Origin of the sequence: Cupriavidus sp. UYPR2.512 (genome assembly GCF_000379565.1) — a bacterium.
Taxonomy (GTDB): domain Bacteria; phylum Pseudomonadota; class Gammaproteobacteria; order Burkholderiales; family Burkholderiaceae; genus Cupriavidus.
The window spans coordinates 1-56,031 of the sequence record NZ_KB902898.1 but is presented as its reverse complement, the minus strand read 5'-3'; the positions used below and the strand labels follow the sequence as shown (position 1 = coordinate 56,031).

At 66.7% G+C, this 56,031-nt stretch carries 52 protein-coding genes and 2 tRNA genes (1 of these 54 only partly in view); 16 read left to right on the top strand and 38 right to left on the bottom strand.

The features are described from left to right. Positions 1-166, bottom strand: partial view of an acetyl-CoA hydrolase/transferase family protein gene (locus A3A5_RS0109350; RefSeq protein WP_018310333.1) — the start only. 1,352 nt of this gene lie to the left of the window's left edge; 166 of the gene's 1,518 nt are visible here — the first part of the coding sequence; the start codon lies at positions 164-166; its stop codon lies off the left edge, out of view. A gap of 395 nt (positions 167-561) precedes the next feature. Here A3A5_RS0109350 and A3A5_RS0109345 point away from each other — a divergent pair, with 395 nt between their 5' ends. After that, on the top strand, positions 562-1,104 hold the full coding sequence (locus A3A5_RS0109345; RefSeq protein WP_026200612.1) for a hypothetical protein: 543 nt from the start codon (positions 562-564) through the stop codon (positions 1,102-1,104). 169 nt (positions 1,105-1,273) lie between these two features. Further along, positions 1,274-6,130 carry an NAD-glutamate dehydrogenase gene (locus A3A5_RS0109340; RefSeq protein ID WP_018310331.1) on the top strand — a complete coding sequence of 1,619 codons (4,857 nt, stop codon included), beginning with the start codon at positions 1,274-1,276 and terminating at the stop codon, positions 6,128-6,130. Positions 6,131-6,153: 23 nt separating this feature from the next. On the opposite strand, the gene A3A5_RS0109335 is transcribed toward A3A5_RS0109340, so the two are convergent. The 3 genes from A3A5_RS0109335 to A3A5_RS0109320 all read right to left on the bottom strand — a co-directional run bounded on the left by A3A5_RS0109335 (position 6,154) and on the right by A3A5_RS0109320 (position 7,555). Then, the gene (locus A3A5_RS0109335; protein ID WP_026200611.1) at positions 6,154-6,513 is read right to left on the bottom strand and encodes a hypothetical protein; all 360 of its coding nucleotides are present in this window, start codon (positions 6,511-6,513) and stop codon (positions 6,154-6,156) included. 381 nt (positions 6,514-6,894) lie between these two features. Next, positions 6,895-7,134 carry a hypothetical protein gene (locus A3A5_RS0109325; protein WP_026200610.1) on the bottom strand — a complete coding sequence of 80 codons (240 nt, stop codon included), beginning with the start codon at positions 7,132-7,134 and terminating at the stop codon, positions 6,895-6,897. 34 nt (positions 7,135-7,168) lie between these two features. Beyond that, a complete protein-coding gene (locus A3A5_RS0109320) occupies positions 7,169-7,555 on the bottom strand; it encodes a hypothetical protein (protein WP_026200609.1) in 387 nt (128 codons plus the stop codon). Positions 7,556-7,782: 227 nt separating this feature from the next. Here A3A5_RS0109320 and A3A5_RS0109315 point away from each other — a divergent pair, with 227 nt between their 5' ends. Together A3A5_RS0109315 and A3A5_RS0109310 are read left to right on the top strand one after the other, a co-directional pair. Further along, positions 7,783-8,043 carry a hypothetical protein gene (locus A3A5_RS0109315; RefSeq protein WP_018310326.1) on the top strand — a complete coding sequence of 87 codons (261 nt, stop codon included), beginning with the start codon at positions 7,783-7,785 and terminating at the stop codon, positions 8,041-8,043. Positions 8,044-8,086: 43 nt separating this feature from the next. Then, a complete protein-coding gene (locus A3A5_RS0109310) occupies positions 8,087-8,593 on the top strand; it encodes a cupin domain-containing protein (protein ID WP_018310325.1) in 507 nt (168 codons plus the stop codon). A 416-nt stretch (positions 8,594-9,009) separates the two neighbouring features. Here the strand turns inward: A3A5_RS0109310 and A3A5_RS0109305 are convergent. From A3A5_RS0109305 to A3A5_RS0109245, 13 genes are all read right to left on the bottom strand, one after another. Then, positions 9,010-9,086: transfer RNA gene (locus tag A3A5_RS0109305), tRNA-Pro, on the bottom strand. Between the two features lie 55 nt (positions 9,087-9,141). Next, the gene (locus tag A3A5_RS0109300; protein WP_018310324.1) at positions 9,142-9,567 is read right to left on the bottom strand and encodes a MerR family transcriptional regulator; all 426 of its coding nucleotides are present in this window, start codon (positions 9,565-9,567) and stop codon (positions 9,142-9,144) included. 116 nt (positions 9,568-9,683) lie between these two features. Beyond that, positions 9,684-10,094 carry an integration host factor subunit alpha gene (locus A3A5_RS0109295; protein WP_026200608.1) on the bottom strand — a complete coding sequence of 137 codons (411 nt, stop codon included), beginning with the start codon at positions 10,092-10,094 and terminating at the stop codon, positions 9,684-9,686. Positions 10,095-10,185: 91 nt separating this feature from the next. Next, complete coding sequence (pheT, locus tag A3A5_RS0109290; protein WP_018310322.1) at positions 10,186-12,633, bottom strand: phenylalanine--tRNA ligase subunit beta; 2,448 nt, start codon at positions 12,631-12,633, stop codon at positions 10,186-10,188. 57 nt (positions 12,634-12,690) lie between these two features. Further along, positions 12,691-13,734: a phenylalanine--tRNA ligase subunit alpha gene (gene pheS, locus A3A5_RS0109285; protein WP_018310321.1), complete on the bottom strand. Its 1,044-nt coding sequence runs from the start codon at positions 13,732-13,734 to the stop codon at positions 12,691-12,693. Positions 13,735-13,972: 238 nt separating this feature from the next. After that, complete coding sequence (gene rplT / locus A3A5_RS0109280) at positions 13,973-14,329, bottom strand: 50S ribosomal protein L20 (protein ID WP_008650487.1); 357 nt, start codon at positions 14,327-14,329, stop codon at positions 13,973-13,975. 28 nt (positions 14,330-14,357) lie between these two features. Continuing rightward, positions 14,358-14,555, bottom strand: a complete 198-nt coding sequence (gene rpmI, locus A3A5_RS0109275; RefSeq protein ID WP_006575466.1) for a 50S ribosomal protein L35 — start codon at positions 14,553-14,555, stop codon at positions 14,358-14,360. A gap of 167 nt (positions 14,556-14,722) precedes the next feature. Then, positions 14,723-15,244, bottom strand: coding sequence for a translation initiation factor IF-3 (infC, locus tag A3A5_RS0109270; RefSeq protein ID WP_078195944.1), 522 nt, complete (start codon positions 15,242-15,244; stop codon positions 14,723-14,725). A gap of 48 nt (positions 15,245-15,292) precedes the next feature. Further along, positions 15,293-17,200 (bottom strand): threonine--tRNA ligase, encoded by a 1,908-nt coding sequence (gene thrS, locus A3A5_RS0109265; RefSeq protein ID WP_018310319.1) that lies wholly within the window; start codon positions 17,198-17,200, stop codon positions 15,293-15,295. Between the two features lie 361 nt (positions 17,201-17,561). Then, positions 17,562-17,638 (bottom strand) — tRNA-Val (locus A3A5_RS0109260). A 21-nt stretch (positions 17,639-17,659) separates the two neighbouring features. Then, the gene (locus tag A3A5_RS0109255) at positions 17,660-19,879 is read right to left on the bottom strand and encodes a bifunctional (p)ppGpp synthetase/guanosine-3',5'-bis(diphosphate) 3'-pyrophosphohydrolase (protein WP_018310318.1); all 2,220 of its coding nucleotides are present in this window, start codon (positions 19,877-19,879) and stop codon (positions 17,660-17,662) included. A gap of 15 nt (positions 19,880-19,894) precedes the next feature. Next, a complete protein-coding gene (locus tag A3A5_RS0109250) occupies positions 19,895-20,257 on the bottom strand; it encodes a RidA family protein (RefSeq protein ID WP_018310317.1) in 363 nt (120 codons plus the stop codon). A 44-nt stretch (positions 20,258-20,301) separates the two neighbouring features. After that, entirely contained in the window at positions 20,302-21,183 is an 882-nt protein-coding gene (locus A3A5_RS0109245; RefSeq protein ID WP_026200607.1) for an alpha/beta fold hydrolase, read from the bottom strand. A 189-nt stretch (positions 21,184-21,372) separates the two neighbouring features. Here A3A5_RS0109245 and A3A5_RS0109240 point away from each other — a divergent pair, with 189 nt between their 5' ends. Next, complete coding sequence (locus A3A5_RS0109240) at positions 21,373-22,149, top strand: 3-hydroxybutyrate dehydrogenase (RefSeq protein ID WP_018310315.1); 777 nt, start codon at positions 21,373-21,375, stop codon at positions 22,147-22,149. Positions 22,150-22,159: 10 nt separating this feature from the next. Beyond that, a complete protein-coding gene (locus tag A3A5_RS0109235; protein ID WP_018310314.1) occupies positions 22,160-22,642 on the top strand; it encodes a DUF411 domain-containing protein in 483 nt (160 codons plus the stop codon). A 78-nt stretch (positions 22,643-22,720) separates the two neighbouring features. On the opposite strand, the gene A3A5_RS0109230 is transcribed toward A3A5_RS0109235, so the two are convergent. Continuing rightward, the gene (locus A3A5_RS0109230; RefSeq protein ID WP_013956320.1) at positions 22,721-23,359 is read right to left on the bottom strand and encodes a CoA transferase subunit B; all 639 of its coding nucleotides are present in this window, start codon (positions 23,357-23,359) and stop codon (positions 22,721-22,723) included. Positions 23,360-23,370: 11 nt separating this feature from the next. Continuing rightward, positions 23,371-24,072: a CoA transferase subunit A gene (locus A3A5_RS0109225; protein WP_018310312.1), complete on the bottom strand. Its 702-nt coding sequence runs from the start codon at positions 24,070-24,072 to the stop codon at positions 23,371-23,373. A 182-nt stretch (positions 24,073-24,254) separates the two neighbouring features. Here A3A5_RS0109225 and A3A5_RS0109220 point away from each other — a divergent pair, with 182 nt between their 5' ends. Beyond that, positions 24,255-24,800, top strand: coding sequence for a LuxR C-terminal-related transcriptional regulator (locus tag A3A5_RS0109220; RefSeq protein ID WP_018310311.1), 546 nt, complete (start codon positions 24,255-24,257; stop codon positions 24,798-24,800). Between the two features lie 15 nt (positions 24,801-24,815). On the opposite strand, the gene A3A5_RS0109215 is transcribed toward A3A5_RS0109220, so the two are convergent. From A3A5_RS0109215 to A3A5_RS0109195, 5 genes are all read right to left on the bottom strand, one after another. After that, a complete protein-coding gene (locus A3A5_RS0109215) occupies positions 24,816-25,217 on the bottom strand; it encodes a thioesterase family protein (protein ID WP_018310310.1) in 402 nt (133 codons plus the stop codon). A 52-nt stretch (positions 25,218-25,269) separates the two neighbouring features. Beyond that, on the bottom strand, positions 25,270-26,298 hold the full coding sequence (locus tag A3A5_RS0109210) for a DctP family TRAP transporter solute-binding subunit (RefSeq protein ID WP_018310309.1): 1,029 nt from the start codon (positions 26,296-26,298) through the stop codon (positions 25,270-25,272). Positions 26,299-26,347: 49 nt separating this feature from the next. After that, positions 26,348-27,652, bottom strand: a complete 1,305-nt coding sequence (locus tag A3A5_RS0109205) for a TRAP transporter large permease (RefSeq protein ID WP_018310308.1) — start codon at positions 27,650-27,652, stop codon at positions 26,348-26,350. After that, a complete protein-coding gene (locus A3A5_RS0109200) occupies positions 27,649-28,251 on the bottom strand; it encodes a TRAP transporter small permease (protein ID WP_018310307.1) in 603 nt (200 codons plus the stop codon). Before A3A5_RS0109200 ends, A3A5_RS0109205 begins: the two co-directional genes overlap by 4 nt. A gap of 267 nt (positions 28,252-28,518) precedes the next feature. Continuing rightward, on the bottom strand, positions 28,519-29,304 hold the full coding sequence (locus A3A5_RS0109195; protein ID WP_018310306.1) for an SDR family oxidoreductase: 786 nt from the start codon (positions 29,302-29,304) through the stop codon (positions 28,519-28,521). A gap of 311 nt (positions 29,305-29,615) precedes the next feature. On the opposite strand from A3A5_RS0109195, the gene A3A5_RS0109190 reads away from it, so the two are divergent. Further along, on the top strand, positions 29,616-31,304 hold the full coding sequence (locus A3A5_RS0109190) for an electron transfer flavoprotein-ubiquinone oxidoreductase (RefSeq protein WP_018310305.1): 1,689 nt from the start codon (positions 29,616-29,618) through the stop codon (positions 31,302-31,304). A 231-nt stretch (positions 31,305-31,535) separates the two neighbouring features. Here A3A5_RS0109190 and A3A5_RS0109180 read toward each other — a convergent pair whose 3' ends face one another. Continuing rightward, the gene (locus tag A3A5_RS0109180) at positions 31,536-32,423 is read right to left on the bottom strand and encodes a flagellar brake protein (protein ID WP_026200606.1); all 888 of its coding nucleotides are present in this window, start codon (positions 32,421-32,423) and stop codon (positions 31,536-31,538) included. 241 nt (positions 32,424-32,664) lie between these two features. Here A3A5_RS0109180 and A3A5_RS0109175 point away from each other — a divergent pair, with 241 nt between their 5' ends. Beyond that, entirely contained in the window at positions 32,665-33,378 is a 714-nt protein-coding gene (locus A3A5_RS0109175; protein ID WP_018310302.1) for a FadR/GntR family transcriptional regulator, read from the top strand. Between the two features lie 37 nt (positions 33,379-33,415). Continuing rightward, entirely contained in the window at positions 33,416-34,522 is a 1,107-nt protein-coding gene (locus A3A5_RS0109170; protein WP_018310301.1) for an NAD(P)/FAD-dependent oxidoreductase, read from the top strand. On the opposite strand, the gene A3A5_RS0109165 is transcribed toward A3A5_RS0109170, so the two are convergent. The 5 genes from A3A5_RS0109165 to A3A5_RS0109145 form a co-directional block, all read right to left on the bottom strand. Next, complete coding sequence (locus A3A5_RS0109165; protein ID WP_018310300.1) at positions 34,444-35,718, bottom strand: MFS transporter; 1,275 nt, start codon at positions 35,716-35,718, stop codon at positions 34,444-34,446. The two genes, A3A5_RS0109170 and A3A5_RS0109165, sit on opposite strands and share 79 nt — an antisense overlap. A 12-nt stretch (positions 35,719-35,730) precedes the next feature. Beyond that, on the bottom strand, positions 35,731-36,840 hold the full coding sequence (gene aroC / locus A3A5_RS0109160; protein WP_018310299.1) for a chorismate synthase: 1,110 nt from the start codon (positions 36,838-36,840) through the stop codon (positions 35,731-35,733). A gap of 85 nt (positions 36,841-36,925) precedes the next feature. Next, the gene (locus A3A5_RS0109155; RefSeq protein ID WP_018310298.1) at positions 36,926-37,648 is read right to left on the bottom strand and encodes a glutathione S-transferase C-terminal domain-containing protein; all 723 of its coding nucleotides are present in this window, start codon (positions 37,646-37,648) and stop codon (positions 36,926-36,928) included. 27 nt (positions 37,649-37,675) lie between these two features. Continuing rightward, positions 37,676-39,574 (bottom strand): MFS transporter, encoded by a 1,899-nt coding sequence (locus A3A5_RS0109150; RefSeq protein WP_018310297.1) that lies wholly within the window; start codon positions 39,572-39,574, stop codon positions 37,676-37,678. A gap of 150 nt (positions 39,575-39,724) precedes the next feature. Next, on the bottom strand, positions 39,725-40,171 hold the full coding sequence (locus tag A3A5_RS0109145) for a CBS domain-containing protein (RefSeq protein ID WP_018310296.1): 447 nt from the start codon (positions 40,169-40,171) through the stop codon (positions 39,725-39,727). A 238-nt stretch (positions 40,172-40,409) separates the two neighbouring features. Between A3A5_RS0109145 and A3A5_RS0109140 the strand changes: the two genes are divergently transcribed. From A3A5_RS0109140 to A3A5_RS0109130, 3 genes are all read left to right on the top strand, one after another. Further along, on the top strand, positions 40,410-41,732 hold the full coding sequence (locus A3A5_RS0109140; protein WP_018310295.1) for an O-acetylhomoserine aminocarboxypropyltransferase: 1,323 nt from the start codon (positions 40,410-40,412) through the stop codon (positions 41,730-41,732). Further along, positions 41,732-42,556, top strand: a complete 825-nt coding sequence (locus tag A3A5_RS0109135) for an alpha/beta fold hydrolase (protein WP_018310294.1) — start codon at positions 41,732-41,734, stop codon at positions 42,554-42,556. Before A3A5_RS0109140 ends, A3A5_RS0109135 begins: the two co-directional genes overlap by 1 nt. Before the next feature lie 102 nt (positions 42,557-42,658). Further along, positions 42,659-42,976: an Mpo1-like protein gene (locus A3A5_RS0109130; protein ID WP_018310293.1), complete on the top strand. Its 318-nt coding sequence runs from the start codon at positions 42,659-42,661 to the stop codon at positions 42,974-42,976. 770 nt (positions 42,977-43,746) lie between these two features. Here A3A5_RS0109130 and A3A5_RS0109125 read toward each other — a convergent pair. Then, positions 43,747-45,093, bottom strand: coding sequence for a YihY family inner membrane protein (locus A3A5_RS0109125; RefSeq protein ID WP_018310292.1), 1,347 nt, complete (start codon positions 45,091-45,093; stop codon positions 43,747-43,749). Positions 45,094-45,259: 166 nt separating this feature from the next. Between A3A5_RS0109125 and wrbA the strand changes: the two genes are divergently transcribed. From wrbA to A3A5_RS0109110, 3 genes are read left to right on the top strand one after another with little or no spacing between them, the layout of a single operon-like run. Further along, on the top strand, positions 45,260-45,862 hold the full coding sequence (wrbA, locus tag A3A5_RS0109120) for an NAD(P)H:quinone oxidoreductase (protein ID WP_018310291.1): 603 nt from the start codon (positions 45,260-45,262) through the stop codon (positions 45,860-45,862). Beyond that, the gene (locus A3A5_RS0109115; protein WP_018310290.1) at positions 45,859-46,278 is read left to right on the top strand and encodes a DUF2069 domain-containing protein; all 420 of its coding nucleotides are present in this window, start codon (positions 45,859-45,861) and stop codon (positions 46,276-46,278) included. Before wrbA ends, A3A5_RS0109115 begins: the two co-directional genes overlap by 4 nt. Before the next feature lie 19 nt (positions 46,279-46,297). Next, positions 46,298-47,716, top strand: coding sequence for an FAD-binding oxidoreductase (locus A3A5_RS0109110; protein ID WP_018310289.1), 1,419 nt, complete (start codon positions 46,298-46,300; stop codon positions 47,714-47,716). Between the two features lie 13 nt (positions 47,717-47,729). Here A3A5_RS0109110 and A3A5_RS0109105 read toward each other — a convergent pair whose 3' ends face one another. From A3A5_RS0109105 to A3A5_RS0109075, 7 genes are all read right to left on the bottom strand, one after another. Further along, positions 47,730-48,578 carry an N-formylglutamate amidohydrolase gene (locus A3A5_RS0109105; protein WP_018310288.1) on the bottom strand — a complete coding sequence of 283 codons (849 nt, stop codon included), beginning with the start codon at positions 48,576-48,578 and terminating at the stop codon, positions 47,730-47,732. A 2-nt stretch (positions 48,579-48,580) separates the two neighbouring features. Further along, positions 48,581-49,618: a porin gene (locus A3A5_RS0109100; protein WP_018310287.1), complete on the bottom strand. Its 1,038-nt coding sequence runs from the start codon at positions 49,616-49,618 to the stop codon at positions 48,581-48,583. A 224-nt stretch (positions 49,619-49,842) separates the two neighbouring features. Next, entirely contained in the window at positions 49,843-50,802 is a 960-nt protein-coding gene (locus A3A5_RS0109095) for an ABC transporter ATP-binding protein (RefSeq protein ID WP_018310286.1), read from the bottom strand. Then, positions 50,799-51,761, bottom strand: coding sequence for an ABC transporter ATP-binding protein (locus A3A5_RS0109090; RefSeq protein ID WP_018310285.1), 963 nt, complete (start codon positions 51,759-51,761; stop codon positions 50,799-50,801). The genes A3A5_RS0109095 and A3A5_RS0109090 overlap by 4 nt, the downstream gene beginning before the upstream one ends. 10 nt (positions 51,762-51,771) lie before the next feature. Beyond that, positions 51,772-52,728 carry an ABC transporter permease gene (locus A3A5_RS0109085; RefSeq protein ID WP_018310284.1) on the bottom strand — a complete coding sequence of 319 codons (957 nt, stop codon included), beginning with the start codon at positions 52,726-52,728 and terminating at the stop codon, positions 51,772-51,774. A 52-nt stretch (positions 52,729-52,780) separates the two neighbouring features. Next, positions 52,781-53,752: an ABC transporter permease gene (locus tag A3A5_RS0109080; protein ID WP_018310283.1), complete on the bottom strand. Its 972-nt coding sequence runs from the start codon at positions 53,750-53,752 to the stop codon at positions 52,781-52,783. 30 nt (positions 53,753-53,782) lie between these two features. Next, a complete protein-coding gene (locus tag A3A5_RS0109075; protein ID WP_018310282.1) occupies positions 53,783-55,420 on the bottom strand; it encodes an ABC transporter substrate-binding protein in 1,638 nt (545 codons plus the stop codon). Positions 55,421-56,031: the final 611 nt, after the last annotated feature.

The following is a 56,031-nucleotide window of genomic DNA, read 5'->3' as shown; positions in this document are numbered from 1 at the left end:
CGGTTGCCGCCCGCCGCGCCAGCGCAAACGGGACTTCCTTGCAGTCGCCCGCGCGCGTGAAACCGCTCATGCCTACCGTCATGCCGTCGCGGATCAGCGCGGCGGCTTCGTCGGCCGAGACTACCTTGTCGTGCAGCCTGGCCAGGCGAATGCGTTCCTTGTACATCCTTATCTCCGGTCTGACGGCCGGGCCCGTGCCCGCGCCGCGCGCCCCGTGCTGGCCCGAAGGCTGGTTGGCGGGGTCTCCGGCAGGCAGTGTAGCCAGCCGCATACATTCTGGCTGTGATTTAAAGTCATCGCTTGCAGTCGCTTTATTCATAGTGAAAGCCATGCCAGGGGACGTGCGGACCACTATGTCCCTTTAATGGCACAGGGCATTCCCGCCCTGTCACAATGCCGGCAAAGGATTCTGGTAGTGTCTGCCCCATCGGTCGACCGTGCCCCGCCAGAGAGGCTGCGGCGTCCGTGCCGCCCGGGCCGGCCATGCTCCGGCCCCTGGTACCCGTGCGACGGATGCCAGCGCATCGCAGTGGCGGCAAACCAAAACAGGAGACGCCATTCATGCAGCCAAGACCCCTCGAACCCAGCGAGCCGGTTGTCCTTGCCCTGGTTGATGCCGTAACCGCCTGGCAAAGTGCGTTGGAACAGACGCTGTGCGCCTCTGGCCTGAACTACGCCCAGTGGCTGCTGCTGCGGGCCATCCGCCAGGATGCCTTCGTGCGCGGCTCGCCCTTGACGGGTCCGATGCCGATCGAAGTCGCGCGTTCCGAGACGATGCTGGTTGAACTGCAGCGCGACGGCTGGATCGAGTACGCGGGCACCCAGGCGCCCCGCATTGCAGAAAGCGCAGCCAACCGGCTGCAGCGCACCGCGCAGGCCCTCAGCGCGCTGCACAGCGTGTCAGTGGCGGCATTCAATTCCCAAGAGCGTGCCGCGCTGGGAACCCTGCTGGAGCGGATGAAGACCACGCTGAGCGACCACACCACGCGCCAGGTTCGCGCGGGCACCGAAGCCGCCCGGCAGGAAAAAGCCGCCGCGCCCTCGCATTGCCCCGGCCTGCCGCCGGTCGCGCACCGCCCCACCCTCGCCGCCAGGCGCCTCTGAGCGCCGCGCAAGCCGGTCCCGCGGGCAACAGCGGGAGCCGTGCGCATTCCTTCACGCACCATGCTCATACCCGCCACTTTTATTGCGCCGGGCATGCGGTTTTTTCCTAAAGTATGAGCATGCCCCGGCACATGCCGCGGGCCGCCCATCGACACCGCGAGGAGGGATCATGCCGCAGGAGAACGAAGACAAGGTCGCGCACCTGCTGGACGAACTGGCCAGCTTCGCGCGCGAGCGGCTGCCGGCGGCGATGTTCGCCGTGGTCGAGCCCTTCCTGCTGCACTACTACGACCAGGCCGACGCCGAAGACTTGCTCCAGCGCGACGTCGATGATCTCTACGGCGCCGTGATGGCGCACTGGCAGACCGCACAGAAATTCAACCCCGGCAAAGCGCGCATCCGCGTCTACAACCCCAACCTGGAAGAGCACGGCTGGCACTCGGACCACACCGTGGTCGAGATCGTCAATGACGACATGCCCTTCCTGGTCGACTCGGTGACGATGGAGATCAACCGGCAGGGACTGGCGCTGCACTCGGCCATCCATCCCGTGTTCCGGGTCTGGCGCGACGCGCGCGGCGGCATCGAGCGGATTGCCCCGGGCGGCGCCGGCGAGGCCGGGGACGGCTCGCGCCTGGAATCCTTCATCCACTTCGAGATCGACCGCAGCGGCGAGGCCGCGCGGCTGGAGGCGCTGCGCAGCGCCATTGCGCAGGTGCTGATCGACGTGCGCGCGGCAGTGGAGGACTGGCCGAAGATGTGCGACATCACCCAGGCCACCATCGGCGCCATGGCGCAGGCGCCCGATGCGGCCTCGCCGGAAAGCGCCGAAGCGCGCGCCTTCCTGGACTGGATGATAGATAACCACTTCTCCTTCCTCGGCCAGCGTGACTACCAGTTGGTGTCGCAGGACGGGCGCTACTTCCTGCGCGGCGTGCCGGGGTCCGGTGCAGGGATCCTGCGCGAAAGCCTGCGCGAGCCCGACGCCGAAGACCTCACGCTGCTGCCTGCCGCGGCCACCGCGATCATCGAAGGCGCCTCGCCGATCTTCGTGACCAAGGCCAATTCGCGCGCCACCGTGCACCGGCCGGGCTATCTCGACTATGTCGGGGTCAAGCTGCTGGATGCACAGGGTCAGCTCTTCGGCGAGCGGCGTTTTGTCGGCCTGTACACCTCGACCGCCTACACGGCGCCGATCGCGGATATCCCGCTGGTGCGGCGCAAATGCGCCAATATCCTGGCGCGCGCGGGCTTCCTGGCCAATGGGCACCTGTACAAGTCGCTGGTGACCATCCTCGAGCAATATCCGCGCGATGAACTGTTCCAGGCCACCGAGGATGAACTTTTCGATATCACCACCGGCATCTTGCGGCTGCAAGAGCACCAGCGCACCCGGCTCTTTGTACGGCGCGACCGCTTCGACCGCTTTGTCTCATGCCTGGTGTTCGTGCCGCGCGACAAGTACAACACCGACCTGCGCCAGAAGATCCAGAAACTGTTGACCGCGGCCTTCCACGGCACCAGTTGCGAGTTCACGCCGCTGCTGTCCGAGTCGCCGCTGGCGCGCATCCAGCTGACCGTGCGCGGCGAGCCCGGCACCATGCCGCACGTCGATACGCGTGAGCTGGAGGCACGCATCGTGCACGCCAGCCGCCGCTGGCAGGACGATCTCGCCGAAGCCTTGCATGAAAGCCACGGCGAAGAGCAAGGCAACCGGCTGCTGCAGCGCTACGGCGGCTCGTTCCCCGCTGGCTACCGTGAGGACTATCCGGCCCGCACCGCGGTGCGCGATATCGAGCTGATGGAGCACGCGCTGCGCGGCAACGGCATGGCGATGAACCTGTACCGGCCGATCGAGGCCGCACCGGGGGTGTTCCGCTTCAAGGTGTACCGTGCCGGCGAGCCGATTGCGCTGTCGCATAGCCTGCCCATGCTGGAACACCTGGGCGTGCGCGTGGATGAAGAGCGCCCCTACCTGATCGAACCCGACAGCGGCACGCCGGTATGGGTGCACGACTTCGGGCTGGAGATTGCCGACAGCGGCGGCGCGGCGGAATTCGACATCGCGCGCGTCAAGGCATTGTTCGAGGATGCCTTCGCGCGCGCCTGGCACGGCGAGATCGAGAACGACGACTTCAACCGCCTGGTACTGCGCGCCGAGCTGGCCGCGCGCGACGTCACCATCCTGCGCGCCTATGCCCGCTACCTGCGCCAGGTGGGCTCGACCTTCAGCGATGCCTATATCGAGCGCGCGCTGACCGGCAACGCGGCCATTGCCGCCATGCTGGTCGGCCTGTTCGTGGCGCGCTTCGACACCTTCAGCCAGGTTGCCACCGACACCGCCCGCCAGGCGCGCTGCGACAAGCTACTGGCCGATATCGGCGCGGCGCTGGACAAGGTGCCCAACCTGGACGAGGACCGCATCCTGCGGCTCTTCCTGGGCGTGATCAACGCCACCGTGCGCACCAACTATTTCCACCGTGGCGAGGAAGGCCAGCCGCGCCCATATGTGTCGTTCAAGTTCAATCCCGCGCTGGTCCCCGGCCTGCCCGAGCCGCGCCCGATGTTCGAGATCTGGGTCTACTCGCCGCGCGTTGAGGGCGTGCACCTGCGCGGCGGGCGCGTAGCCCGCGGCGGACTGCGCTGGTCAGACCGGCGCGAGGACTTCCGCACTGAAGTGCTGGGCCTGATGAAGGCGCAGATGGTCAAGAACACGGTGATCGTGCCGGTAGGCTCCAAGGGCGGCTTCGTGGTCAAGCGCCCGCCCCCGCCCACCGACCGCGATGCCTTCCTGCAGGAGGGCATTGCCTGCTACCAGACCTTCCTGCGCGGGCTGCTGGACCTGACCGACAACCTCGTCGGCGGCCAGCTGGTGCCGCCACCGGAGGTGGTGCGCCACGACGACAACGACCCCTACCTGGTGGTCGCCGCCGACAAGGGCACGGCCACATTCTCGGATTTCGCCAACGCGATCTCGGCCGAATACGGCTTCTGGCTGGGCGATGCCTTTGCGTCCGGGGGTTCGGTCGGCTATGACCACAAGAAGATGGGCATTACCGCGCGCGGTGCGTGGGAATCGGTCAAGCGGCATTTCCGCGAGATGGGTGTCGATATCCAGACCACGGACTTCACCGTGGCCGGCATCGGCGACATGTCGGGCGACGTGTTCGGCAACGGCATGCTGCTGTCGCCGCATATCCGGCTGGTGGCGGCTTTCGACCACCGGCATATCTTCCTCGATCCCGACCCGGACACGGCAAGGAGCCTGCAGGAACGCACGCGGCTGTTCGGCCTGCCCCGCTCCAGCTGGGCCGACTACGACGCCACGCTGATCTCCGCCGGCGGCGGTATCTATCCGCGCAGCGCCAAGACCATCCCGCTGTCGCCGCAGGTACAGGCGGTGCTGGGGGTCACGGCAGCCACGCTGTCGCCGGCCGAGCTGATTCACGCAATCCTGATGGCGCCGGTCGACCTGCTCTACAACGGCGGCATCGGCACCTACGTCAAGTCCAGCCAGGAAACCCACCTGCAGGCCGGCGACCGCACCAACGACGCGGTGCGCGTCAACGGCAGCGACCTGCGCTGCAAGGTGATCGGCGAAGGCGGCAACCTGGGCTTCACTCAGCTGGGCCGCATCGAGTTCGCGCGCAAGGGCGGGCGCATCAACACCGATGCCATCGACAACTCGGCCGGGGTGGACTGCTCGGACCACGAGGTCAATATCAAGATCCTGCTCGGGCTGGTGGTTGCCGATGGCGAAATGACCGAGAAGCAGCGCAACAAGCTGCTGGCCGAGATGACTGACGAGGTCGGCCTGCTGGTGCTGCAGGACAACTACTACCAGACCCAGGCACTGTCCGTGGCCGGGCGCAGCAGCCCCGCGCTGCTCGACGGCGAGGCGCGCCTGGTGCGCTGGCTGGAGCGCGCCGGGCGGCTCAACCGCCCGCTGGAGTTCCTGCCTTCAGAGGAAGAAATCGCCGAGCGCAAGCTGGCCGATGAAGGCCTGGCATCACCCGAGCGTGCCGTGCTGCTTGCCTACAGCAAGATGTGGCTGTACGACGAACTGCTGGCCTCCGATGTGCCGGAAGACACGCTGGTTGCCGGACTGCTGTCGGACTATTTCCCGGTGCCGCTGCGCCAGCGTTACGCCGACGCAATGCAGCGCCACCCGCTGCGGCGCGAGATCCTGTCGACGCACCTGACCAATATGCTGGTCAACCGCATCGGCGCCACCTTCGTGCACCGGATCATGGAAGAGACCGACGCACGCCCGGCCGATATCGTGCGCGCCTGCCTGATCGCACGCGATGTCTTCGGCCTGACCACCCTGTGGCAGGAGATCGATGCGTTGGACAACCGTGTCGCCGATGCCGAGCAGGCGCGCATGTTCGGGGCCGTGGCGCTGCTGCTGGAGCGCGCGTGCCTGTGGTTCATCCGCTATCTGCGTAGCGGCAGCAAGGCCGCCGAGGACCTGGCGCGCTTTGCCCAGGCAGCGCGATGGCTGGCACCGCAACTGCCGCGGCTGCTGCCGCCGGCCGATGCGACAGCACTGTCAGAGCGCAGCCGGGCCTTGACGGATGCAGGGGTCGACGAAGCGCTGGCCGTGCGCGTGGCCGGCAGCGAGATCTCCGCCGCCGCGCTCGATATTGCCGAAGTGGCCACGGCGTGCGAACGCAGCCTGGACCTGGTGGCGGGGGTTTATTTCGCACTGGACAGCCACCTGAGCTTCAGCTGGCTGCGCGAGCGCGCGCTGGCACTGCCATCGGACACGCACTGGGACCTGCTGGCACGCACCACCACGCTGGAAGACCTGGGGCGGCTCAAGCGCGCACTGACCGTCAGCGTGCTGTCGCAGGCGGGTGAACTGGATACGCCCGAAGCCATGATCGATGCCTGGCGGTCCAGCCGTCACGGCGCGCTTGAACGCTTTACGCGCATGCTGGCCGACCAGCGCGCCTCGGGGGCCGCGGGGCTGTCGATGCTGTCGGTCGCGGTGCGCGAGATCGGCATGCTGGAACGCGCCTAGCATGGCGCTGTCCAGCCCGGGGTTTATTCGTCTGCTGCTGCGTCCGTGTCAATGTCCGCATCGTCGCCGATGCCGGCCTCGGCACCACGCGGGCGCAGTTCCAGCCCGAGCAGGACCAGCAGGTCGAAGGCATCGGAAAGCAGGTGCTTCTGCCTGGGCAGCAGGCTGGCGTACGGCATGTCGTAGATTGACTGGTTCGCGGCACGCTCGCCCTTGAGGCCGCGGTCGCGCGCGATATCCGACAGCAGCGCGGCAAACCCTGAGAGATCCTGCGCTGCCAGGGCTGAATTCAATACCTTGGCGATCACTTCCGGCGAAGCGTTCGCCCAGCCCATGCGTTCAGCATTGGAAGCAGAGTCTTGAGGAAGGTCGGCAAAGTCCATGATGTGTATAACGGTCCCGCCTGAGCAAGCTTAAGGCGGCAACCATGTGGATTTGACCCCACATGCGTGGGGTGACATGGCGTGCCGCCCGCCGGCCCGGACTAACGTGGCGCCGGCTTCGCGGCCACTTGGCGGTAGACGGTGCTGCCGTCGCGCGCCGTGCGTGCCTGGACGTGATTGCGTGCGCCGCATTGCGGGCAGCGGAACACGGGACCCTGCCCTTCGTTGCGGATCTGCACCTCATTCGGCTCCCAGCGCGCACCGCAAGCCTGGTTCCCACAAACAAACATGAATTCTCCTTGAAACAGGCGCCCGAGAGCCTGAGCCGGGCGCGATACGGGGCATGGCCGCACCGCCCGTTGGTGGCGCGGCCATGCCTGCTCAGCCATGATTATCAGGCCAGTCGGCCGGGCGCGGACCCATTCGCCACATATTCGGCGGCTCACCCAATGCCGTGCTCTGGTACATCCAGGCGCCGCAGCCAATGCAGCGCCAGCGGCTGTCCACCTTGCACCGGTTGCTCATCGCAGCAATGCCCGAGGCGGCCAGGTTCTCGTGTGGCGGCGCGCTGGACGGTTCGCCCACCAACTGATGACACAGGTCACAGGCGTGCATCGGCATCTCCTGTCATGGCGATGATCGCGCGGCGGCGCCTTCAGCCATTGTGCTGCACCCATTGCCGCGCCCACGAAATCGCCGCGGCCCGCGCATCTTCCGGCGTCGCGTGCGTGGCCGGCGGCGCGCCGCCCTCCAGCACCACGGCGCCCGACTCCCAGATATCGCACAGGGCCTTGAACCGCCCCATGCCCAGCGCGTGGCAATACACGTGGATCACGAAGCCGCCGTACTCCACCACGTCAGTGGCGGTATCGGTCAGTGCCTGATCCGCCGCGGGATCGGACGGCACCAGCGTCGCATCGCGCTCGCGCAGCACCCGCTGCTCCGCGGCCGTGCGCACCAGCATGGCGCAGGCACCGCCCGCCGCCGCGCCCAGCACCACGCCCACGCCAAACCAGCAAGCCCTGCTCCCGCACCTCGCCATGGCATCCCCCGTAGCGACCCTGCCGGCCCTGGCACGACCACGCTGTGCGACCGGCATCGTTTTCAGGTTATACCAATACAGGCCGACATCGCTTGCCACCAACTTCCACGCGGCAAATGCACAGTGCCGCGGGCTGTGCCGGCGCACGAAAATGAGAATCGTGGGGGATGACCGAACCGCCAGCCAGAGCTATACTGTACATCCATACAGTATCCGGATGCTGCCCCATGCCTTTGTACCAGTCCGACTCCATCCTGCTCGAGGCCTACTACTTCGGCGACGACAGCGAATCCCTGCGCCTGCCCTGTGGCAGTGTCTGCGTGGGCGCCGGCGCCATCCTCGTCGACGGCATCGAGCTCCGCCAGCTGCAGGCCCTGCGCTGGACGCCGGATTTCCTGTCCTTCGACGCCCAGGGCACCCGTCACCGCTACCCGGTCAGCCGCCCCGCCCTGGTCGGCCCCGGCCAGGCACGCTTCGCGCTGCTTTAAGCTACGGCTTCCGCATCCCCGATGCGCCACGCCCCTTGCCCACATGCCAGACCTCAGCCCGACCGCCAGCCAACTGATCCGCTCGCTCGACCTGCAGCCGCATCCGGAAGGCGGCTACTACCGCGAAACCTATCGCGGCGAAGAACAGGTCGTCTGCCAGGACGGGCGCACACGCGAAGCCTGCACCGCGATCCACTACATGCTGTGCGGCAACGACTATTCCGCGTGGCATCGCATCCGGTCCGACGAACTCTGGCACTACCACGCGGGCTCCCCCGTGGACGTGCACCGGATCGTGGACGGCACCATCGTCACGCAGCGCCTGGGCGACCCGCTGCGGCATCCCGGCGCGGCCTTCCAGGCGATGGTGCCCGCCGGCCAATGGTTTGCCGCCGAACGCGTGGATCTGGACGATGGCACGGACTTCGCCCTGGTCGGCTGCACCGTGGCACCAGCCTTCCGCTTCAGCGAATTCGAACTGGCCGACCCGACGGCGCTTGCCGGCCTGGCAAGCGGACATGACGCGCTGCTGCGCAGGCTGGCGCGCTAGCCCTCCCACCCCAAAAAACAGCCCGCCGCGGCGGGGCGCGGGGCGGGCTGGTGAGTACAGCGGCACGAGTCTAAGCCAGGGTGCCGGCGGGCCATGATGGGAGAACACGGGTATCTCGCCGCTTTTTCTGGCAACGGCCGAGCAGCGCGTATAACGATCCTGCGCATCAGGCAACGTTTCGTCGGGTAACCCTCGAGCGCGTCGTCGGAAACAACGCCAGGCGCCGCGATTTCTTCGTGATCGATGGCCTCACCGACAGCGAAGCCGATTCGCTCGTCCAGCAGGAAGACCTTTGGCCTACGTCAGAGCCACACCATGCCTGAGTATTGGATGCCTCCAAATCAGACAGCCTGGAGGGCTCGCCCGCAGCACAAAATAAAAAACCCGCCTGGCTATTCACCAAGCGGGTTTCTGTCTGGTCGGGGCGAGAGGATTTGAACCTCCGACCACCTGCACCCCATGCAGGTACGCTACCAGGCTGCGCTACGCCCCGAAGCAAAAGATTATAACAGAAGCATTTCCCGCATGACTAGCTCCCGACGTCGAAATTATCCGTGCTTCGCGATCTCCCGCAGTTGCGCGAGCAGGTGCTGCACTTCGACCAGTTCATTGCGCAGGCCGCTGATATCAACCGACAATGCCGCCGCGTTTTCTTCACCAGTCTCTGCGGCCTCAGGCGCTGCCGCTGCCGCACTGTGATGACGGCCTTCATCAAGGCGGTTGCGCGCGCCGTTGATGGTGAAGCCCTGTTCGTAGAGCAGTTCGCGGATGCGGCGGATCAGCAGGACTTCATGGTGCTGGTAGTAGCGGCGGTTGCCGCGGCGCTTGACGGGCTTGAGTTGCGTGAACTCCTGCTCCCAATAGCGCAGGACGTGCGGCTTGACGGCGCAAAGCTCGCTCACCTCACCGATGGTGAAGTAGCGCTTGGCCGGAATCGGCGGCAACGCGATGCGATCGCTGGATTTGTCCGACATGTGGTGTGTAGACGAGCGTCAGGCCATGCCGGCCATGCGGTTGGCGCGCACCAGGTGCGCGCCCAGAAGCATACCGATGTCGGCTTCGGGAAGCAATCCGCCGTTCGGGTGACGCGTCAGCCGGCGATGCCTGCGCGTTCTTCCACCAGGCCCTTGAGCTTCTGGCTGGCGTGGAACGTAACCACGCGGCGCGCGGTGATTGGAATGACTTCGCCGGTCTTGGGATTGCGGCCGGGCCGCTGCGGCTTGTCGCGCAACTGGAAGTTGCCGAAGCCGGACAGCTTGACGCTGTCGCCCTGCTCCAGCGCTTCGCGGATGACGTCGAAGAAGGCTTCGACCATGTCCTTCGATTCGCGCTTGTTCAAGCCGACCTGGTCGAACAGCATCTCGGCGAGTTCGGCCTTGGTCAGCGTGGGAACTTCAGTCGCGCGCGCATCCGGCATCGCGTCGTCAAGGGAGGAAGCCTGCCGGTCGCTCATCTCACCCAGTGCTGCAGCGGTCATGGAATTCGCGTCTCGATCATTCATGTCGATCGCTCAAGTGTGTGTCTGGCGATCCGCCCGGGGCTGTGCCCGGGCGCCCTTGTTTATCGTGTGTCCGTCGCGTATTGACGATGGCTTAGCCGCGCAGCCGGGCCTGGAAGGCCTCTGTCAGCGCGTCGACCATGCAGCGCACTGCGCTGTCGACAGTTTCGTCCTGGAGGGTCGACCCAGTATCTTGCAAGGTCACCCGGAACGCAAGGCTTTTCTCGTCCGCGCCAATGGCAGCGGAAGCGCCCTTGGGACGGAACTCGTCGAACACCACCAGGCTCTGGCAGTAGCGGCCGTAGCCCTGCTTTTCCAGTGCGGCGCGCATGGCGTCCAGCATGTCCTGCACGCGCACCGTTTGCTTCACGACCACGGCCAGGTCGCGCACCGCGGCCGGGAACCTGGAGATCTCGGTGTACACCGGCAGGCCGGTGTCGCGCAGCGCGTCGAGCGCCAGTTCAAACACGACCGGGGCGTGCGTCAGCTCGTATTCCTGCAGCCAGCGCGGATGCAGCTCGCCAACCACGCCCACCGCCTTGCCGTCGAGCAGCACGCGCGCGGCGCGGCCCGGATGCAGCGCGGGGTGCGCCACCGGCTCGAAACGCGGCACGCGCGGATGGAACAATGCCTCGACATCGCCCTTGATGTCGAAGAAGTCGACGTTGCGCGCGGGGATGCCCCACTGCTCTTCGAACGCCGGGCCGTAGGCGATGCCCGCGGCCATCATCGGCTGATCGTAGCCGGACACCGTCAGGCCGCCGTCCTTCACGCTGGCGTCACGATGGAACACGCGGCCCACCTCGAACAGGCGCACGCGCGCAGCCTTGCGGTTCAGGTTGTAGCGCACCTTGTCGACCAGGCCGCCGACCAGCGTCGAGCGCATTACCGCCAGCTGGCTGGCGATCGGGTTCAGCAGGCGGATCGGGTTGTCGTTGGCGGCGAAGTCGCGCTCCCACTTCTCTTCAACAAAGGCGAAGTTGATGACTTCCTGGTAGTCGCGCGCGACCACGGCATGGCGCACCACGTGGGTGGAGCGGCGGGCCTCGTTGGTCGGGCGCATCTCGCTTTCGGCAATCGGCGGACGGGCCGGGATGCGCTCGAAACCATAGATGCGGGCCACTTCCTCGATCAGGTCTTCCTCGATCTCGATATCGAAGCGGTAGCTCGGCGGCGTGACTTCAAACACCTCGCCCTCGGCGCCCTGCGTGCGCGTGAACGGCAGCCGCAGGCGCTGGAATACATCGGCGATGGCCGCAGGCGACAGCTCGATGCCCAGCACGCGCTCGGCGCGCGCCACGCGCAGGCTGACCGGCTTACGCTGCGGCAGGTTGACCACGTGGTCGTCCACCGGGCCGGCCTGGCCGCCGCAGATCTCGAGGATCAGCGCGGTGATGCGCTCGATATGCTCGACCGTGGTGGCGTAGTCCACGCCGCGCTCGAAGCGGTGTCCGGCATCGGTGGAGAAGTTGTAGCGGCGACCGCGGCCCTGGATCGCAGCGGGCCACCAGAATGCGGCTTCGAGATAGATATCCGTGGTGTCCAGCGTCACGGCGGTGCTGTCGCCGCCCATGATGCCGGCCAGGCTTTCGATCTCCTTGTCATCGGCGATCACGCCGACCTGCTCGTCGACCTCGATGGTGTTGCCGTTGAGCAGCTTGATCTGCTCGCCCTTGCGGCCCCAGCGCACGTCCAGGCCGCCGTGGATCTTGCTCAGGTCGAACACGTGCGACGGACGTCCAAGTTCCAGCATCACGTAGTTCGAGATATCGACCAGTGCGGAAACACTGCGCTGGCCCGAGCGCTCCAGGCGCTGCACCATCCATGCCGGCGTGGCCGCGCGCGCATTGACGCCGCGGATCACGCGGCCGGAGAAGCGGCCGCACAGGTCCGGCGCCGACACCTTGACCGGCAGCTTGTCCTGGATCGTCACCGCCACCGGCTTCATCTCGGGCAGCGTCAGCGCGGCGCCGGTCAGCGCCGACACTTCGCGCGCCACGCCGTGGATCGACAGGCAATCGGCCTTGTTCGGCGTCAGCTTGATGACAAAGACCTGGTCATCCAGCTCGAGGTATTCACGGATGCTCTGGCCGACCGGAGCGTCTTCCGGCAGCACCAGCAGGCCACCATGCTCTTCCGACAGCTTCAGTTCGCGTGCCGAGCACAGCATGCCGTAGCTGTCCACGCCGCGCAGCTTGCCGACCTTGATCTCGAACGGCTTGCCGCCGTCCTCGGACGGCGGCAGCACGGCGCCAACCAGTGCGCACGGCACCAGGATGCCGGGCTTGACGTTGGGCGCGCCGCAGACGATCTGCAGGGTTTCGCCGGTGCCGGCATCGACCTGGCACACGTTGAGGCGGTCGGCGTTGGGATGGCGCTCGGCCGACAGCACGCGCGCGACCACCACCTTGTCGAACGGCGGCGCGACCGAGCCCACCTCTTCCACTTCCAGGCCGGCCATGGTCAGGGTGTGCGACAGCGCGTCGGTGGAGATCTTTTCAGGGTTGGCGAAGGTGCGAAGCCAGGATTCCGAGAATTGCATGGCGCTTCTGATCCGGTAAGTATTCTGTGTGGTCGTTGACGAGGGGACGGCGGCGCGTCAGGCGAACTGGCGCAGGAAGCGCACGTCACCCTCGAAGAACAGGCGCAGGTCGTTGATGCCATAGCGCAGCATGGTCAGGCGCTCCAGGCCGGAGCCGAACGCAAAGCCGATATAGCGCTCGGGATCGAGGCCCATGTTGCGCAGCACGTTCGGATGCACCTGGCCCGAACCGGAGATCTCCAGCCACTTGCCCGCATTTTTCCCATCCTCGAAGGCCATGTCGATCTCTGCCGACGGCTCGGTGAACGGGAAGTACGACGGGCGGAAGCGCACCTGGATGTCATCGCGCTCGAAGAACTTGCGCAGGAAATCGGTGTACACGCCCTTCAGGTCGGCAAAGCTGACATCCTCGCCGATCCACAGGCCTTCGACCTGGTTGAACATCGGCGAGTGCGTGGCATCGCTGTCGACACGGTAGGTGCGGCCCGGGCAGATCACCTTGATCGGCGGCATCGCCTTGCCGGCGTACTTCTCGACATGCATCTTCGCGTAGCGGACCTGCATCGGGCTGGTGTGCGTGCGCAGGAGCAGCAGCTTGTCGTCGCTGTCGCGGCCGTCGACATAGAAGGTGTCCTGCATCGAACGCGCCGGGTGGTTGTCCGGGTTGTTCAGCGCGGTGAAGTTCATCCAGTCAGTCTCGATCTCGGGGCCGTCGGCCACATCGAAACCGATCGAGCCGAAGATCTGCTCGACGCGCTCCCACGTGCGCATCACCGGGTGCAGGCTGCCGCGGCTGACCGCACGGCCAGGCAGCGTGACGTCGATGGCCTCCGCGGCCAGGCGCGCGTTCATCAGCGCATCGGCCAGCGCCTGGCGGCGTGCCTGCAGGGCGGCTTCAACTTGCTGCTTGATCTGGTTGATACGGGCGCCTTCCGTCTTGCGGGTTTCCGGGTCGAGCTTGCCGAGGCCCTTGAGCAATTCGGTCAGCGCGCCGGTCTTGCCCAGGAAGCGGGCCTTTTCGTTTTCCAGCGTGGCGTTGTCGTTGGCAGCAGCGAAGGCGGCCTGGGCATCGGCGACAATTTGATCCAGATCCTGAGACATGGCGGCGGTCGTGGGACTTTTGGCGTCGGGCCGGTACGCACCGGTCCGACGTGGGTTGGCACTACGTGCGGTGTTCGTTTCGAATGCGGTCTCGGCGACCGGATTCCGGCAACTGAAACGGCATTCGAAATAAAAACGGGGCTCGGTGAGGAGCCCCGTTTCAGCAGACCTTGCGGTCGGCGGTCGACCTTGCGGTCGGTGCTTGCCCGGCAGCGCTTACGCGCTGCCGCAGCCGGCATCAGGCAACGGTGGCTTTCACCTGGTTGACGATGGCGGCAAAGGCAGGCTTGTCGTGAATAGCCATGTCCGACAGCACCTTGCGGTCCAGTTCAATCGAGGCCTTCTTCAGACCGTTCATGAACACGCTGTAGGTCATGCCATGCTCACGCGTCGCGGCATTGATACGCGCAATCCACAGCGCGCGGAACACGCGCTTCTTGTTGCGGCGATCGCGGTACGCGTACTGGCCAGCACGCATGACCGCCTGCTTGGCGATGCGATAGACATTATTGCGACGGCCGCGGTAACCCTTGGCAGCATCGATGACTTTCTTGTGACGGGCCCGTGCAGTGACCCCACGCTTTACTCGAGGCATGTAATTCTCCTTTCGTTTTCGTCAGGGGTTATGCGTAAGGCATCATCGCGCGCACCGACTTCAGGTTCGTCTCATGGACGTCCTGAGTACCGCGCAGTTGACGCTTGTTCTTGGTGGTCTTCTTGGTCAGGATGTGACGCTTGAAGGCCTGGCCACGCTTGAACGAACCGTTCGGACGTGCAGTAAAGCGCTTGGAGGCGCTTTTCTTCGTCTTCATCTTCGGCATGAAAAACTCCAGCTCATATGACATGCATGCAGGTGGACGGCTCACGCCGACGCTTGCAAGACCCGCATCCACTTGTTGTTGCACAGCGGCCCTTGCGGGCCGCGCGCGACTTCCGCACGAAGCAACGCCGGGATGCCTGACATCCCGGCCGCTGCACCGCGCAGGAATTACTTCTTCTTCTTGGGGGCGAGCACCATCACCATCTGGCGCCCTTCCATCTTCGGCATCTGCTCGACCTGGCCGATTTCTTCCAGGTCCGCCTTCAGGCGTTCGAGCATCCGCGCGCCGATTTCCTGGTGCGCCATCTCGCGACCACGGAACCGCAGCGTGATCTTGGTCTTGTCGCCGTCTTCCAGGAAGCGCTTCAGGTTGCGCAGCTTGACGTTGTAGTCGCCATCATCCGTACCCGGCCGGAACTTGACTTCCTTGACCTGGATGATCTTCTGCTTCAGCTTCGCCTCGTGGGCGCGCTTGGCTTCTTCGTACTTGAACTTCCCGTAATCCATGATCCGGGCGACGGGCGGAACCGCGTTCGGCGCGATCTCCACCAGGTCCAAGTCCTTATCTTCAGCCAGCCGGAGCGCGTCCATGAACTTGACGATGCCGAGCTGTTCGTTATCAACCCCTACCAGGCGCAGCTCAGGCGCGCTGATTTCCCGGTTGATGCGATGACCTTTGTCCGTAGCGATGTTGCGTTACCTCAAGAAGACAAAAAAACAAGCCGTGCTCACCACCCATCAGGCTTTGCTGGCGACGTCGTTTTGCAGACGCTCAACAAACGCGGAGACAGGCATCACACCCAGATCCACGTTGCCACGGGCACGCACGGCCACTTGACTGGCATCCCGCTCCTTGTCGCCCACTACCAGCAGGTAGGGAACCTTTTGAAGCGAATGCTCGCGGATTTTATACGTAATTTTCTCGTTACGCAAATCGGCCTTGGCCCTAAACCCTTGTTTTTGCAGCAATTGCACGACGCTTTCGGCGTATTCCGCCTGCGAATCCGCAATATTCATGACCACCACCTGCTCCGGGGCCAGCCAGGCCGGCAGCGCGCCGGCGTGGTTTTCCAGCAGGATGCCCAGGAAACGCTCGAACGAACCCAGGATGGCGCGGTGCAGCATCACCGGGCGCTTGCGCGAGTTGTCCTCGGAGACGTATTCGGCATCCAGGCGCTCCGGCAGCACCAGGTCAAGCTGCAGCGTGCCGCACTGCCACGAGCGGCCGATCGCGTCCTTGATGTGGTACTCGACCTTGGGGCCGTAGAAGGCACCCTCACCCGGCAGCTCCTCCCAATCCACGCCGCAGGCGCGCAGCGCCAGGCGCAGGCCCTCTTCGGCGTGATCCCAGACCTCGTCCGAGCCGGCACGCTGGTCCGGGCGCAGCGACAGCTTGACCTTCACATCCTTGAAGCCAAAGTCGTCGTAGACCGAGAACGCCAGTTCGTTGAAGGCCTTGGCCTCCGCCACGATCTGCTCTTCCGTGCAGAAGATGTGCGCATCATCCTGCACAAAGCCGCGCACGCGCATCAGCCCGTGCAGCGCGCCCGACGGCTCGTTGCGGTGGCAGGCGCCAAACTCAGCCAGGCGCAGCGGCAGGTCGCGGTACGAACGCAGACCGTGGTTGAAGATCTGCACATGGCCGGGGCAGTTCATCGGCTTGATCGCGTAGTCCCGCTTCTCCGACTCCGTGACGAACATGTTCTCCTTGTAATTCTGCCAGTGGCCGGACTTTTCCCAAAGCGAACGATCCATCACCTGCGGCGTGCGGACTTCATCGTAGCCGGCGTCCGTCAGGCGGCCGCGCATATATTGCTCGACCGCCTGCCACACCTGCCAGCCCTTCGGATGCCAGAACACCATGCCGGGCGCTTCTTCCTGCAGGTGGAACAGGTCAAGCGTCTTGCCGAGCCTGCGGTGGTCGCGCTTCTCGGCCTCTTCCAGCATGTGCAGGTAGGCTTCCTGGTCTTCCTTCTTCGCCCAGGCCGTGCCGTAGATGCGCTGGAGCATCTCGTTGTTGGCGTCGCCGCGCCAGTAGGCGCCGGCCACCTTCATCAGCTTGAAGACCTTCAGCTTGCCCGTGGACGGCACGTGCGGGCCGCGGCACAGGTCGACGAAATTGCCTTCGCGGTACAGGCCGATTTCCTGGTCAGCCGGGATCGAGCCGATGATCTCGGCCTTGTACTTCTCGCCCATCGACTCGAACAGCGCCACCGCCTCGTCGCGGTTCCACACTTCGCGCACGACCTTCTCGTCCTTGCGGGCGAGGTCCGTCATCTTCTTCTCGATGGCGGCCAGGTCTTCGGGCGTGAAGGGACGCTTGTAGGCAAAGTCGTAGTAGAAGCCGTTTTCAATCACCGGCCCGATCGTCACCTGTGCTTCCGGATAGAGCTCCTTGACGGCATAGGCCAGCAAGTGCGCCGTGGAGTGGCGGATCACGTCGACGCCATCGGCGTCCTTGTCCGTGACGATGGCCAGCCCGGCATCGCGGTCGATCTTGTAGCTCGTGTCGACCAGTTGGCCGTCCACCTTGCCGGCCAGCGCGGCCTTGGCCAGGCCGGCGCCGATGCTCTGCGCCACTTCGGCAACCGTCACCGGGCCGGGAAACTCGCGGCGGGACCCATCCGGCAGCGTGATTGCGATCATTTCGACTCTCCAGGTTCCGCCGGCTGCGCCTTGCGCATCGCCTGAGCGGATCAAACTGCATCTTGTGGCACCGGCCCCCGCATGCCTGCGGGACTGGCGATTCATTCTTTACCGCCCTGCTCTGCCGCACCGGAAAGGCGGCAGCTTATCAGGGCGCTGGCAGGCGACAGACGAAAAAAAACGCGGCCAAGGCCGCGTTTCTCTTTGTCAAACCCGATCCAACCGGGTCGAAGGCGCACCTCGACTACTGTCGCTTGCCAGCGGTAGTAGTTCGCGGTGTCATAACCATGATGCCCTTCCGTTCCGTATGGGGTTGAATCGGACTTGCCGCACTTCTTTTTACTGCTTTACTGCAATTCGTTGGTAGGCTCGATTGGACTCGAACCAACGACCCCCACCATGTCAAGGTGGTGCTCTAACCAGCTGAGCTACGAGCCTAGCGAAGCCGCAAGTATAGCATCACTTTCTTTTCGCCTGCAACACCCCCTGGACGTCTTCGATCAACTGCAGCGCGCGCTGCAGCTGCGTGGCCTCGGACACTTCGGCAGTGAACTGCATGCGCGCGACACCCTTGCTGGAGAGCGTCTTGACGCCGGTGACGTTGATCTTCTCGCGCGACAGCACTTCGGAGATATCGCGCAGCAGCCCCTGGCGATCGATCGCCTCGACATGGATATCGACCGGGTAGACCGCGGCGTGGCTCTTCTGGCCCCACTCGGTCTGGATCACCCGCTCCGGCGCGCGCCCGGCCAGTTGCTGGAAGGTGTGGCAGCTGCGCCGATGGATCGACACCCCGCGCCCCCGCGTGACAAAGCCGACGATGTCGTCCGGCGGCGCCGGCTTGCAGCAGCGCGACATCTGCGTCATCAGCGAATCCACCCCCACCACCAGCACGCCGCTCTTGGCGCCGCGCGCCACGCTGGTGGCGCGGCTCTTCTTGGTGACAGCGTCTTCCTCGCTCAGCGGCGCCTGGACCTCGCCCTCCGGGTGGCGCAGCGCATGCTCAACGTGGCGCAGGCTGAACTCGTCCTTGGCCACCGCCGCGAACAGGTCCTCCGGCGTCTTGAAGCCCAGCCGCGTGGCCAGCTCTTCCAGCTTGACCGCGGTCTTGCCTTCGCGCTGAAGCGTCTTGTCGATCAGCACGCGGCCCTGGGCGATGGTCTCCTGTGAATCGAGCGCATTGAACCAGGCCCGCACCTTGGCCCGCGCGCGGTTGCTGGCCAGGTAGCCCAGGTCCGCGTTGAGCCAGTCGCGCGACGGTCCGCCCTGCTTGACCGCGATGATCTCCACGGTCTGGCCGTTCTTCAGCGGCGTGTTCAGCGGCACCATGGTGCCGTCCACACGCGCGCCGCGGCAGCGGTGGCCGAGATCGCTGTGCAGGTAGTAGGCAAAGTCCACCGCGGTGGCGCCCTGCGGCAGCGCCACCACGCGCGCCTGCGGCGTCAGCACGTAGATGTGGTCGTCGATCGCGGCATGCTTGATCTGCTCCCACGACTCGTCATGCGCCACGCTGTGGTCGGCATCATCCTTCCACGCCAGCAGCTGGCGCAGCCAGGCTATCTTCTCGTCATAGCGCTCGCTGGCGGAAAACTGCCCGGCATAGCCGCGGCTGCCCGCCTCCTTGTAGCGCCAGTGCGCGGCCACGCCGTATTCGGCAAAGTGGTGCATCTCATGGGTGCGGATCTGCACCTCGAAGGCGCGCCCGTCATCGCCGATCACCACCGTATGCAGCGACTTGTAGCCATTGGCCTTGGGCCGCGAGATATAGTCGTCGAACTCGCGCGGGATCGGCTGCCAGATATGGTGGACGATACCCAGCACCGTGTAGCAGTCCTTGATATCGTCGACGATCACGCGGAAGGCCCGCACATCGTACAGGTCGGCAAAATCCAGTTCCTTGCCGCGCATCTTCTTCCAGATGCTGAAGATATGCTTGGGCCGCCCGCTGACCTCGGCACGGATGCCGGCGGTCGCCAGCTCGGACTGCAGCCGTTCGATGGCGCTGGAGATATAGCCTTCGCGCTCGATGCGTTTTTCATCCAGCAGCCTGGCGATGCGCTTGTAGGTATCCGGCTGCTCGAAGCGGAACGCCAGGTCCTCCAGCTCCCACTTCATCTGCCAGATGCCGAGGCGGTTCGCCAGCGGCGCGTAGATGTCCAGCGTTTCGCGCGCAACGCCGGGCAGCGGCGCCTGCTTGGTCTCGGCCAGCCAGCGCAGGGTCTGCAGCCGCGAGGCCAGGCGCACCAGCACCACGCGGATATCCTGCGCAAACGCCAGCAGCATCTTGCGCAGCGCCTCGACCTGCTCATGGCGCGCCTGCGCTTCGTTCTTCGAGGGCTCGGCATCGGGGCGGCTGCCGGCGATGGCACCGATGCGCAGCAACTGCCGCACACCGTCGACCAGCCGCGCCACCTCGTCGCCAAAGCGCGGCGCGATCTCGGCCTCGGTGCCGGGCACGAACGCCACCAGGCCGAACAGGCAGGCAGCGGCGCGCGCGGCGTCGTCGACGCGCAGGCCGTCGAGGATGCGCAGCATGCCCTGCGCGTGCGACAGCACGGTCTCGCCGGTGGGCAGCGCGACCTCGGCACCCTGCTCGCGCACGTAGGCCAGTGCGCGCTCGACCAGTTCGGCATCCGGAATGCCCGCGACCCGACCGGTCAGGTCGGTGGACGTCACCATGTCACAACGCCTGCATCAGTTGAGCGCAGCGGTCACCACCACTTCGATCAGGTAATCGGGATTGGCCAGGCGGGCTTCGACGGTGGCGCGCGGGGGCGTGTTGCCTTGCGGCACCCAGGCGTCCCAGACCTCGTTCATCTCGCCGATCTGGTCGACATTGGTCAGGAAGATCTGGCACGACAGGATGCGGGTCTTGTCGCTGCCGGCCTCGGCCAGCAGGCGCTCGATATGGCCGAGGACCTCGCGCGTCTGGCCGCGGATATCGGCCTTGGGATCGACCTCGGGCACCTGACCGGCGAGATACACCACGCCGTTATAGACCGCGTATTCGGACAACCGCTTGCCCACGTGGGCGCGCTTCAGTTCAAGGTTACTCATGACAATGCGTTGACTGATAAAAACAAGGCCGGCATGCGTTGCAGTCAGGCCCCGGTAAAGAACTGCCGGGCGATCGCAATCTGCGCCGGATCGACAAAGGTCGGGGCATGGCCCACATCGGGCACTTCCACCGAGCTCACATGCTTGCCGCGCGCCACCATTTCGGCCACGGTCTCGCGCAGCAGCAGGTCCGACTGCGCGCCGCGCACCACCAGCACCGGGCCTTCGATGGCCTCGAAGCTGCGCCAGAGCGCGGCCTCGCCGGCAGCAATGGCCTCGGGCGTGGACTTGCGGAACGGCACCGCCAGCTGCGGATCGTAATGCAAGCCCCATTCCAGGCCGTCGGTGCCCTGCACCGGCTTCAGGATGGCGGCGTTGAGCTCGCGCCACTGCTCGGGCGCATGGCGCCCGAACGATGCGCTGATGGTCTGCAGGTAGGCCAGGCCTTCCTCGAAGGTCTTGAAGCGCACCGGCAGCCCCAGGTAGGCGCCGATCCGTTCCACCGCCGAGGGCGCCAGCTTCGGGCCCACGTCGTTGAGCAGCAGCTTGCGCACCGGCGACTTCGGCAGCCCGGCCAGGCCCATGCCGATCAGCCCGCCCATCGAAGTGCCGAACCAGTCCACCTTCTCCACATTGAGCCGCGCAATCAGTGTGACCATGTCGGACACATACTGCGGCACCACGTAGCCGTTGGCATCGGCCAGCCATTCCGAGCGGCCGCGCCCGGCCATATCGGGGCAGACCACGCGGTAGTCGCCGCACAGCGCGCTGGCGACGGCGTCGAAGTCGCGGCCGGTGCGCGTCAGCCCATGCGCGCACACCAGCACGCGCGGATTGGCGGGGTCGCCCCACTCGTGGTAGGCCATGCGGTGCAGGCCCGCCGGACTGATGCACTGGACAAAACCGAGACGCGGACTGGCAGACATCTGGACTCCCTGGCGAACCGGACCGCGGACCGCAAAAAGACGGCGCTGCCGGAGGTTAAGCAAAGCTGGATTGTACGCCGCAGCGGGTACAATGCCACAGCACAGTGTCAGCGCCCGCATGCGCGGCCGCGCTCCGCCAACCCTGTGGCATTCCTTCTGTGGCATCCCTTTCTCTCGACGGAGGCTTACATGCTCAACGGCAAGACCGCACTGGTGACTGGCTCGACCAGCGGCATCGGGCTCGGCATCGCGAAAGCGCTGGCGGCCCAGGGCGCCAACATCATCGTCAATGGCTTTGGTGACGCGGACGCCGCAAAGGCAGAGATCGCGCAGGCCGGCCAGGGAATCCGGGTCGGCTACCACGGCGCCGACATGAGCAAGGCGGCCGAGATCGAAGACATGATGCGCTACGCGCAGTCCGACTTCGGCGGCGCCGACATCCTGGTCAATAACGCCGGCATCCAGCACGTGGCCGCGATCGAGGATTTCCCGCCCGAGCGCTGGGACGCAATCCTCGCCATCAACCTGACCTCTGCTTTCCACACCACCCGCCTGGCGCTGCCCGGCATGAAGCAGAAGGACTGGGGCCGCATCATCAATGTCGCCTCCACCCACGGGCTGGTGGCCTCGGCGCAGAAATCCGCCTACGTGGCGGCCAAGCACGGCATCGTCGGCTTCACCAAGGTGACCGCGCTGGAAACCGCGCAGACCGGCGTCACCGCCAACGCGATCTGCCCGGGCTGGGTGCTGACGCCACTGGTGCAGAAGCAGGTCGAAGCCCGCGCGCAGAAGGAAGGCATTCCGGTGGAACAGGCCAAGCGCGAGCTGGTGCTGGAGAAGCAGCCCTCGGGCCAGTTTGTCACGCCCGATGAGCTGGGCGCGCTGGCCGTGTTCCTGTCCTCCGAAGCGGCCCGCCAGGTCCGCGGCGCGATCTGGAACATGGACGGCGGCTGGGTCGCGCAGTAAGGAGCAAGCGATGCAACGACGCAGTTTCCTGCGCGCGCTGGCGCTGGGCGCGGCCTCGGCCGGCGCGCTGGCACCGGTGGCCGGCGCGCTGGCGCAAGCCACCAGGCCGCTTGCCATCGACGTCTACAAGAGCCCGCTGTGCGGCTGCTGCGAGGATTGGGTCAAGCACCTGCGCAGCAACGGCTTCACCGTGACGGTGCATGACGTCGAAGACACCGGCGTGTACCGGCAGCGCTTCGGCATGCCGGAACGCTTCGGCTCCTGCCATACCGGGCACATCGGCGGCTACGTCATCGAGGGCCATGTGCCGGCAGCCGATATCCGCAAGCTGCTGGCCGCAAAGCCCAAGGCCGTCGGCCTGGCCGTGCCGGGCATGCCGGTCGGTTCGCCCGGCATGGAACAGGGCCCGCGCAAGGACCCGTTCGACGTGCTGCTGGTCAAGGCCGATGGCGCCGCCTCGGTGTTTGCCAGCTATAACAAGGCGCGCGGCTGAGAGTCATATTCATGGATGGAAAAAGCCCCGCCGGTGCCAACCGGCGGGGCTTTTTCCTTTCCGGAGGCCGGCTGCCGCTTACAGCAGCGGTGCGCCGGTCTTGGCCTGGATTTCCTCGCGGCTGACGCCCGGGGCGGTTTCCACCAGCTTCAGCCCGGCCTCGGTCACGTCGATCACGCCCAGGTCGGTGATGATGCGGTTGACCACGCCCACGCCAGTCAGCGGCAGGTTGCAATCCTTCAGGATCTTGATGTCCTCGGTGCCGTCCTTCTTCTTGGCGGTGTGTTCCATCAGCACCACCACGCGGCCGACGCCAGCCACCAGGTCCATTGCGCCGCCCATGCCCTTGACCATCTTGCCCGGGATCATCCAGTTGGCCAGGTCGCCCTTCTCGCTGACCTGCATTGCACCCAGGATCGCCAGGTTGATATGGCCGCCGCGGATCATCCCGAACGAGTCCGCCGAAGAGAAGATCGACGAGCCCGGCAGCGTCGTCACGGTCTGCTTGCCGGCGTTGATCATGTCGGCGTCGACTTCGTCCTCGGTCGGGAACGGGCCGATGCCCAGCAGGCCGTTCTCGGACTGCAGCCACACTTCCATGCCTTCCGGCACCCAGTTGGCCACCAGCGTTGGCAGGCCGATGCCCAGGTTGACGTAGAAACCGTCCTGCAGCTCGGTCGCGGCGCGCGCGGCCATTTCGTCACGTGTCCATGCCATGATGGGTCTCCTCAGCTGGCCGCGCGCACGGTGCGCTGCTCGATGCGTTTCTCGGGGGTGGTGTTCAGCACCAGGCGCTTCACGAAGATGCCGGCCAGGTGGATTTCGTCCGGGTCCAGCTCGCCGGTCTCGACGATATGCTCGACCTCGGCGATGGTGACCTTGCCCGCCATGGCGCACATCGGGTTGAAGTTGCGCGCGGTGCGGCGGAACACCAGGTTGCCGGCCTTGTCGGCCTTGTATGCCTTGACCAGCGCCACGTCGGCGGTCAGCGAACGCTCCATCACGTACTGCTCGCCGTCGAATTCGCGGATTTCCTTGCCTTCGGCGACGATGGTGCCGACACCGGTCTTGGTGAAGAAGGCCGGGATGCCCGAGCCGCCGGCGCGCAGCTTTTCGGCCAGCGTGCCCTGCGGGGTGAATTCCAGCTCCAGTTCGCCCGCCAGGTACTGGCGCTCGAACTCCTTGTTCTCGCCCACGTAGGACGAGATCATCTTCCTGATCTGGCGCGTGGCCAGCAGCAGGCCCAGGCCGAAGCCATCGACGCCGGCGTTGTTGGAGATGCAGGTCAGCTGCTTGGCGCCGCTGTCGCGCAGCGCGGCAATCAGCGCCTCGGGGATGCCGCACAGGCCGAAACCGCCAACGGCGATCGTCTGGCCGTCGCGGACGACGCCTGCAAGCGCTTCTTCGGCGCTGGCGTAGACCTTGTTCATGCTTCGCTCCTTCCTCGGTGGTTCCCTGTCGCTCTTCCCGCCGCCGGGTTGTGCGGCGGGCGACGCAGGGAAATTGTAACGGTACAATCGGCAACAGGCGGGCGACAGTCGCCGCAACTCGTCCGACCGACAGCATACGCAAGCGCAGCCGGCTACGCCATTACGTAAAAATACATAAGCAGATGCCCGCCATCGACTACCAGACCGCCTTCCAGCTCGCCCCCGTGGGCCTGGTGCTGTCACGCGAACGCGTGATCGAAGACTGCAACGAGGAGGTCTGCCGCATTTTCGGCACCACGCGCGAGGCGCTGCTTGGCCAGTCGTTCCAGGTGCTTTACCCCACCGCAGACGAGTTCGAGCGCACCGGTGCGCGCATTGCGCCGATCATGGGCACGCGCGGCATGTACTCGGACGAGCGCATCATGAAGCGCGCCGGCGGGGAATTGTTCTGGTGCCATGTCACCGGGCGCGCGCTGGACCGCACGCAACCGCTGGGCGCCGGGATCTGGACTTTCGAGGACCTGTCGCAGAAGCGCCAGGTCACCGCCGAGCTGACCGCGCGCGAACGCGAGATCGCGGCGCAGCTGGTGGAGGGGAAGACCAGCAAGCAGATCGGCAAGTTGCTGGCGATCAGCCCGCGCACGGTGGACATCTACCGGGCGCGGCTGATGAAGAAGTACGGGGCCAGTACCTCGGTGGACCTGGTGCAGCGGCTGGTCAACCACTGAGCCCCGTGGCGGGCGTCAGCCCTCGATGATCGCGCGGATCTCGGCAGGCACCGGCACCGATTTCTCCTGCGTGTAATCGCACCACACCACCTTGGCCCCGCCCTCGGCCCAGACCACGTCGGGCAGGTCGGTGCGGCGGATTTCCATGCGGGTCTCGAAGCTGGTGCGGCCGAGCTGGCCGGCGTAGACACGGCACTCGATGTCGCCCGGGTAGCGCAGCTGCTTCAGGAAGGTCATATGCGCATTGATGATGACCGGGCCCTGCCCGCTCGCGTCCTTGCCGCCGCGGCCCAGCGACGCGAACCACTCGATGCGCGCCTGCTCCAGGTACTGGAAGTAGACGGTGTTGTTGACATGGCCCATGGCATCCATGTCGCCCCAGCGGATCGGCATGACCACCGTGTAGACGTGCTTCATCACAGCCTCCAAAGGAAGAGGCCCGCCGGGTCTGGCGGGCCCTCTGCGTGGCTTAGCGCTTGGCGATCGCGCCTTCGGCCTTGGTCACCAGGTCGGCGCCGATCTGCTTCTTCCACTTGTCGTAGACCTTGGCGGTGGCCTTGCGGAAGCTGTCATGCTCGGCCGGCGTCAGGTGCGTGACCTTGACGCCGTGCGCCTCCATGTCCTTCCAGGCCGGCGCGCCCGGCTCCACCAGGCCCTTGCGGGCCAACGCGATTTCCTGCTTGCCGGCATCGATGGCGGCCTGCCTGACGATCTCGCGGTCGGCCGGGGTCCAGCTTTCCCAGATCTGCTTGTTGACCACGAAGATCAGCGGGTCAGCCACGTAGCCCCAGGTGGTGACGAACTTCTGGCCCACCGTGTACAGCTTGGCGGCGGCGAACACCGACTGCGGGTTCTCCTGCCCGTCGACCGCGCCCGAGGCCATCGCCGGCTGCGCGTCGGCCCAGCTCATCTGGGTCGGGTTGGCGCCCAGCGCGTTGAAGGTCTCAATGTACAGCGGCGAACCGACCACGCGCAGCTTCATGCCCTTGAGGTCTTCCGGCTTGCGGATTTCGCGCTTGGAGTTGGACACTTCGCGGAAGCCGTTCTCGCCCCAGGCCAGCGGCACCACGCCGGCCTTTTCCAGCGTGGTGAAGAGCGACTTGCCGACTTCGCCCTGCGTGAGCGCGTCCAGCGCCTTGTAGTCGGGCATCAGGAACGGCAGCGAGAACAGGTTCAGTTCCCTGACCTGCGGCGACCAGTTGATGGTCGAGCCCACCGCCATGTCGATCACGCCCTGGCGGATCGCCGAGAATTCGCGGGTCTGGTCGCCGGCCACCAGCGAGGTGCCCGGGTACAGCTTGATATTGATGCGGCCGCTGGTGCGTTGCTTCACCAAGTCGGCCCAGATCTCGCCGCCCTTGCCCCACGGGAAGGCCGGGCCGAGCACCAGCGACATCTTGTACTCGGACTTGTAGGTCTGGGCCATCGCGCCGGCGGGGGCGAAGGCGGAAGCGGCAATGGCGGCAGCCGTTGCGAGCATCAGGGCACGACGTTTCATTTCATCTCCTCTCGGGAAAGCATCAATTCTTGTTTGTGAATGCGGAACATCAGTAGCCGAGGTACTCCGGCAGCCAGGTCGCCAGCGGCGGATAGGCCAGCACCATCAGCATGGCGATAAACATCGCCAGCAGCATCCAGATCACCCAGGGCACGGTCTCTTCCATGCGCACGCGGGCAATCCGGCACGACACCATCAGGTTCACGGCCAGCGGCGGCGTGAACTGGCCCAGCGCCACCTTCAGCGTCAGCACCACGCCGAACCACACCGGGTTCCAGTGGAAGGCATTGGCGATCGGCAGCAGCAGCGGCACGAAGATCAGGAAGATCGAGATGCCGTCCAGGAACATGCCCACCGTCATCAGCAGCAGCACGATCAGCGCCAGCACGCCATACTCGCCCAGGCCGGAATTGGAAATGGCATGCGCGAGCGGGTCGATCACGCCCAGCGTCGACAGCGCATAGGCAAAGATGCCGGCCAGCGCCACCACCAGCAGGATCACCGCCGAGGTCTCGGCCGCCTCCTGGAAAATGGTGAACAGGTCGCGCATGCCGATGCTGCGGTACACCACCATGCCGACAAAGAGGCCGTAGACCACCGCCACCACCGCGGCCTCGGTCGGCGTGAACCAGCCGGCGCGCATGCCGCCCAGGATCAGGAACGGCGCCACCAGGCCCCACGCGGCCTCGCGCAGGCTCTTCCAGAACGGCGGGCGCGGCAGCCCGGCCTCGATCGCGCCCATGTTGTGCTTGCGCGCCAGCCACACCGCCGGAACGATCAGCGCGACCCCGGCCAGCACACCCGGGATCATGCCGGCCGCGAACAGCGCCGGCACGGACGCGCCGGGCACCAGCACGCTGTAGATGATGAAGGCCACCGAGGGCGGGATCAGGATGTCGGTCGCGGCGGCCGCGCCGACCACGGCGGCGCTGTATGAGCCGGGATAGCCGGCGCGCGACATCGCCGCGATCATCACGCCCCCCACCGCGGCCGCGTTGGCCGGGCCGGAGCCTGAGATGCCGCCGAGGAACATCGCCACCAGGATCGCCACCAGCGGCAGCATGCCCGGGCCGCGGCCAACGATGGCGATGGCAAAGGTCACCAGCCGCTGCGCCACGCCGGAGCGGTCGAAGATCGACCCCACCAGCACGAACATCGGGATCGCCAGCAGCGGATACTTGGCCAGCCCCGCATAGAAGTTCTGCGGCACGGCCAGCAGGCCGAACATCTGGGTGTCGAGATTGGACAGGCCGATGGCAACCAGGCCACCCAGGCCCAGCGACACGCCGATGGGCACGCCCAGCAGCATCAGGCCGATAAAGACCACGAACAGGATAATGGCGACTAGAGTCACTGCGTCGCCTCCGTCGTGCCTGCCCTGGCTGCATGCAGCGCCTTGAGCGCGCGCACGTTGCGCAGCACCAGCCCCAGCGCACGCAGCGCGATGCCGGCCGACAGCACCGGCAGCCAGACCGAGTACCACCAGCTTGGCACGCCGATGCCCGGCGAGGTCTCGCCAAAGGTGTATTCGTCCCAGGTGATGCGCGCGCCCAGCACCGCCAGCGCGATGAACATCACCGCCACGCCCAGCGCCGACAGGATCGCCAGGCGCCGCTGCCGGGCCGCGCTGCCGCGCTCGAAGAAGAATTCGATGCGGATATTGCGGTCGCGCGCCACCGCCGCGCTGCCGGCGACCAGCGCCAGCACGATCATCAGGAAGACCGAGAACTCCTCGGTCCAGGCAAACGACTCATCGGTGAAATAGCGGACCACCACGTTGGCGAAGGTAATGCCGACCAGCAGCACCATCACGATCACGCCAATCCAGTCCTCGAGGCGGGGCGATACCCGGAATTCAGCGTCCTGCGCTTCGTCGGCGGCCTGCGGGATCACCGCGGAATCGACGACGTGTTGCGGCACGGCGTTGCGCCGTGCCTCTTCTTGTTGCTCCATCTCCCCGGCCTCCGGTCCGGGCCGCTCGGGCCATGCGGCCACCGCGGCGTTTTTTTACTTGTATGTAAAGACTTAATCTGCAGACATGGCGGATTATGCCAAGACTGGCCCGCCACGCACGAATTTTCTGATGTTGAATGTGTGCTGAGGACGGCGCACCCAAGGGGGACCGGATAAGCCCCGGGTGTGCAATCCGGCATCTCGCGGCGCTTTTGGCGCCCAGCCGGAATGCAGGGAGCCTTGCGCCCCCGGTCAGCGATCAGGCGGTCAGACCATGCCGTCGTCGGCGGTGATGACAGCCCCATTGATGAATTGCGACTGGTCGGATGCCAGCAGCAGCAACAGGCCGTCGAGGTCTTCTGGCTTGCCCAGGCGCTTGCGCGGCAGCATCTGGATCAGCTTCTGCCCCGCGTCCGAGTCCCAGTGGTGGTGGTTGATATCGGTGTCGATATAGCCCGGGCAGATGGCGTTGGTATTGATGCCGTGGCGCGCCCATTCCAGCGCCATGGCCTTGGTCATGTGCACCACAGCCGCCTTGCTCATGCAATAGACACCGATCTGCGACAGCACCTTGAGCCCGGCCACCGAGGCGATATTGACGATGCGCGCCTGCGGCAGCGGGCTGCCGTTGCGCTCGGCGCCCTTGGCGCGCGCGATCATGCGCTTGGCCACTTCCTGGGCGACGAAGAAGGCGCCGCGGGTATTGGTGTCGAAGACGAAATCGAAATCGTCGGCGGTCACATCGGTCAGCTTCTGCGTGGTCGACACGCCGGAGTTGTTGACCAGGATGTCGATCGAGCCCGCCTCCGTCTCGGCATGCGCCACCGCGGCGCGGATGCTGTCCGGGTCGGTGACGTCCAGGCGTACCACATGGGCGCTGCCGCCCTCGGCCTCGATCGCGGCGCGCAGTTCCTTGAGCCGCTCGGTGCGGCGCGAGGCCAGCACCACCTTGGCGCCGGCGGCGGCCAGCACCGTGGCGAATCGCGAGCCCAGCCCGCTTGAAGCGCCGGTGACCAGCGCGACCTTGCCTTCCAGATTGATCGACAAACCCATGATTACCTCTTGTGCGGGAGCTCCTCCGGCCTGTTCGGGAGCAGAAGGCAGCATATCAAAAAAAAGAACGACCGTTCCAAAAAAATCCTTGCCTGTGGGTGGCGAGTCCCGGACAATGCCGGAGATTCTAAGAACTTGGCCAGCAAAGGGAAAGAGGGAAAACGCGTGATCCCGGCGTCTTTGGATCCCAAATCGCTGCCAACTCACCCACCCGCGGTTCCCGTCCGCGCGCAGGCCCGGTTCTCGGCAAAACGATCACCGCATTTCCCACAATTGCAAGCAAGCAGCAAAGAAACAGAGGGTTAGAGACAATGGATCAGCAACAGCTCCTGGAGCAGTTCGGCCCGCGCGAAGCGATGGAATACGACGTGGTCATCGTCGGCGGCGGCCCCGCCGGCCTGGCCACCGCCATCCGCCTGAAGCAACTCGCGCAGGAGAAAGGCGCCGACGTCAACGTGTGCGTACTGGAAAAGGGCTCCGAGCCCGGCGCCCACATTCTGTCAGGCGCCATTATGGATCCGCGCGCCCTCAATGAGCTGATCCCGAACTGGAAGGAACTGGGCGCGCCGCTGAACCAGGCGGTCACCGAAGACAAGTTCCTGTTCCTGAACGAGTCCGGCTCCAAGGGCACGCCGCCCGCGCTGCTGCCCGAGTGCTTCCACAACGAAGGCAACTACATCATCAGCCTGTCGAACTTCGTGCGCTGGCTGGGCCAGCAGGCCGAGGCGCTGGGCGTTGAAATCTTCCCTGGCTTCCCCGCCGCCGAAGTGCTCTACAACGAAGACGGCTCGGTCAAGGGCGTGGCCACCGGCAATATGGGCATCAACAAGGAAGGCGAGCCCACCGAGAACTTCCAGCTGGGCATGGAGCTGCATGCCAAGTACACCATCTTCGCCGAAGGCGCGCGCGGCCACCTGGGCAAGCAGCTGATCGAGAAATTCGGCCTCGACACCGGCAAGGATCCGCAGAGCTACGGCATCGGCCTGAAGGAACTGTGGGAGATCGACCCGGCCAAGCACAAGCCCGGCCTGGTGGTGCACACCGCCGGCTGGCCGCTGGACCCTGCCACCTACGGCGGCTCGTTCCTGTACCACATGGAAGACAACAAGGTCGCGGTCGGCTTTGTGGTCGGCCTGGACTACACCAACCCGTGGCTGTCGCCGTTCGAGGAATTCCAGCGTTTCAAGACGCACCCGGAAATCCGCCAGTACTTCGAGGGCGGCAAGCGCCTCTCCTACGGCGCGCGCGCCATCACCGCCGGCGGCCTGCTGTCGCTGCCCAAGACCGTGTTCCCGGGCGGCGCGCTGGTCGGCTGCGACGCTGGCTACCTGAATGCGTCGCGCATCAAGGGCAGCCACGCCGCCATCAAGACCGGCATGATGGCCGCCGAGGCCGCCTATGACGCGCTGCAGTCCGGCCGCCAGCACGACGAGCTGGCCGCCTACCCGGCTGCGTTCGAGCAGAGCTGGCTGCACAAGGAACTGCTGCAGGCCAAGAATTTCAAGCAGTGGTTCAAGAAGGGCCGCACCACCGCCACGCTGATGACCGGCATCGAGCAATGGCTGCTGCCCAAGCTGGGCATCCGCAACCCGCCGTGGACCATCCACCGCGTGAAGCCGGACCATGTGTACCTGAAGCCCGCGGCCGAGTGCCAGAAGATCGAGTACCCGAAGCCGGACGGCAAGCTGACCTTCGACCGCCTCAGCTCGGTGTTCATCAGCAACACCAACCATGAAGAGAACCAGCCGGCGCACCTGACGCTCAAGGATGCCAGCGTGCCGGTCAACATCAACTGGGACAAGTACGCCGGCCCCGAGTCGCGCTACTGCCCGGCAGGTGTGTATGAGTTCGTGCAAGATGAGACGTCGGGCAAGGAACGCCTGCAGATCAACGCGCAGAACTGCGTGCACTGCAAGACCTGCGATATCAAGGATCCGACCCAGAACATCGTCTGGGTGACGCCGGAAGGCGGCGGCGGTCCGAACTACGTCGGGATGTAAGGCGGCCGCGCCAGCGGCTGACATGTGAAGACGGCACCGGAAACCCGGTGCCGTTTTTCTTGGGCCGATGCGGCGCGGCTATCGTGCCTGCCGGCGCGCGGCCATCGCCTTGTCGACCACCTCGGCCTGCGGCGCCTCGGCGGGATTGCCGAAGGCCTGGGGTCTTTTTATGTTGGAAGCAGTAAAGACGGGCCAGCCCGGGGAGACAATCAAAACATTAGCGGACTCCCTCTAAACGGCCGCTACAGCTGCGGGCTGCAAGGGCATGCGGGTGCTGGAAAGCAGCTGTTCGTAGATGTAGCACTGCAGCAGCGTCAGCTCGCGCTCGGCCAGCACGTCGAAGGCCACGCCGAAGGCCGGGAAGTCGGCATCGTCGCTGGCCGCGCCGGGGGGCGCTAGGCGGATCCAGCCATCGATGGCGACCTCGCTGTCCAGTGACGCCGTGCGCATCTTGAAGCGCAGCCGCACGCGGCTGCCTGGCGCCGGCGCCGGCGCGGTGGTCTGCACCAGCGCGCCACCGGTGCTGAGGTCGGACAGCAGCGCCAGCCGCGCCGCGCCGGTGTCGATGCCGTCGTCATCGCCAGGCTCGGTCAGGTAGGCGGCCAGCCGCGTCGGCACGCGCGCGGCCTTGCGTACCGGCGTTGCGTGCTTCTGCACCGGCGCCGACAGCACCAGGTAGCGGAACGGACTGCGGCAGACGGCGGTGATGGTCGAGGTAAAGCTGTGGATGGCCTGTCCGGAGAAGCCGCGCAGCAGCACGGCATCGCCCGCCTGCAGCGGCAGGTCGCGCCCGCCGAGCTGCGGCCAGGTGACAAACAGGCCCTGCTCGATAAAACCGATCAGGCGGCTGGCGGCCGGGCGCGCGGCCTCGCCCTCGTGCTTGACATGCAGCAGCGTGCCGACCTGCAGGCCGAGCGGCCCGGTGACCGGACGCAGTTCGTCATCGGCATCGTCGTGGCCATCGTCGCGGCAGACCACGCCATGGCGGAACACCAGTGCCAGGTCGCGTTCATCGGGAATGACACTGCCGCTGCCGAGCACCAGGTTGCCCTCGCCATCGAGCAATGACCAGGGCAGCGGGTATCCGACGGGAAGATCGTTAGGTGTGAGCTGGATCATGGCTGTTCGCAGTAGGCCCCGGCATTGGACGCCACGGGGCATGGCAAGCCTTGGGCGGAGCTGACGCGCAGGATCCGCCACCTGTATCAGGCTTCTATCGGCGCCGGCGCGGCGAAATTAAGCACTCGGCGATTGACTAAGGCCGCATGTGTAGCATTCGACCCCTACGGAAGCCTTGACGCGCCGCAAAGTTACGCCGAAAATCCGCAAAAGCTGTCTGACAGCCTGACATATCAAAACCATGACCATTCTGCCCCGCCCGGCCTCCCTCGCCAGCCGCATCGCCCAGACCCTGCACGACGACATCCTCGCCGGCCGCTACGGCGCTGGCGCGCGCCTGCCGGCGGAGGCCAGCCTGGCCGATACCTTTGGCGTGAGCCGGCCGATCGTGCGCGAGGCCATGGCCCAACTGAAGGCCGATGGCGTGCTGGTGACGCGCAAGGGCTCGGGCGCTTATGTGTCGCAGACGCCGGGCGGCCAGGCCTGGCGCGTGGCCAGCGCGCCCGACGGCGGCCCGACGCTGGCGCAGCTGTTCGAACTGCGCCGGGTGGTTGAGACCGCCTGCGCCGAAATGGCCGCACAGCGGCGCACGGATGCCGATATCGATGCCGTCCGCAGCGCACTGGCGGCAATGCAGGCACAGGCCGACGGCCAGGGCGACATGGCCAGCGCGGCGGCGGCCGACATGGCCTTCCACCATGCCATTGCGCAAGCCGCGCACAACCCCTGCTTTACCGGCCTGACCGATTTCGTCAGCCAGCAGATGCTGGCCGCGCGCCAGCGCGCCTGGGAGAACACCGCCCGGCTAAGCGTCGCGACCGGGGCCCCGCGCGCCGCCGACCAGGAGCATGCGGCACTGGCCGAAGCCATTGCCACCGGCGACGCCACGGCCGCCCGCAGCGCCGCGCAACAACACCTTGCGGCTGCCGCCGCCCGCCTCGGCCTGCCGGCCTGAGCCCCGAATAAACAGGACATTGGAGCAAGGAACAACCATGGAAACAGTGGATTGCGTCGTCATCGGCGCCGGCGTGGTAGGACTGGCGGCAGCGCGCACGCTCGCGCTGCAGGGCCGCGAAGTGATCATCCTGGAAGCCGAGAACGCCTTCGGCACCATCACCAGCGCGCGCAACAGCGAGGTCATCCACGCCGGCATCTACTATCCGGCCGGCTCGCTCAAGGCGCAGCTGTGCGTGCGCGGCAAGGCCATGCTGTACGACTACTGCGCCAGCCACCACGTGGCGCACCAGCGCTGCGGCAAGCTGATCGTGGCTACCAGCGAAGCCCAGGTGGCCACGCTCGAAGGCATCCGCGCCAAGGCGGCGGCCAACGGCGTGGACGACCTGCGCCTGGTCAGCCGCGCCGAGGCGCAGGCGCTGGAGCCACAACTGCAGTGCCATGCCGCGCTGCTGTCGCCGTCGACCGGCATTGTCGACAGCCACGGCCTGATGACCGCGCTGCTGGGCGAGGCGGAAAACGCCGGTGCGATGCTGGCGGTGCAGTCGCCGGTGCTGGGCGGCGCGGTGACGCCGGACGGCATCCGGCTGGAGATCGGCAACGAGGATGGCAGCGCCACCACGCTGCTGGCGCGCACTGTGGTGAACTCGGCCGGGCTGACCGCGCCGGAACTGGCGCGCCGCATCGACGGCATGCCCGAGGCCCATATCCCGCCGCAGTACTACGCCAAGGGCTGCTATTTCACGCTGGCCGGGCGGGCGCCGTTCTCACGGCTGATCTACCCGGTGCCCGAGGCCGCCGGCCTGGGCGTGCACCTGACCATCGACCTGGGCGGCCAGGCGCGTTTCGGACCCAATGTGCGCTGGATCGACGAGATCGAATACGGCGTGGACCCGGCCGACGCCGACGGCTTCTATGACGAGGTGCGCCGCTACTGGCCGGGGCTGGCCGACGGCGCGCTGCAGCCGGGCTATGCCGGCATCCGCCCCAAGATCAGCGGCCCGCATGAAGCGGCGGCGGACTTCCGCATCGACGGCCCCGCCGTGCATGGCGTGCCGGGGCTGGTTCACCTGTTCGGCATCGAGTCGCCGGGGCTGACCTCGTCGCTGGCGATCGCCGAGCGGGTCTGCGCGGCGCTGGCCTGAGCCGCGCCATCGCCTTCCGCGCGAAAGCTCATTACCGCACAGAACGCGCCGGCCGCCGCGGCAATGGCGGCCAGCCCGAAGGTATGCTCGGGCGCCAGCGCGTTCCAGGTCCAGCCCATCGCCAGCCCGCCCAGCGTGCCGCCGACGCCGTAGGAAATGCCCGTGTACAGCGCCTGCCCGCGCCCCTGCAGCGGCCCGGCAAACCACGCCTGCAGCCGCTTCAGGCTGGCGCTGTGGTGCGCGGCAAAGGTCGCCGCATGCAGCACCTGCACCAGCGCCATGAGCCAGGCAAACTGGGCAAGGTAGCCGGTCAGGCCGAAGCGCAGCGCCGCCAGCACAAAGGTGCCGGCCAGGATGGTGCGCAGCGGGTAGCGCGCGAACAGCAGGCCCTGGTAGTAGAAGAAAACGATCTCGGCGACCACGCCGATGGTCCACATCACGCCAATGGCGAACTTGCTGTAGCCCAGCTGTGCCAGCCACAGCGAATAGAACACATAGAGCGCGGCGTGCGCGAACATCATCAGGAAGGCTGATGCCAGGAACCAGGCCACGTCCGGGCGGCGCAACAGCGGCAAGGCGCGCGGCGGCGCCGTGTGCGGGCCGTCGTCGGCGGCGTCGCGCATGGTCAGCACCACCCCTGCCAGGATCGCCAGCAGCGTGCTGGCCACCCACGGGAAGGCGCGCATGCCGACCGCTTCGAACAGCGCCCCGCCGGCCAGCACCGCGCCGATAAAGCCGACCGAGCCGAACATGCGGATGCGGCCGTAGCTATGGTCGAAGGCGCCGTAGCGGCGCAGCGTGGAGATGCTCAGGGCATCGCCCAGCGGCGACATCGCGCTGGTCAACAGGCTCAGCGTCAGCATCATCGCCATCATGCCGCCGTAGCTGCCGACACCCGGCAGCATCAGGAAGGCCAGCAACGAGGTGAACGCGCTCACGCGCAGGATGCGCACGCGCGTGTGCATCACGTCGGACAGCCAGCCCCACAGGTAGGGCCCGACGATGCGGCTGACCTGGAAGCTCGCCATCAGCACGCCGATCTGCACCGGGTTGAAGCCGCGGTCGGCGAAATACAGGCTGACGTACGGCGAAATCAGGCCGACGTAGCCGTAGTAGCCAAGGTAGAAGAGCCCGAAACGGGCGTAATCGGGGCGGCCGGCGCCGGTGGCGCCGCCGCCCGCAAAAGACGTGGCCAACGCGACGTCAGCTCAAGGCGTCTGGCCGGCCTGCGCGGGAATGCGCGGCGTATCGACCTTGACGTCGCCGCACTGGGCACGATGGCGCAGGGCGTGGTCGATCAGCACCAGCGCCAGCATGGCCTCGGCGATCGGCGTGGCACGGATGCCGACGCAGGGGTCGTGGCGGCCGAAGGTCTCGACGGTGGCGGCATTGCCTGCCTTGTCGATCGATTCGCGCGGGGTACGGATGGAAGACGTCGGCTTGATCGCCAGCGACACGGTGACGTCCTGGCCGGTGGAAATGCCGCCCAGCACGCCGCCGGAATTGTTGGTGCGGAAGCCCTCGGCGGTCAGCTCGTCGCCATGGACGCTGCCGCGCTGGGCCACGCTGTCGAAGCCGGCGCCGATCTCCACGCCCTTGACCGCGTTGATGCCCATCATGGCGTGGGCGATGTCGGCGTCGAGCCTGTCGAACAGCGGCTCGCCCAGGCCGACCGGCACCTTGCTGGCCACCACCTCGATGCGCGCGCCGACGGAGTCGCCATCGCGGCGCAGCGCGTCCATATAGGTTTCCAGTTCAGGAATGACGTCGGCATTGGCCGCGAAGAACGGGTTCTGCGGCACATGCGACCAGTCCGTGAACGGCACGGCGATTTCGCCCAGCTGCGACATGTAGCCCCGGATCTCAGTGCCGTACTGCTCGCGCAGCCACTTCTTGGCCACCGCCCCGGCCGCCACCACCGGCGCGGTCAGGCGCGCCGACGAGCGGCCGCCGCCGCGATGGTCGCGGATGCCGTATTTCTGCCAGTAGGTGTAATCGGCATGGCCCGGGCGGAAGGTCTCGACGATATTGCCGTAGTCCTTGCTGCGCTGGTCGGTATTGCGGATGAGCAGGCAGATCGGGGTGCCGGTGGTCTTGCCCTCGAACACGCCAGACAGGATCTCGACCTGGTCGGGTTCCTGGCGTTGCGTGACATGGCGCGAGGTGCCGGGCCGGCGGCGGTCCAGGTCGCCCTGGATGTCGGCCTCGGTCAGCGCCATGCCCGGCGGGCAGCCGTCCACCACCGCGCCGATGGCGGGCCCGTGCGATTCGCCGAAGGTGGTAACAGTGAAAAGCAGGCCAAGGGTGTTGCCGGACATGATGGAAACCGCACAGGAATTGGGGAAGGTCTCCATTGTAAGGCCAATGGCGGGCCGCGGGCGGCCGCAGGACGGCCCGACAGGCTCAGGCGGCGGCCCTTTCCAGCGCCAGCTCGGGGTAGAACTCGGCGCGCATCCGCGCCATATAGGCCACCAGGTTGGCGTGCCCCTCGGCCGCGGTGCGGATCGGAGTGTCGAATACGGGGCACAGCAGGCTGCCGGCAAAGGCAAACAGCGTGGCGTCGGCCCCACATGGCTGGTTACCCATCAGGTAGGGCTTGTCGCCCAGGATGTCGGCGATCGAGGTCACGCCCTTGCTGGCCAGCGCCACCAGGTCTTCTTCGCTATGCCGGCCCAGGCCCTGCCCCCACAGCGTCTTGCGCACCTTGTAGCGCACCAGCCGCTCGGCCAGGCCGCGCACCGGCGCCGGCACGCCGCGGAAGAACTGGGCCGGCCCCTTGTCGAAGTTGGCCTGGTCCAGCCAGCGCACCCGCGCCACCGCCCAGTACAGGTGGTCTTCCATCAGCTTCTCGGCAGCCCAGGCGATGCCTCGCTCGGCCGCGCTCAGGCCGGCATCGAAGTCGATGTGGTAGGTCTTCTCGATATGCCAGCGGATCATGGTGGAATCCGCCACGATCCGGCCCATGTCGTCCAGGTAGGGCAGCTTGCCCTTGGGCGCGCGCCGCAGGCTGCCGCGGCGCGCCTGGTAAGGCAGGCCGGCCAGCTTGAGCAGCATCTCGGCCTTGGTGACGAAGGGGCTGGCGTCGGGCAGCCCGAAGGCGGGGCCAAAGGTATAGAGGGTGATCATCGTGGTTTCGGGTTCCGCACAACGGATTTAACGCCAGTCGCCACGCAGGGCCTGCACCATCTGCTGCAGCCCTTCCGGGGTGGCGGCCTCGGGCGGCACGGGCTCGCCCACCACCAGTTCCAGCCGGTTCAGGATGCCGCGTCGGAACGGCCGCGACATTGCCGGCGCCCCCTTGCGCGAGAAGAAGCTGCCCCACAGCCCGCGCAGCGCCATCGGCACCACCGGCACCGGCGTGCGCCGGATGATCTGCTGCACGCCCTGCTTGAACGGGTTGATCTCGCCGGTGGCGGTGATCTTGCCTTCCGGGAAGATGCAGACCAGATCCCCATCGCCCAGCGCCTGCGCCACGCTGTCATAGGCACGCTTGAGCATGTCCGGATTCTCATGCGCTGGCGCGATCGGGATGGCGCGGGCCTGGCGGAAGAACCACGACAGCAGCGGCACCCTGAAGATGTTGTGGTCCATCAGGAAGCGCACCGGGCGTGGGCTGCAGGCCATCAGCACCACCGCGTCGGCAAAGCTGACGTGGTTGCAGACCAGGACGGCCGGGCCGTCGGCGGGAATGCGCTCGGCGTTGACGCGGTGCAGCCGGTAGAGCGTATGGACCAGGATCCACGCGATAAAGCGCAGCAAGAATTCCGGCACCAGCGAGTAAATGTAGACCGCCACCACCGCATTGAGCAGCCCCACCACCAGGAACAGCTGCGGGATGCTGTAGCCCGCCTGCGTCATCGCCACGCCCAGCAGCGACGCGGCAATCATGAAGAAGCTGTTCAGGATGTTGTTGGCGGCGATGATGCGGGCGCGGTGCGTGGGCGCGCTGCGGCTCTGGATCAGCGCGTACAGCGGCACGCTGTAGAAGCCGCCGAACATGGCCAGCAGGAACAGGTCGACCAGCACGCGCCAGTGATGCGGTTCCGCCAGGAAGCCGCCAATGCCACTGAGCGCGGCCGGCGCCTGCCCCTGGCTGGCAAAGTACAGGTCGACCGCGAACACCGTCATGCCGATCGAGCCGAACGGCACCAGGCCGATCTCGACATGGCGCCCGGACAAACGCTCACACAGCAGTGACCCGGTGCCGATGCCCAGCGAGAACACCGCCAGCAGCAGCGTCACTACGTTCTGGTCGCCGCCCAGCACATCCTTGGCATAGCTGAAGAACGAGGTCAGGAAGGTGGCGCCCAGGAACCACAGCCACGAAATGCCGAGCAGGCTCAGGAATACCGTGCGGTTGCCGCGCGCCAGCACCAGGTTGCGCCAGGTCTCGGAGAACGGGTTCCAGTTGATGCGCAGGTCCGGCTGCGGCGCCGGCGAGACCGGGATGCGGCCCGACACCAGCCGCCCCGCCACGGCGATCACCACGCACACCGCACCCACGTACATCGGCCCCACGATCGTGCCGCCCTGCTGCAGCCCGGCCAGCTCGCCGCCGATCAGGGTCCCGATCAGGATCGCGACAAAGGTGCCCATCTCCACCATCCCGTTGCCGCCGACCAGCTCGCTTTCATCCAGGTGCTGCGGCAGGTAGGCAAACTTGACCGGCCCGAACAGCGTGGAATGCAGACCCATCAGGAAGGTGCCGGCGTACAGCAGCGGCGCGCTGTGCCAGGCAAAGCCGGCCAGGCCCAGCACCATGATGGCGATTTCCAGTGACTTGACCAGCCGGATCAGGCGCGACTTCTCCAGCTTGTCGGCAATCTGCCCGCTGGTGGCCGAGAACAGCACGAACGGCGCGATAAAGATGGCCGAGATCAGGAAAGCCGCGCTGCGCGCGTCCACGCCCTCGAACAGCGCCGTGTGGTAGGTCACCAGCGAGGTGAAAGCGACCTTGAAGACGTTGTCGTTCATCGCCCCCAGGAACTGGGTCCAGAAGAACGGGGCGAAGCGGCGCAGGCCGAGCAGTCGGAACTGGCTGTGTTGGCTCATGGGTGGGCCGGTCGGTCAGGGGACCGCCGCGGAAATGGGAACGCCGGCTAGTGTGCCGGAGCCGGCGTTCGGCCGCCACCCCGCCACGGCCGCGTGGCGCCAACCGAGGGTATTTCCGAAGGAAGCTTCAGGCCGGGCGGCCCGGCGCGATCACTCGGCGCGCTCTTCCGGCCAGTCGCGGATATAGGCCTTGAGCATCTTGTTCTCGAAGCTCTGGTCCTCGACCACGGCCTTGGCCACGTCGTAGAAGGAGATCACGCCCATCAGCGTGCGGTTGTCGAGCACCGGCAGGTAGCGGGTGTGACGCTCCAGCATCATGCGGCGGACCTCGTTGACGTCGGTCTCCATGGTGCAGGTCAGCGGCGCATCGTCCATCACCTTGCGGATGCTGGTAGTGCCGACGTTGCCGTGATTGCGGGCCAGCGTCTCGATGATCTCGCGGAAGGTCAGCATGCCAACCAGATCGCCGTATTCCATCACCACCAGCGAGCCGATATCGTGCTCGGCCATGGTGTGGACGGCTACCAGCAAGGAGGTGTCAGGCGTCACGGTATAGAGCGCATTGCCCTTGATCTGGAGGATGTCGCTGACTTTCATGTTGGTCTCCGCTGCCTGCGCTCAAACTGAGGGCATCGCTCCGGCCGGGGGCACAGGAGGCGATACCGGTCACATTGTTATCTGTCTATGGGTGTGCGGGCGCTCGCTGCATCACGGCGCCCCGTTGGCCGATCCTAGCCCAAACCCGCCGTCAAAGTAAAGCGGGAGGCCGGTTTGCGGGCGTCGGCGGGCGCACGGTGCTACGATGCTGGCCGGAGACAACTCAAGGCGACTCACCATGTCCGGAACCCGATTCGACACGCTGGCGCTGCACGCCGGCGCCGCGCCAGACCCCGCCACCGGGGCCCGCGCCACCCCCATCCACCTGACTACGTCCTTCGTGTTCCGCGACAGCGAGCACGCCGCGTCGCTGTTCAACATGGAGCGCGCGGGGCACGTCTACTCCCGTATATCCAATCCCACCGTGGCCGTGCTGGAAGAACGCATCGCCGCGCTGGAGAACGGCGCCGGCGCCATCGCCACGGCCTCGGGCCAGGCCGCGCTGCACCTGGCGGTGGCCACGCTGATGGGCGCGGGCTCGCACGTGGTGGCCTCGTCGGCGCTGTACGGCGGCTCGCACAACCTGCTGCACTACACGCTGCGCCGCTTCGGCATCGAAACCACCTTTGTCAAGGCGCGCGACATCGACGCCTGGCGCGCGGCGATCCGGCCCAATACCCGGCTGCTGTTCGGCGAGACCCTGGGCAATCCGGGGCTCGACGTACTGGACATCCCGACGCTCGCGCAACTGGGCCAGGACAACGGCATCCCGTTGCTGGTGGATTCCACCTTCACCACACCCTACCTGCTGCGCCCGTTCGACCACGGCGCCGGCCTGCTCTACCATTCCGCCACCAAGTTCCTGGGCGGCCACGGCACCACCATCGGCGGCGTGCTGGTGGAAGGCGGCACTTTCGACTTCGAGGCCTCCGGGCGCTTCCCGGAGCTGTCCGAGCCGTATGAAGGCTTCCACAACATGGTGTTCACCGAGGAAAGCACGGTGGCGCCCTTCCTGCTGCGCGCGCGCCGCGAGGGCCTGCGCGACTTCGGCGCCTGCATGAACCCGATGGCCGCCTGGCAGCTGCTGCAGGGCGTGGAGACGCTGCCGCTGCGCATGAGCCGTCATGTCGACAACACCCGCAAGGTGGTGCAGTTCCTGGCCTCGCACCCGATGGTGGAATCGGTATCCTATCCGGAACTGGAATCGCACCCGGACTACGAACTGGCCAAGCGCCTGCTGCCGCGCGGCTGCGGCGCGGTGTTCAGCTTCAACCTGAAGGGCAACCGCGTGGCCGGCCAGCGCTTTATCGAGAGCATGTCGCTGTTCTCGCACCTGGCCAACGTGGGCGACGCGCGCTCGCTGGTGATCCACCCGGCCTCGACCACGCACTTCCGCATGGACGCGGCGGCGCTGCAGTCGGCCGGCATCACCGAGGGCACGATCCGGCTGTCGATCGGGCTGGAAGACCCGGATGACCTGATCGACGATCTCAAGCGCGGCCTGAAGGCGGCCGAGAAGGCGATGAGCGCGGGGACTGGTCATAAGGGAGGGCAAGCCTGATGGAACTGACCATTGCAGGCCAGCCGGCCTACGCCTATACCGGCGGCAAACCGTTCGATCCCGCCCTGCCCTGTGCCGTGTTCGTCCACGGCGCGCAGAACGACCACAGCGTGTGGGCCCTGCAGACGCGCTGGTTTGCCAACCACGGCTTCTCGGTGCTGGCGGTGGACCTGCCAGGCCACAACCGCAGCAAGGGCGCGCCGCTGGCCACCGTCGAGGCCATGGCCGACTGGATCATGGCGCTGGTGGCGGCCGCCGGCGTCAAGGCGCCGTCCTTCGTGTTCGGCCACAGCATGGGCTCGCTGATCGCGCTGGAATGCGCGGCGCGGCATCCGCAGGCCGTGCGCGGCATCGGCCTGCTGGCGACGGCCTACCCGATGAAGGTCTCGGACGCGCTGCTGGACGCCTCGCTCAACCGCGAGGGCGAGGCCATCGCCATGGTCAACACCTGGTCGCATTCGAGCCTGGCCAACAAGCCGTCTTCGCCCGGGCCGGGAGCGTGGATGCATGGCGGCAGCCAGCGGCTGATGGAGCGCGTGTCGCGCAACAACCCGCAGGCCCATGTGTTCCACAATGACTTCTCGGCCTGCAATGCCTACGCCCATGGCGAAGAGGCCGCGGCCGCGGTTGCCTGCCCCGCGCTGTTCATCACCGGCACCAAGGACATGATGACGTCACCCAAGGCGGCCCAGGCGCTCGCCGGCAAGATGGCCAAGACCAGCCTGGTCACGGTGCCGTGCGGCCACGCGCTGATGGGCGAACGCCCGGATGAAGTGCTGGACGCGCTGGCGGACTTTGCGCGCAAGGTGGTCGCGGCCGGCTGAGTCTGGCCGCGGATGGCTGGCCGGCCACGCCGGCTGCCAGCCATCCGACCCCTCGGCGCAGACGGTCTACACTGCACAAAGCAAGACCTGCCGGAGACAGCTATGGCCCACGCCCGCGCGCGCGAGTTCGAGAACTTCGCGGCCTTTTATCCCTATTACCTGAACGAACACCAAAACCGTACCTGCCGGCGGCTGCATTTTGCCGGGTCGACGGTGGCGCTACTGTGCCTTGTGGCGATGGCGGTGACTGGCAATGCCTGGTGGCTGCTTGCCGCGGTGGTCGCAGGCTATGCTTTTGCCTGGGTCGGGCACTTCGGATTTGAGAAGAACCGGCCGGCTACGTTTCGGCATCCGGTCTATAGCCTGATGGGGGATTGGGTGATGTATGCCGATATCTGGCGGGGGAGGATTGCGTTCTGAGGGGGCTGGATTGGCTTGGGGTTTTGCGGTTGGGTGTCGTGCTTGGCGGGCGTGGGCTGTTTCGCCGGCGTAGCCGGCGAGTCACTTTCTGTCCGAGCGACAGAAAGTAACCAAAGAACGCGTCGCCTATGCGGCTGGCAATCCATTCCTCGGCGTTGGTAGTGCGGGCGGCGGTGATTTCCGTTCGATGGTGTGCCCGTTCGACCCGGCTACGCCCCCTGTCCGGTGCCTGCGTCCACGGACTATTGGACGAACCCGACTTTAGGGGATTGGCAGCCTGCTAAGACCGGTATCGGGGGGACGCCTACGGCTGCGCTGCGCGCCGGCCCCAAGCAGAGCGACCGTCCGACCACTTCCTGACCGCGTTGGGTTCGGCATCATCCGCGACCACGCGGTGCGAGCGCAGCGATGCACTCCGTGCCCGGGCCTCCGACCTACGATGATGCGTGCGCGCAGCGCAGCCGTAGGCGTCCCACCGATAACCTGGTTAGCAGGCTGCCAACAACCTAAAGTCGGGTTCGTCCAATAGTCCGTGGACGCAGGCACCAGACAGGGAGCGTAGCTGGCTCGAACCACCAATCACATCAGCGGAAATCACCACCGCCCGAACCACCAACGCCGAGCAATTTATGGCCAGCCGCCCAGGCGACGCGCTTCTTGCCTACTTCTTGTCGCTCGGACAAGAAGTAGGTCGCCGGCTACGCCGGCGAAACAGCCCACGCCCACCAAGCACGACACCCAACCGCAAAACCCCAAGCCCCCAAAAATCCTCAAACCTGCCCATGCCACCCCGGTGGCACAACCTCCAGCGTACGCCGCTGCCGCTGCCCATCCCCATCCCCCTTCGTCGGCGGCAGATCGGCCGGCTGCTGCCGGAACACCTCCTCCAGCGTCTGATCCAGCTGCGGATTGTCCAGGACCGACTTGAGCGCATCGGCACCGCGCAGATGCTGTGCCAGCGCGGTGCGCGGCAGGCGCGGCAGGTTCAGTACCAACCGGTCATGCAGCGTGCGCAGCGTCACCTGCGACGGATCGCACAGCAGCGCCCAGTGAGCCTGGCCGCGCTCCTGCTGCAGGCGCCCGATCAGATGCATGGCCTTGAGCTTGCCCAGCAGGCCCGACAGGTAATCGGCCTCGACCCGCAGCTTGCGGCCCAGGTCCAGTTCGCCAACGCTGCGCGGCACCTCGTCGCGCGCGCGGTAGAGCAGCAGCAGCACGCCAAGCGCATCGAAGAACTCGCTGCCGGCAAAGGTGCGGCGGCGCCAGTAGCCTTGCCGGATTACCGGCAGGTTGGCGGCAATGGCAGCGCCCAGCAGCGTCACCAGCCAGCTCAGGTAGATCCACAGCAAGAAGATCGGCAGGGCCGCAAAGGTGCCGTAGACCGCCGTGTAAGTCGGGATATGCGTGATGAAATAGCCGAAGCCGCGCTTGGCAAACTCGAACGCGATCGCCGCCACCAGGCCGGCCACGATGGCATCGCGCCATTCGACATAGGCATTGGGCACCGCCGTGTACAGGAAGGCGAAGGCCAGCGCCGACAGCAGCACCGGCGTCGCGCTCACCAGCAGCCCCAGCCCCACCGGCATGGTGCCGACATAGCCCGCCGAGATCGAGATCAGGTAAGAGCTGATCGACAGGCTCGCGCCGATCAGCACCGGCCCGAAGGTCAGCACCGCCCAGAACACCAGCACCCGCTGCGCCAGCGGGCGACGCTGCTTGACGCGCCAGATCGCATTGAGCGCGTCTTCCACGGTCAGCATGGTCAGCACCGAGGTGACCATCAGCCCGCCCAGGCCCATTGCGGTCAGCCCGCGCGCGCTCTTGGCGAACATGCCGAGGTAGCGCTGGATCGATTCACTGACGTTGCCCGGGATCAGGTTCTGGAACAGGAACGCCTCGATGGCGTTGCGGAAGTCGCGGAACACCGGGAACGCGGCCAGCAGCGCGAATGCCACGGTCAGCACCGGCACCACGGCCAGCACGGTGGTGAAGGTCAGGCTGGCAGAAACCTGCGGCAGCCGGTCTTCGCCGGCGCGGCGCAGCGCATAGCGCGCCAGGGCGCGAACCTTCTGCAGGTTCCATTCCCGGCGCAGGCGGGCAACGCGGGGTCCAATCATGCGCAAACAACCTCCTGGATCTGGTTCTGACGGATAAACAGGCGGCCCGCGGCGCCGGGGGCGCGAAGCCGATGGGAGATGGCGCGGGGGGCGCATCTATAATACGCGCATTGCTTCCGGCACCCTTCGCGCAACACCGCCCCGCCACCGCCGGCCATCCCGCTCCATGACCGACATCCTCGTCCTGTATTACAGCCGCCACGGCAGCACCCGCAAACTTGCCGAACTGATTGCCAACGGTATCGACAGCGTCCCCGGCGCCCAGGCCCGGCTGCGCACGGTGCCGCCGGTTTCGACCGTGTGCGAGGCCACCGCGTCCGATATCCCGGCCGACGGCCCGCCCTATGCCGAGCTGCGCGACCTGGAGGAATGCGCCGGCCTGGCCCTGGGCAGCCCCACCCGCTTCGGCAACATGGCCGCGCCGGTGAAGTACTTCCTGGACAGCACCGTGGCGCAGTGGCTGTCGGGTGCGCTGACCGGCAAGCCGGCCTGCGTGTTCACCGCCACCGGCAGCCTGCACGGCGGGCAGGAAACCACGCTGCTGTCGATGATGCTGCCGCTGCTGCACCACGGCATGCTGATTATGGGCCTGCCGTATGCCGAGAAGGGCCTGATGACCACCCGTTCCGGCGGCACGCCATACGGCCCCAGCCACCATGCCCACGGCGACAACCGCGGCCCGGTCACGGAAGACGAATCGGCACTGGCCCTCGCCATGGGCCGGCGGCTGGCGCAGACCGCGCTGCGCCTGGCAGGAGCCGAAGCATGACCCCGAGCAACATGCCGACCGCCGACAGCGACCAGGCGCTGCACAGCCCCTGGCTGTACCGGCTCAGCGTGGGCAGCCTGCTGGCGCTGATGGTGCTGTGCATTGCCTGGGAATGGTTGCTTGCGCCGCTGCGCCCCGGGGGGTCGTGGCTGATCATCAAGTTCCTGCCGCTGCTGCTGCCGCTGCGCGGCGTGCTGACGCGCAACCGCTACACCATGCAGTGGTCGTCGATGCTGATCCTGCTGTTCTTCACCGAGGGCATCGTGCGCGCCACCAGCGACCGCGCCCCCTCGTCCACGCTGGCGTGGGTAGAGGTGGCGCTGACGCTGGTGTACTTCGCCAGCACCATCCTGTACCTGCGCCCCTACAAGCGCCGCGCCCGGGCGGCCAGCAAGGCAGCCGCGCCCAAGTCCTGACCCCCATTCCGCCATCGCCATGACCTCGCCTCAAGACTCCTTCCTCGCACTGTGCCGCGCCGCGCTGGGTGCGCAGCACGTGCTGACCGATGCAGCCGACAAGGCACCCTACCTGACCGACTGGCGCAAGCGCTATCGCGGCGAGGCGTTGGCAGTGCTGCGCCCCGGCACCACCGAGGAGGTCGCAGAGGTAGTCCATGCCTGCCATGCCCACAAGCTCGCCGTGGTGCCGCAAGGCGGCAACACCGGCCTGTGCGGCGGTGCCACGCCGGTGGCCGGGCAGGACCAGGTGGTGGTCTCGCTGCAGCGGCTGCACCGCATCCGCCAGGTGGATCCGCTCAACAACACCATCACGGTCGAGGCCGGCGTGGTGCTGCAGCACCTGCAGGACGTGGCGCGCGAGCACGGCCGGCTGTTTCCGCTGAGCCTGGCGGCCGAAGGCAGCTGCACCATCGGCGGCAATCTGTCGACCAATGCCGGCGGCACCGCGGTGCTGCGCTACGGCAACACGCGTGAGCTGTGCCTGGGCCTGGAAGTGGTGACGCCCTCGGGCGAGATCTGGCACGGCCTGCGCGGGCTGCGCAAGGACAACACCGGCTACGACCTGCGCGACCTTTTTATCGGCGCCGAGGGCACGCTGGGCATCATCACCGCGGCGGTGATGAAGCTGTTCCCGCTGCCCCGCGCCTCGGTCACCGCGCTGGCCGCGGTGCAGAGCCCGCGCGCCGCGCTGGCGCTGCTGGCCATCGCACAATCGCATGCGGGCGCCATGCTGACCGGGTTCGAGCTGATGTCCGCGCTCAGCATGACGCTGGTGACGCGGCACTTCCCGCAGCTGCGCTATCCGTTCGCAGACATCCACCCGCAGCTGGTGCTGCTGGAACTGTCCGACAGCGAAAGCGAAGCCCATGCGCGCGGCATCTTTGAAACCATGATGTCGGCCGCCTTCGATGCCGGCGTGGCCACCGACGCGGTGGTGGCGGAATCGGTGCAGCAGTCGCGCGACTTCTGGAACCTGCGCGAGCATATCCCGCTGGCGCAGGTGGAAGACGGCAAGAACATCAAGCACGATATCGCCGTGCCGGTGTCGCGCGTGGCGGACTTTATCGAGACCACCGACGCGCTGCTGCAGAACGCCTTCCCGGGCGCGCGCATGGTGACCTTCGGCCACCTCGGCGACGGCAACCTGCACTACAACGTGTCGCCGCCGGAAGGCGTCGACCATGACGCCTTCCTGGCGCACCAGGACCAGGTCAACCGCATCGTGCACGACAGCGTGCGCTCGCATAACGGCTCGATTTCCGCCGAGCACGGGCTGGGCCAGCTCAAGCGCGAGGAAAACCGGCTCTACAAGAGCGAGGTCGAGCTGGCCATGATGCGCGCGATCAAGGGCGCACTCGATCCGCAGGGGCTGATGAATCCGGGCAAGGTGATCTGAGCACGCCGCGCCATCATCGCGCCAGTGCCGCGCGGATATATGCCGCCACCTCCTCCAGCAACTGGTCGAGGTGGCCGCGCAGCGCCGCGAAGCCGCCGTGCGGCGAGAAACTTGCCTCGTCCATATAGAGCGCGCGGTTGATTTCGATCTGCAGGCTGTGGCGGCCGTGCGCCGGGTCGCCATAGGCACGGATCAGCTCCGCGCCCTTGTACGGCCAGTTGATGCCCACCCGGTAGCCGTAGCCGCGCAGGCACTGCGCCACCAGGTCGATAAACGCATCCGAGCAGGTGGCGCCATCGCCGTTGCTGATCACAAAGTCAGGCCGCCCCGCACCATTGTCCACGTTCATCGCATTGCCGCGCGACTTCATCGAATGGCAGTCGATGTGCCACACCGCGCCCGCACGCGCATGGCGCTGCGCCAGCAGGCCGGACAGCGCGGCGTGGTAGGGATCGTAGTAGGTCTTCAGCAGATACTCTGCCATGTCCGGCGACAGCGGCGCGGCGTACACCGGCACGCCCGGCAGCGCCAGCCGGCGCAGCACGCCCATGCCGCGCCCGGACTTGTCGCTGGGCTGCACGGGATAGGGCATGGCACCGTCGATCAGCGCGGGATCGATGTCATCGCGGGCGCGATTGACATCCACCATCCAGCGCGGAAAGCCCGCGCATAGCAGCGTGCCGCCCACCATCGGCACATGCGCGAACAACTGGTCGACATAGGCGTCCCAGCCCGTCAGCAGGGCTTCGGGGGGCGCCGCCAGCGGCAGGGTCTCGGCATGCACCAGCCCGCTGTGCGGGGAGTCCACCACCAGCGGCAGTGCCGCGCCAGCCGGTTCGGTCAGCGAATAAGGAAGGGCCATTATCAGAATTTGTGCTGGATGCCGATGCCGACCGTGGTCACGGTGTCACCGGGCTTGTGCGAGTTAGGATCCTCGCGATCGAAGAAAACGTAGGGCATGGTGCGTTTGCTCAGGCTGTAGCCGTAGCCGGCCTGCACCTTCTTGAGCCGGCCTTGCGGGTCGCGCTGCACTGCGCGCTCCATGTAGTTCACGGTGAGCTTGTGGGCGCCATAGGGCACGGTGAAGCCGACCAGCCAGTAAGGCACGTCGGTGCGCGTGGCGGCGGTGCCTGCGTAGCGGTCGCGCCCGTAGATGCCATAGATGTTGACCACGGTAAAGTCGTACGACGCCGCGGCCTGCACCTTGTCGCGGAAATCATTGGCCACCAGCCCGCCAGCCTTGGCATCGCGCGCATAGCCCACGCCCGCGGCAAAATTGCCGGCGGCGTAATTGAGGCCAAGATCGTACTGGCGGAAATCGTCCTCGGCCTGCACCGGCGACCTGGCGTTGGGCGTGGCCGGATCGGGTCCCGCCAGGTTCACGCGCGCCCGCACGGAAAAGCCGCCAAGTTCCGGCGTCATGTAGCCCAGCGCGTTCGACACGCGGTTGCGCGCGTTCAGCACCTTGGTGCCGATGGCGGTGGCGCCCGCATCATGGATGGCGAAGTCGATGTTCTGCGTCACCTGCGAATAGATCGGCGAACCCACGATCGTCGCCGAATCCAGCCGCCCCAGCGCGATCGCGCCGAAGCCGCCCTGCAGGCCGACAAAGGCATTGCGGAACTGCGGGTTGGTGGCCGTGCCGCTGTCGGCGGCAAAGCCCTGCTCCAGCCCGAACGCGGCGCGCAAGCCCCCGCCCAGGTCTTCGCTGCCGCGCATGCCCCAGCGCGAGGCGTTGTCGGTCATCTGCGTGGCCCCACCATCCGGCCCCTTCTGGTATTCGATATCGGTGTCAAGCCGTCCATACAGCGTCACCGATGCGTCGGCCGCGGCCGACAGCAGCGCCAGCGCGCCGCCGATGCAGGCGCGTTTGAGCGCGCTCTTGGTCTGGATACTCTTCATGCTTCTGCTCCCTCTCTTGTTGTGTGCCAACGCACAGGTCCCCCTCGGGTGGTCCCGAATGCCGCGTGATCTGCCCGCGCAGCGCGCACGGTCCCCGCCCGCCGCGCGGGGCGGGATGGCATCGATGCACAGGGGAGCGTGGGCTGGCCGCGCCGGGCGGCGGCTATCTAGTCCGCTGAATCACTGAAATTGGTCGGTGCCTGCCATGTCAATGATTCAGTGGACTAGTCATTCAGATGGCAGGCGGACAGCCGTCCGCCGATATCGCGCAGCACCGGTACTTCGGCCGCGCAACGCGCGCTCGCATGCGGGCAGCGCGGATGGAAGGCGCAGCCCGTGGGCGGCGCCAGCGGGCTGGGCAGCTCGCCGCGGATCGGCTGGTGCGCGGGCGGGCTGGCGCCCAGGCGCGGCGCGTCGGCCAGCAGGGCCCGGGTATAGGGATGGTTGGGCGCGGCGAACACGTCACGCGCAGCGCCGCTCTCGACTATGCGGCCCAAATACATGATCACCACGCGGTCCGACATATGCTCCACCACAGCCAGGTTGTGGCTGATGAAGACATAGGTCAGTGCGTGCTCGCGCCGCAATTGCATGAACAGGTTGATGATCTGCGCCTGCACCGAAACGTCAAGGGCGGACACGGCCTCATCGCAGATCAGCAGGCGCGGGCGCAGCGCCAGTGCGCGGGCGATGGCCACGCGCTGGCGCTGGCCGCCGGAGAACTCATGCGGGAAGCGCCCGGCGTAGCTGGGATCGAGCCCCACCTGCTGCAGCAGTTCGCCAGCGAACGACGCGGCGCGCGCACGCTTGACCATGCCGTGGTAGACAGCGCCTTCGGTAATGGCCGGGCCGATGCGCAGCCGCGGGTTGAGCGAGGCATAGGGGTTCTGGAACACCATCTGCACGCCGCGGTGATAGCCGGCGGACGCGATATCGGCGCGCTTGCCTTCCCAGGCGATCTCGCCGCCCGTCTGCGGCAGCAGCCCGGCCAGCATGCGGCCCAGCGTGGACTTGCCGCAGCCGGACTCGCCGACCACGCCCAGGACCTCGCCCTTGCGCACCTGCAGCGAGACATCATTGACGGCATAAACCGCCTGCACCGGCTTGCCAGACATGCGTCCCAGCAGGCCGGGCTTCATGGAGAAGCGTTTCTGCAGGTTGCGCGCTTCAAGCATGACTGTCATGCCGCCTCCAGGGGATAAAAGCAGCGCAGCGCCCGGCCGCGCACGGTGGTTTCGGCGGGCGCCTGGCGGCATGCGTCCTGCGCGCGCGGGCAGCGCGGCGCAAAGGCGCAGCCTGGCGGCAGCGCGGCCAGCGCCGGTGCCGCGCCCGGGATCGCGCGCAGCGTTGCGCCGCGCATGGCCGGCGTGGGCAGCGAATCCAGCAGCCCGCGCGTGTACGGATGCAGCGGCCGCTCGATCAGGTCGGCGACCGGGCCCTGCTCCACCACCCTGCCGGCGTACATGACGCAGACGCGGTCGACCAGGTCCTTGACCACGGCCAGGTCATGGCTGATCCAGATCGCGGCGGCACCGGTCTCGCGCACCAGCTGCTTCATCTCGTAGAGGATCTGCGCCTGGATGGTGACGTCAAGCGCGGTGGTGGGCTCGTCGGCAATGATCAGGTCCGGGCGGTTAATCAGCGCATTGGCGATCGCCACGCGCTGGCGCATGCCGCCCGACAGCTCGTGCGGATAGGCGCGCATGCGCTCCTGCGGCGCCGGGATGCCCACGCGCGTCAGCGCGTCGACTGCCTGCGCCTGCGCCTGCGCGCGGGTGCGGCGGTGATGCACCAGCACGGTCTCGGCCAGCTGGTCGCCCACGCGCATCACCGGGTTGAGCGACATCATCGGATCCTGGAACACCATCGCGATGCGGTCGCCGCGCAGCGCCTGCCACTGGCGCGGCGAACCCGCCAGCAGCTCCTGTCCCTTGAAGCGGACCGAGCCGCCAGTGACGCGCCCGGGCGGGTCCAGCAGGTTCATCAGCGAAAACGCCGTCACCGACTTGCCCGAGCCGGACTCGCCGACGATGCCGAGGATCTCGCCCGGCTCCAGCGCAAACGACACGCCATCCACCGCCTTCACCGCCCCGCGCGCGAACGCGAAGCTGGTGCTCAGGCCGGTAACTTCCAGTAGTGCCATGCCGGGCTCCTTACCCTTCCAGCCGCGGATTGAGCACGCGGCGCAGGCGGTCGCCCACCAGGTTGATCGAGCCGATCAGCAGCACCAGGGCCACGCCCGGGAAGATGCTGATCCAGTATTTGTTCGACAGCATGTATTCGAAGCCATTGGCAATCAGCATGCCCAGCGACGGCTGCGTGCGCGGCAGCCCGATGCCGAGAAAGCTCATGGTGGCCTCAAGCGTGATCGCATGCGCGATCTGCAGTGTGCCGGCCACCACCAGCGGCGCCATGCAGTTGGGCAGGATATGGCCGAACATCACGCGCAGCGCCGGCAAACCCTGGCCAAGTGCGGCCTCGACATATTCCTTGCGCCGCTCCACCTGCGCCGCGCCGCGCACGGTGCGGGCAAAGTAGGCCCACTGCACGATCACCAGCGCCAGCAAGGTCTTGTCCACGCCCTGCCCCAGCACCGCCAGCAGGATCAGCGCCACCAGCACCGCGGGCAGGCTCAGCTGCAGGTCGACCACGCGCATGATGGCGGCATCCGCTACCCCGCCGAAGTACGCCGCGGCCAGGCCCACGGCGCTACCCACCATCAGCGCCACCACCGCGCTGATCACGCCCACGCCCACGCTGATGCGGATGCCATAGAAGATGGCGCTGAGCAGGTCGCGCCCGGCGCCGTCGGTGCCCAGCCAGTAGTGCGACTGGCCTTCGTAGCCGATGCTGCCCGGCGGCAGTTCGGAATCGATCACCGAGACCGTGGCGAGGTCATAGGGATTCTGCGGGCTGATCACATGGGCGAGCGCGGCCACCAGCAGCAGCGTCACCAGCAATGCCAGCGCGGCGGCAGAGACGCGGTTGGCGCAAAAGCGCCGCAGCAGCGAGGGCCGTGCCGCAGGCGGCGCGGCGGCAGGCGCCGGTTCCGCCGCGGCCGGCGCAAGCGCGGGCACGGCGGTGTCGGCTTCAGATACAGGCAGGGACATCGGTTCAGTCTCGTTCTTTTGCAGGGGGAAAATGCGGCAGCGGACGCGGTGTCTAGGCCGGCTTGTGCCGCAGGCGCGGATCGAGCACCACGTAGAGCAGGTCGACCACCAGGTTCAGCACCACGAACAGCACCAGCGTGACCAGCAGGTAGGCCACCACCACCGGACGGTCCAGCGCCAGCACCGAATCGATGATCAGCTTGCCCATGCCAGGCCAGGAGAACACCGACTCGGTCACCACCGAGAACGCGATCAGGTGGCCGAACTCCAGGCCGACCACCGTGACGATCGGGATCAGCACATTGGGCACCACATGGCGCAGCACCAGCCGCGCGCCGCCCACGCCCTTGGCGCGGGCAAACTTGATGTACTCCTGACCCGCCACTTCGCGCGTGCCGGCCTCAGTGAGGCGCGCGACCAGCGAAATCTTGAACAGCGACAGCGTCAGCGCCGGCAGCAGCAGGAAGCGGATGCCCTCCCAGCTGGTCACCGACAGCGGCACGCCCAGCACCGTGCTGACCGGCCCGCGCCCGCCCGAAGGCAGCCAGCCCAGGTTCACCGAGAACACCAGGATGCCGATCATGCCGATCCAGAACGTCGGCATGATCACGCCGCCGAGCGAGCACGCCATCAGCATCCGCGCCAGCCGGCTATGCGGCTTGAGGCCAGCAAACACGCCCATCGGGATGCCGATGCCCAGCGACAGCAGCAGCGCCGTCACGGCCAGTTCCAGCGTGGCCGGCACGCGGCTGACGATCAGCTCGATCGCCGGCCGGTTGTAGATGAAGGAATCGCCCAGGTCACCGTGCAGGGCGCCCTGCAGGAAGCGCAGGTATTGCTGCGGCATGGGCAGGTCCAGGCCGAGCGCGTGGCGCGCCTCGGTGATCTCCTGTTCGGTGGCGGTGGGGCTGACCAGCAGGTGCACCGGGTCGCCGATCAGGTTGACGGCGCAGAAGGTCAGCACCGACATGAGCCACAGCACCGCAAGGCTCTGCAGCAGCCGTTTGAGTAGGGTTTCAAGCATGATGAGGAAGGCGGGATGCGGGTGGCGTGGTCAGCGTTGCGGGGCGGCCGGCGGCGCCGGGCGGATATTGCCGGCATAGGTGAAGCCATCGCTGCGCGGCTGCACGGCAAGCCCGTCGCGATAGGCCCACGCGGCGCGCAGGTGATGCAGCGGGACGATGCCGGCGTCGGCCGCCAGCCGTTCGGCGGCGCGCTGCTGCGCCAGGTCGCGCGGCACCGGCGCCATGGTGTGCATCGCTTTCTCGATCAGGGCATCCACCGTCGCGTTGGCATAGCCGCTGCGGTTGTTGGCGCCCAGCCCGGCGGCCTTGTCCTGCGCATGCGCCACCGCCACCAGCGGCTCCAGCGAATCGCCGCTGACCGCGCCGATGCCCAGCAGGAAGGCGCTGAACTCAGGCTTGCCCCCCTCGCCGCCCGACGTGGCGCGGGTGATATAGACCGAGTACGGCAGCGTGCGCACCTCGGTGCGGATGCCGGCGCGGGTCAGCATCTGCCCCACCGCCTCGCAGGTCTTGGCGTCGTTCAGGTAGCGGTCGTTGGGGCAATGCAGCGTCAGGCGGAAGCCCTCGGGATAGCCGGCTTCGGCCAGCAGGCGGCGCACCCGCGCGGCATCGGCACGCGGCGCCGGCACGGCCGGGGCAAAGCCGAAGAAGCCCTGCGGCACCATCTGCCCGGCCGGCACGGAATCGCCCTTGGTCACGCGCGCCGCGATCAGGTCGCGGTCGATGGCCAGGCTGATGGCCTGGCGCACCCGGGCATCGCGCAACGGGTTGGCCGCCAGCGGCTGGCCGGCGTTGTCCTGCACATATGGCGACACCGCGCGCGCCTGGTCCAGCTGCAGGTAGTTCAGCATGTACGAGGTGGCCGATACGGTGCGGATGCGGCCGTTGGTGCGTGCAAAGGCTTCGGCGATGCTGGCCGACGAGGCGTCGATCACATCCACCAGCCCCGACAGCAGCGCCGAGGCCCGCGCCGGCTCTTTCGGGATGAACTGGAACACCACGCGCTCCCACGGCTGCGGTCCGCCCCAGTAGCCTGGATTGCGCGCCAGCGTCAGCTCCTGGCCGTGCTCCCAGGCCACCAGCCGGTAAGGGCCGGTGCCGATGCTGGCACTGCCATGGGCAAAGTCGGCCTCGCGCACGGCCTTGCCCAACGAGCGCGGCAGCATCGCCACCATGCCGATGTTCTGCGGCAGCACCGGGTTGGGCGAGCGCGTGCGCACGCGCAGCGTCAGCGGCCCCGTCACCTCTACTGCTGCAACCGACTTCAGGTAAGTGCGGAAGGTGCGCGCACCGGGCAACGTCATGGCGCGCTCGATCGAGTAGTGTGCGTCCTCGGCGGTGAATGGCTCACCGTTGTTGAAACGCACGCCTGGGCGCAGCTGGAATTCCCAGTTGCGGTCGTCCAGCTGGCGCCATGCGGTGGCCAGCTGGGGCACCGGGCGCAGTGCATTGTCCAGGCCGACCAGGGTCTCATACACGTGGCCCCACAGGTTGCGGCCGGCGGCGTCCAGGACGTGGGGGTCGGCAGCGCTGATCTCGGCCTTGTAGCCGATGCGCAGGTCGGCGGCGTGTACGGCGTGGGGGCCGGCAAGCAGCGCTATGGCGGCAAGGGCCGTCGCAGCAAGACGGACAACATGGGCAATCAGGTGGACAGCAAGGCAAGGCATGGTGATTCTGGTTCGTTTCTCGAGACGCTGTTTCATTCAGTGATACCGCGTATCGAAGAATAAGACATCGAGGTTGATATCGATAGGCAGGGTTTACCCCCTGCCAGGGATGCGAGGGTTGCGCTTGCGGTGGGCTCTTGGCGGGGTGGTGTTTGGCCTGTTGCAGCCTTGCGGGCGGCTTGTGGCTCTTGGCGGGCGTGGGCTGTTTCGCCGGCGTAGCCGGCGAGTCACTTTCTGTCCGAGCGACAGAAAGTAACCAAGGAACGCGTCGCCTATGCGGCTGGCAATAAAGTCATCGGCGTTGGTGGTTCGGGCGGTGGTGATTTCCGCTGATGTGATTGGTGGTTCGAGCCAGCTACGCTCCCTGTCCGGTGCCTGCGTCGACGGACTATTGGACGAACCCGACTTTAGGTTGTTGGCAGCCTGCTAACCAGGTTATCGGTGGGACGCCTTCGGCTGCGCTACGCGCACGCATCATCGCAGGTCGGAGGCACGGGCACGGAGTGCATCGCTGCGCTCGCACCGCGTGGTCGCGGATGATGCCGAACCCAACGCTGTCAGGAAGTGGTCGGACGGTCGCTCTGCTTAGGGCCGGCGCGTAGCGCAGCCGT

Coding starts and splice junctions, on each gene's coding strand:
- A3A5_RS0109345 (WP_026200612.1), top strand. CDS start 562: ATGCAGCCAAGACCCCTCGAACCCAGCGAGCCGGTTGTCCTTGCCCTG.
- A3A5_RS0109340 (WP_018310331.1), top strand. CDS start 1,274: ATGCCGCAGGAGAACGAAGACAAGGTCGCGCACCTGCTGGACGAACTG.
- A3A5_RS0109335 (WP_026200611.1), bottom strand. CDS start 6,513: ATGGACTTTGCCGACCTTCCTCAAGACTCTGCTTCCAATGCTGAACGC.
- A3A5_RS0109325 (WP_026200610.1), bottom strand. CDS start 7,134: ATGCCGATGCACGCCTGTGACCTGTGTCATCAGTTGGTGGGCGAACCG.
- A3A5_RS0109320 (WP_026200609.1), bottom strand. CDS start 7,555: ATGGCGAGGTGCGGGAGCAGGGCTTGCTGGTTTGGCGTGGGCGTGGTG.
- A3A5_RS0109315 (WP_018310326.1), top strand. CDS start 7,783: ATGCCTTTGTACCAGTCCGACTCCATCCTGCTCGAGGCCTACTACTTC.
- A3A5_RS0109310 (WP_018310325.1), top strand. CDS start 8,087: ATGCCAGACCTCAGCCCGACCGCCAGCCAACTGATCCGCTCGCTCGAC.
- A3A5_RS0109300 (WP_018310324.1), bottom strand. CDS start 9,567: ATGTCGGACAAATCCAGCGATCGCATCGCGTTGCCGCCGATTCCGGCC.
- A3A5_RS0109295 (WP_026200608.1), bottom strand. CDS start 10,094: ATGAATGATCGAGACGCGAATTCCATGACCGCTGCAGCACTGGGTGAG.
- pheT (WP_018310322.1), bottom strand. CDS start 12,633: ATGCAATTCTCGGAATCCTGGCTTCGCACCTTCGCCAACCCTGAAAAG.
- pheS (WP_018310321.1), bottom strand. CDS start 13,734: ATGTCTCAGGATCTGGATCAAATTGTCGCCGATGCCCAGGCCGCCTTC.
- rplT (WP_008650487.1), bottom strand. CDS start 14,329: ATGCCTCGAGTAAAGCGTGGGGTCACTGCACGGGCCCGTCACAAGAAA.
- rpmI (WP_006575466.1), bottom strand. CDS start 14,555: ATGCCGAAGATGAAGACGAAGAAAAGCGCCTCCAAGCGCTTTACTGCA.
- thrS (WP_018310319.1), bottom strand. CDS start 17,200: ATGATCGCAATCACGCTGCCGGATGGGTCCCGCCGCGAGTTTCCCGGC.
- A3A5_RS0109255 (WP_018310318.1), bottom strand. CDS start 19,879: ATGGTGACGTCCACCGACCTGACCGGTCGGGTCGCGGGCATTCCGGAT.
- A3A5_RS0109250 (WP_018310317.1), bottom strand. CDS start 20,257: ATGAGTAACCTTGAACTGAAGCGCGCCCACGTGGGCAAGCGGTTGTCC.
- A3A5_RS0109245 (WP_026200607.1), bottom strand. CDS start 21,183: ATGTCTGCCAGTCCGCGTCTCGGTTTTGTCCAGTGCATCAGTCCGGCG.
- A3A5_RS0109240 (WP_018310315.1), top strand. CDS start 21,373: ATGCTCAACGGCAAGACCGCACTGGTGACTGGCTCGACCAGCGGCATC.
- A3A5_RS0109235 (WP_018310314.1), top strand. CDS start 22,160: ATGCAACGACGCAGTTTCCTGCGCGCGCTGGCGCTGGGCGCGGCCTCG.
- A3A5_RS0109230 (WP_013956320.1), bottom strand. CDS start 23,359: ATGGCATGGACACGTGACGAAATGGCCGCGCGCGCCGCGACCGAGCTG.
- A3A5_RS0109225 (WP_018310312.1), bottom strand. CDS start 24,072: ATGAACAAGGTCTACGCCAGCGCCGAAGAAGCGCTTGCAGGCGTCGTC.
- A3A5_RS0109220 (WP_018310311.1), top strand. CDS start 24,255: ATGCCCGCCATCGACTACCAGACCGCCTTCCAGCTCGCCCCCGTGGGC.
- A3A5_RS0109215 (WP_018310310.1), bottom strand. CDS start 25,217: ATGAAGCACGTCTACACGGTGGTCATGCCGATCCGCTGGGGCGACATG.
- A3A5_RS0109210 (WP_018310309.1), bottom strand. CDS start 26,298: ATGAAACGTCGTGCCCTGATGCTCGCAACGGCTGCCGCCATTGCCGCT.
- A3A5_RS0109200 (WP_018310307.1), bottom strand. CDS start 28,251: ATGGAGCAACAAGAAGAGGCACGGCGCAACGCCGTGCCGCAACACGTC.
- A3A5_RS0109195 (WP_018310306.1), bottom strand. CDS start 29,304: ATGGGTTTGTCGATCAATCTGGAAGGCAAGGTCGCGCTGGTCACCGGC.
- A3A5_RS0109190 (WP_018310305.1), top strand. CDS start 29,616: ATGGATCAGCAACAGCTCCTGGAGCAGTTCGGCCCGCGCGAAGCGATG.
- A3A5_RS0109180 (WP_026200606.1), bottom strand. CDS start 32,423: ATGATCCAGCTCACACCTAACGATCTTCCCGTCGGATACCCGCTGCCC.
- A3A5_RS0109175 (WP_018310302.1), top strand. CDS start 32,665: ATGACCATTCTGCCCCGCCCGGCCTCCCTCGCCAGCCGCATCGCCCAG.
- A3A5_RS0109170 (WP_018310301.1), top strand. CDS start 33,416: ATGGAAACAGTGGATTGCGTCGTCATCGGCGCCGGCGTGGTAGGACTG.
- aroC (WP_018310299.1), bottom strand. CDS start 36,840: ATGTCCGGCAACACCCTTGGCCTGCTTTTCACTGTTACCACCTTCGGC.
- A3A5_RS0109155 (WP_018310298.1), bottom strand. CDS start 37,648: ATGATCACCCTCTATACCTTTGGCCCCGCCTTCGGGCTGCCCGACGCC.
- A3A5_RS0109150 (WP_018310297.1), bottom strand. CDS start 39,574: ATGAGCCAACACAGCCAGTTCCGACTGCTCGGCCTGCGCCGCTTCGCC.
- A3A5_RS0109145 (WP_018310296.1), bottom strand. CDS start 40,171: ATGAAAGTCAGCGACATCCTCCAGATCAAGGGCAATGCGCTCTATACC.
- A3A5_RS0109140 (WP_018310295.1), top strand. CDS start 40,410: ATGTCCGGAACCCGATTCGACACGCTGGCGCTGCACGCCGGCGCCGCG.
- A3A5_RS0109135 (WP_018310294.1), top strand. CDS start 41,732: ATGGAACTGACCATTGCAGGCCAGCCGGCCTACGCCTATACCGGCGGC.
- A3A5_RS0109130 (WP_018310293.1), top strand. CDS start 42,659: ATGGCCCACGCCCGCGCGCGCGAGTTCGAGAACTTCGCGGCCTTTTAT.
- A3A5_RS0109125 (WP_018310292.1), bottom strand. CDS start 45,093: ATGATTGGACCCCGCGTTGCCCGCCTGCGCCGGGAATGGAACCTGCAG.
- wrbA (WP_018310291.1), top strand. CDS start 45,260: ATGACCGACATCCTCGTCCTGTATTACAGCCGCCACGGCAGCACCCGC.
- A3A5_RS0109115 (WP_018310290.1), top strand. CDS start 45,859: ATGACCCCGAGCAACATGCCGACCGCCGACAGCGACCAGGCGCTGCAC.
- A3A5_RS0109110 (WP_018310289.1), top strand. CDS start 46,298: ATGACCTCGCCTCAAGACTCCTTCCTCGCACTGTGCCGCGCCGCGCTG.
- A3A5_RS0109105 (WP_018310288.1), bottom strand. CDS start 48,578: ATGGCCCTTCCTTATTCGCTGACCGAACCGGCTGGCGCGGCACTGCCG.
- A3A5_RS0109100 (WP_018310287.1), bottom strand. CDS start 49,618: ATGAAGAGTATCCAGACCAAGAGCGCGCTCAAACGCGCCTGCATCGGC.
- A3A5_RS0109095 (WP_018310286.1), bottom strand. CDS start 50,802: ATGACAGTCATGCTTGAAGCGCGCAACCTGCAGAAACGCTTCTCCATG.
- A3A5_RS0109090 (WP_018310285.1), bottom strand. CDS start 51,761: ATGGCACTACTGGAAGTTACCGGCCTGAGCACCAGCTTCGCGTTCGCG.
- A3A5_RS0109085 (WP_018310284.1), bottom strand. CDS start 52,728: ATGTCCCTGCCTGTATCTGAAGCCGACACCGCCGTGCCCGCGCTTGCG.
- A3A5_RS0109080 (WP_018310283.1), bottom strand. CDS start 53,752: ATGCTTGAAACCCTACTCAAACGGCTGCTGCAGAGCCTTGCGGTGCTG.
- A3A5_RS0109075 (WP_018310282.1), bottom strand. CDS start 55,420: ATGCCTTGCCTTGCTGTCCACCTGATTGCCCATGTTGTCCGTCTTGCT.